Genomic DNA, 51,977 nt, shown 5'->3' on the forward strand with positions numbered 1-51,977 from the left:
CTGCACGAACTGGCCGCGCGGGCGGGCCGCTCGGCGCGGCAGCGCAGTACCACTTACGAGCGAATTGGCCGGGTCCAGCTGGGCATCAGCCAGGCATAGCTCGACCCGGTGTGTCGTAGAACAGGTGAATTTTCGGCCGGGGTCATCCCTTGGGATGATCCCGGCCGCTGGCCTGCGGATTCCATGATCGGCGGACCCGGCGGCAGCGGCCGCGAGCCGGAAAATATGATCATTGCGTCGTGGCCGGTTTACGCAAAGCGACCACGTCGGTAATGAGGGATCGGTACGGTCCGCCACCGAACTCAGACGAGTCCTGACCTGATCGGGTCAACTGTCGCAGGGAGGGCACGCCCGTGCGTAGCCGAATATCTCGCGTGGCAACGCGAGCCTCCGTGCTTGGGGCCGCGGCCGCCGCCGCGCTCCTGGCGACCGCCGGTGCCGCCGCCGCCGAGTCGACCGCTCAAGCGGCCGGCCCCCTGGATTCGCTGAGCGCCCCGGTCGGCCTCACCGCGGTCGGGCTCGGAGTGGTCGGCATGGTCGCGGGCATGTTCCGGAAGAAGAAGATCCAACCGGAGAACCAGCGCAAGAGCTGACCGCCGGAGAACCGGAGAGGTCGCTCCCACCAGCTTCGCGGGGCTTGCGAGAATCACAACGTGAGCAGCGACAGCCCCGCAACCCAGACCAGCGACCAGCCCGCGGCGCGGCCGCGCGTGCTGTCCGGCATCCAGCCCACCGCCGACTCGTTCCACCTCGGCAACTACCTGGGTGCCCTGCGGGAATGGGTCACCATGCAGGACGACCACGACGCCTTCTACTGCGTCGTCGACCTGCACGCCATCACCGTCGCGCAGGACCCGGAGCTGCTGCGCCAGCGCACCCGGCTGTCCGCCGCGCAACTGCTCGCCATCGGCATCGACCCCGAGCGGTCGACGCTGTTCGTGCAGAGCCACGTCCCCGAGCACGCCCAGCTCAGCTGGGTCCTGGAATGCCTGACCGGCTTCGGCGAGGCCGGCCGGATGACGCAGTTCAAGGACAAGTCCGCCCGCCAGGAAGCCGACCACGTCAGCGTCGGGTTGTTCACCTACCCGGTGCTGCAGGCCGCGGACATCCTGCTCTACCAGGCCGACGCGGTCCCGGTCGGCGAGGACCAGCGCCAGCACCTGGAGCTCACCCGCAACCTGGCGCAGCGGTTCAACTCCCGCTACGGCAAGACCTTCACGGTGCCGGCCGCGCACATCCCGAAGGACACCGCGAAGATCTACGACCTGCAGGACCCGACCTCGAAGATGAGCAAGTCGGTGCCCGCCGGGGTCGTCGAGCTGCTGGAGTCGCCGAAGCGCTCGGCGAAGAAGATCCGCTCCGCGGTCACCGACCTGGAGCGGGAGATCCGCTACGACGTCGAGAACAAGCCGGGCATCAGCAACCTGCTGGTGATCTACTCGGCGCTCACCGGCCGCAGCATCTCCGACCTGGAGGCCGCCTACGAGGGCAAGGGCTACGGCGACCTGAAGAAGGAGCTCGGCGAGGTCGTGGTCGAGTTCGTCACCCCGTTCCAGGAGCGGGTCCGCGAGTACCTCGACGACCCGACCGAGCTGGACAAGGTCCTGCACCGGGGTGCCGAGCGGGCGCGGGCGGTGTCCGCGGAGACGCTGCGGACCGTGTTCGATCGGGTGGGTTTCCTTCCGCCGATGGGCTGAACTGATCATCCACGGGTAGCCTGCCACCGTTCGGGGGATGCCGTTGCGGCGGGAGGCGCACCGTGGCCGGTCAGGAGCAGGAAGCGAAGCCGGGACGACTGGCGCTGCTGCGCCGCCGCCACGAGTGGCTGGACCGGATCATCCGCGCGTTCGAGCGCTACCAGGGGCAGTACGGCGACTACTACGCCGCCGCGATCACCTACTTCAGCGTGCTCGCGCTGGTGCCGCTGCTGATGATCGCCTTCGCCTCGGCCGGTTTCGTGCTGAGCGGAAACCCGGAGCTGCTCGGCCGGCTGCAGACGTCGATCACCACGGCGGTGCCCAGCCCGGCGATGAGCGACATGCTCAACCGCGTCGTCGAGCAGGCGATCAGCCAGGCCGGGACGGTCGGTGTGATCGGCCTGCTCGCCGCGCTGTACTCGGGGCTGGGCTGGATGACGAACCTGCGGGAGGCGCTGACCGCGCAGTGGACGCAGGAGCCCAGCAAGCAGTCGATGGTCCGGCGGATGGCCGCCGACCTGGGATCGCTGATCGGGCTCGGCGCGGCGATGGCCGTCTCACTGGGCTTCAGCGCCCTCGGCGGCGGGGTCGGGCGGTGGTTTTTCGAGCTGGTCGGGGTCGAGGACAGCCCGGCCGCGGTGTTCGCGCTGCGAGCGCTGTCGATAGTGCTGTCGCTGCTGGCGAGCTGGCTGGTGTTCCTGTGGGTGCTTTCGCGGCTGCCGCGGAAGCCGGTCACGCTGCGCAGCGCGGTGTGGGGTGCGCTGTTCGCCGCCGTCGGGTTCGAGATCCTCAAGCAGGTCGGCGTGGTCTACCTGAACAGCGTCACGAGCTCGCCGGCGGGCGTGGCGTTCGGCCCGGTCCTCGGTCTGCTGGTGTTCGCGAACCTGACCTCGCGGTTCATCCTGTTCGTGACGGCGTGGACGGCATCGGCCCGGGAGAACCTGGAGGTGGCGCCGCCGCAGCCGCCGGGACCGGCGATCATCCGCCCGGTCGTCCAGGTGCGGGAACGGGCGGGCGTCCGCGCCACGATGGGCCTGGTGGGTCTCGGAGCCGTCGCCGGCTGGGCCTGGCGCCGCAGCGCTGACCGCCGCAATTTCAATGGAAATCAGAGGTCCGATTTCCAGTGAGGTTTTTCCATCCTCGTTTTGCGTGGCGGTGCGGGTAGCGGAACCTCAGAGGCTCCCTGGTCTGTGGGTGCCCTGACTTATGTATGTCCGATACACGGCGTCAGGGCCGTCCTCGCCAGGAAGCCTCTGAGAACCCGCGCCGGTGCAGGTGTCGTAGGTGGGCTATGCGCCTGCGGCGCATGCGACAGCCCATCGACGTGCAGCTTTGCGACCCGCGGCTGCGGGCGGACCAGGATGGAAAACGCTCATTTGAAATTGCGGACCTCCGGCGAGTCGGGACGCGACACGCCGGAGGCTGTGGACAACTTCCGCGATTTCAATGGAAATTGCGGGATGTCAGCCGGCGATGTCCGACAGCATCGCCGCGAGGTCGGCGGGGCGCGAGAACATCGGCCAGTGCCCGGTCGGCAGGTGGTGCAAGTCGGCCCCGGCCAGCATCGCGAACATCGGGATTCCGGCGTCGACGAGGGCCTTGACCTCCTCCGGGGTGAATGTGGACGCGATCACCGAGATCGGCACGTCCGGGACGGCGTCCGGCCGCCGCAGGGGCTGCGTCGCGGTGGCGAACGGCTGCGGCGTGCTCATGGCGCGCATGCGGGCCAGCTGCTCGTCGGACAGCCCGGCTAGGTCCTCCGCGCCGAACTCGGGCAGCGGGAGGCGCCAGCCGTCGCCTTCGGCCTCGACCGCCTTGCGCCACGCCTCCTGGACCTCCGGCGGGTTGGAATCGAGCACGGCCATGCCGCTCGGCATCGGCCCGGCGTCGACGTAGACGACGCGCGCGACCCGGTCCGGAACGCGGTCGGCGGCGCCGGTGACGGGCACGTTCCCGCCGCTGTGCCCGACCAGCACGACGTCCCGGAGGTCGTTGTCCTCGATGAGCCCGACCAGGTCCGCGATGTGGGTCTCGACGCCGACTTCGGGACCGGCTTCGGCGGCGCGGTCGGCGAGCCCGGGCAGCGTCACCGCGTGGACGTCGTGGCCCAGCTCCCGCAGCTCCCGCGTCACGTCATCCCATGCCCACGCGCCGAGCCAGAAGCCGGGAACCAGCACGATCGTCGCCATCGCGACGCTCCTTTCCTCGTGGGATTCGATGCGTTGGACACTAGGCTCGATACCGGTCAGAACTCGCCCTGATTGATCCTCTGGGAGACGTGTGTCACATCCGACGAGCCGATTGCTGGCGATGCTGGAGCTGCTGCAGGCGAATCAGCGGGTCGGCGGGCCTGCGCTGGCCGAGCGCCTGGGCGTGGACGAGCGCACCGTCCGCCGGTACGCCGAGCGGCTCGTGGAGCTGGGCATTCCGGTGGTGGCCGAGCGCGGCCGCTACGGCGGATACCGGCTGATGCCCGGGTACAAGCTGCCGCCGCTGATGCTCACCGACGACGAGGCCACCGCCGTCGTGCTCGGCCTGCTGACCGGGCGGCGCCTCGGTCTTCCCGGGCCGGCCGCGGAGACCGCGCTGGCCAAGGTGCAGCGCGTCATCCCGCCCGCGCTGCGCGACCGCGTCCAGTCGTTGCAGCAGACGCTCGGCTTCACGATGGGAACGCGGGAAGGCGCGGCCCCGGCGACCGCGGCGGTGCTGACCCTGGCCGAGGCGGCGCGGCATCGTCGCCGGGTGCGGCTGAGCTACGTCTCCTGGAAGGGCGTGGCCAGCGAGCGCGAGCTCGACCCGCACGGGCTGGTCTTCCACTCCGGCCGCTGGTACGTGACCGGGTACGACCACGGCCGCGGCGAGGTCCGCACCTTCCGGGTCGACCGGATCCGGTCGACCGAGCTGCGCGCCGAAACCTTCGAGATGCCGCCCGACGCCGACCCGGTGCGGCAGGTCACGACGTCGCTGGCCAGCGTCCCGTACGCGCACGAGGTCGAGGTGCTGCTGAAGACCACGCCGGAACGGGCCCGGGCCCGGATCCCGCCCTCCGTGGGCACTCTCGCGGAAACCTCCGATGGCGTGCTGCTGTCGACGCGCGAGGAGCACCTGGACGGCATGGCGCAGATGCTCGCCGGGCTGGGCTGGCCGTTCGTCATCCGCCGCCCGGACGAACTGCGCTCTGCCGTGCGCGAGCTCGCGGTCCGGCTGATGGCCCAGGCAGGTCACGACCCGGCCGTGGACGGTTGACCACAGTTTCAATTGAAACTGTGGTCAACCGGAGAACGTCGTGTAAGTCAGGGCACCCACAGTCCAGGGAGCCTCTGAGGTTCCGCTACCCGCACCGCCACGCAGAACGAGGTTGGAAAAACTCATTGAAACTGCGTCTCATCGCCGTTCTCGAACCGGAGTTTCGACCGGAGCGTCGAGCAGCCCCGCCCGGCGGTAGACCGACTCCAGGTACTCGCGGGCTCCGGCGGCATCCAGCGGTTCCGGCTGGATGAGGCGGAACAGCACGGCGCCGACCATCATGTCGATCAGCACATCCGGGTCCGCGTCTGCGTCGAGCACCCCATCGGCCTGCGCGCGTTCCAGCAACGCGCGGGTGATGCGCCGCCGCGGCACGACGTAGTTCTCCCAGTAGGTCGCCATCAGCGCCGGGTGGCTGACGCTGGAACCGAAGACGCGGGCGACCATCGCGCGCAGCCGGGGCTCGGCGACCGCCTCGGCGAGCCCGGGCAGCGCCTGCTCGACCAGCACGGCGACGGGCAGGTCGGCGAATTCCGCCGGCATCGTCTCGGGGATCTCGTCGCGGGCGGACTCGATCGCGGCGGCGATCACCGATTCCTTGGAGTCCCAGCGCCGGTACACGGTGAGCTTGCCGACCCCGGCCCGCTTGGCGATCTGCTCGATGCTGGTGCCTTCGACGCCGCCCTCGATGAACAGATCCAGCGCGGCCTGCAGGATCGCCTTGTCCGCTGCGGGATTGCGCGGTCGTCCGCGACGGTTGGTCATGTCGTCCTTCCGTTGCCGAGCGCGTTGTCGAGCCATCGCGCGAGGGAGCGCAATTCCGTCCCGCGCCACGCGAGATGCGAGTCGGGCCGGATCAACCAGACGTCCCGCTGCGGCCGGTCCGGTGCGAGGCGTACGACATGTTCTCCCAGCGGCGCAAGGACTTCCAAACTCATCCACGGGGGAGCGAGCAGTGCCCACTTCCCGTCGAGCTCGGAGTGCAGCCGGGTCGGTCCGCGGTCGCCCCGGCACGCCAGGTCGGGCACGCGGTCACCGGGCCGCGGCCGGGGGCCTCGTCGCGAGCCGAGCGGACCCTTGCGGTAGCTGACCCAGAGCTGCGAGGCGAGCCAGGTCGCCCGCCGTTGCACCACGGCGAGGTTCGCCAACGGGGTGATGAGCCGGTCGCGGACGAACCGGGCGACCGCGCCGTCGGCCAGCATGAGCTTGGTGTTCGCCGTGGTGCTGCGCAGCACGTCTTCGGCCAGCGGCCGCCGCTCGGCCTGGTAGGTGTCCAGCAGTGCCGAACCGGCGCGGCGCTCCGCGACCAGCGCGAGCTTCCAGGCCAGGTTCTCGGCGTCGCCGATGCCGGTGTTCATGCCCTGACCGCCGAACGGGCTGTGGATGTGCGCGGCGTCGCCGACGAGCAGCACGCGCCCGTCGCGGTAGCGGTCGGCGAGGCGGCGGTGGATGCGGAAGGTCGATGTCCACGTCACGTCGCGGATCTGCGCGTCGGTCCGGCCGGTGCGCTCGGGCAGCAGCTTCTGCAACCGGTCGAGGACGTCGTCGGAGCCCGTGCCTGGGCGGACATCGGCCATCAGCCGCCACGCGTCGTCCGCGCCGTTGCGCATCGGCATCGCGAAGAACAAACCGTCCCGGTGGAACCACCCGGATGAACCGGTGCGGTCCAGGGCCCAGTCGGCGCGGACGTCGGCCAGCAGCCACTGGTCGACCAGCGGGACGCCGGGAAACCCGATGCCGCTGAGCTTTCGGACCGTGCTGTGCGCGCCGTCGCAACCCACCACGTAGTCGGAGCTCAGGCCGCCGTCGCGCAGCTTCGCGGTGACGCCGTCGGGCCGCTGGTCGAGGTCGGTCAGCTCCCGGCCCCATTCGACGGTGCCGCCGAGCTCGGCGAGCCGCTCCCGCAGGACGGCTTCCACCTCGGCCTGCGACACCAGCAGGGCCGAGAGCTGGTTGCCCTCGATCCGGCCGAAACTGACCTCGGCCAGCGGTTTCTCCCCGACGTGGAGGGTCATCCGGACGGCGTGCAGCGCGCGGTCCGGCAGGTCTCCGAGAGCTCCCAGCCGGTTCAGCACCTCGACTCCGCGGGCGTGCAGAATGTTCGCCCGCGAGGTGCTCGCCGGTCCGGCCGCTCCGTCGATCACGCGCACCGCGACGCCGTGCTGCCGAAGGCCGCAGGCCAGCGCCAGGCCGGCCGGCCCGGCACCCACCACCAGAACGGATGTCGTTTGCATGGCCGCTCCAATTAATTAACGAACCGGGACCGTTAACTAATTAGAGCACGACCGGCGACGCGCCGGAAGCGGTTTCCGTCAGGGGTGGTCGTTGCCGTTGTGCTTGCGGCGCGCGGCGGCGGCGAGTCGCGCGCGACGCTGGCGGAGCGCCAGGACGCCGATCGCCGCAGCGGCCAGGATCACGATCAGCGCCAACGGCCCGCCGACCGTGCCGAACATCGACGACGCCTGCGGCTGGCCGTTCACCGGCAAATCCCCCTGCGCCTGCGCGGCGGTGGCGTCGGCGGCGTCCACATAGGGCGGTTCGGGCGACGTCGTCACCAGCCGGCCCACCGGGTCGTCGTCGCTGAGCCCGAACCCGTAATCCAGCAGGTGCATGGTCTGCTGGGACTGCCGGATCGGCTGGTTCTCGCCGCGCATCAACACCGCCACCAGCCGGCGCCCGTCGCGCTCGGCGGCACCGATGAACGTGTGCCGCGCATCGTCGGTGAACCCGGTCTTGCCGCCGATGCCGCCGGGGTAGTTCAGCAGCACCTGGTTGTCGGACCAGACCTCCAGCGGCGGGCCGTCCGGCTTGCCCGGCAGCTGCGTGTTGTGGATCGCGGCGATCGACGCGAACGCCGGCTCGCTCATCGCCGCGCGGAAGATGACGGCCAGGTCGTAGGCCGAGGTGCTCATGCCCGGGCCGTCCAAGCCGGACGGCGTCGCGACCCGGGTGTCCAGCGCGCCGAGCTCGCGGGCCAGCGCGTTGACCTTGTCGAGCGTGACCTCCACGCCGCCCATCTTCATGGCGAGCGCGTGCGCGGCGTCGTTGCCGGACCGCATGATCAGCCCGGTCAGCACCTGCTGCACCGTGTAGGTGACGCCCGGGCTCAGCCCGACCCGGCTGCCCTCCTGGTCGGCGTCCTCCTGGGTGACGACGATCGTGTCGTCCAGCCGCAGAGCGCGGATCGCGGTGAGCGCGGTGAGCACTTTGATCGTGGACGCCGGCCGGTGCCGGGCGTGCGGGTCCCGCGCCGCCAGCACGGCACCGCTGTCCAGATCGGCCAGCACCCAGCTGGCGGCGGTGACCTCGGCGGGCGGCTCCGGCAGCCCCTGCGCGATGACCGTGCCGCACTCCGCCAGGCGGTCGCCGCCGACGGGGCTCTCCGGTACCGGCACCGGTTCGGGCACCGGCATGCCCGGCGCGGGCACCTCGGAGGTGTCCACCGGGGGCGGTGGGGCGATGTTGGGGCACGCGGCCGGCGGCTGGGCCGCGGCGGTGCCGCCGGTCCCCAGCACGAGCGCGGCCGCGATGGTGCAAACGGCCACGCGGAGCACGGACTTCACGCGGAGCGGGCCGCAGGCACTCAGAGGCACACGCAGCAGGCTAACCAATCCCGGTATGCGGCGGGATGTTGACCGCCACCCGGGCAGGTGGGTGAAGCAGGTTACAGCGGATACTGGGGGCCGTGACAATTTCCCGCCGCGTTGCGCTGTTCCTGCTGGCCTTCGGCGTCTGGTCGTACCTGCTGTGGCCGAACTTCATGCGCAACATCTGGAACAGCGACCGCTCCTGGGCAGGCGGCTCGCCGACGTCCTACCTGATCGTCCACTTCGTGATCGCGATCGTCTCCCTGGTCCTGGGCACGATCATCGGAGTCCTCGGCTGGCGAGCCTTCCGAGCCACCCGCCGCTGACCCCGGGGCCCGAAGAGCGCCCGATCTCACGCGAAACCAGAACGGCGCCCGCCTCCGGGGAGGCGGGCGCCGTTGGTGTTGCCGGGGGTCAGCGGCGGCGGAACATCAGCGCCCGCTTGACCTCCTGGATCGCCTTCGTGACCTGGATGCCTCGCGGGCAGGCGTCCGTGCAGTTGAAGGTCGTGCGGCAGCGCCACACCCCGTCGACGTCGTTGAGGATGTCTAGTCGTTCCTCGGCACCCTCGTCGCGGCTGTCGAAGATGAACCGGTGCGCGTTGACGATCGCCGCCGGGCCGAAGTAGTTGCCGTCCGACCAGTACACCGGGCACGACGTGGTGCACGCCGCGCACAGGATGCACTTGGTGGTGTCGTCGAACCGGGCCCGCTCGGCGACCGACTGGATGCGCTCACGGGTCGGCTCGTTGCCGGTGGTCATCAGGTACGGCTTGACCGCCCGGTAGGCCTCGAAGAACGGCTCCATGTCGACCAGCAGGTCCTTCTCGACCGGCAGGCCCTTGATCGGCTCGATGGTCAGCGTGGTCTCGCCGCCCTTGACCAGCAGGTCCTTCATCAGGACCTTGCAGGCCAGCCGGTTGACGCCGTTGATCCGCATCGCGTCGGACCCGCACACGCCGTGCGCGCAGGACCGGCGGAAGGTCAGCGTGCCGTCGACGTACCACTTGATGTAGTGCAGCAGGTTCAGCACGCGGTCCGAGGGCAGCGCCGGGATCCGGTAGGACTCCCAGTGCAGGTCCTCGTCGACCTCCGGGTTGTACCGGAGGATCTTGACGGTGACCATCGTCGCGCCGTCGGGGATCGGCGGTGCGTCAGCCGGGAGGTCGGTCGTGTCGTTTTTCGTGGTAGCGGCGGTCATCAGTACTTACGCTCCATCGGCTGGTACCGGGTGACGACGACGGGCTTGTAGTCCAGGCGGATGTCGGCCTGGAATCCGGTCAACCCGAGCGGCGCGTTCGGGTCCTCCTCCTCGGGCAGGACCTTGTACTGCATGCTGTGCCGCATGAAGTTGACGTCGTCCCGGGCGGTGTAGTCCTCGCGAGCGTGGCCGCCGCGGGACTCCTTGCGGGCCAGCGCGGCGTTGACCAGCGCCTCGGCCAGGTCGAGCAGGAAGCCCAGCTCGATGGCCTCCAGCAGGTCGGAGTTGTACCGCTTGCCCTTGTCGTGCACGGAGATCCGGCCGTAGCGCTCCTTGAGCGCCTGCACGTCCGACAGCGCCGTCTTCAGGGTCTCCTCGGTGCGGTACACCGAGGCGTTGGCGTCCATCGTCTGCTGCAGCTCGGTGCGGATCGTGGCGACCCGCTCGCCGCCGTGCGCGGTGCGCAGGTGGTCGACCATGCCCTCCACGAGCTTGGTCGGCTCCTCCGGGATCTCGACGTGGTCGTGGCCGAGCGCGTACTCGGCCGCGGCGATGCCCGACCGGCGGCCGAACACGTTGATGTCCAGCAGCGAGTTGGTGCCCAGCCGGTTCGAGCCGTGCACCGAGACGCACGCGCACTCGCCGGCGGCGTACAGGCCGGGGATGACGTTCTCGTTGTCCCGCAGCACCTCGCCGACGATGTTGGTCGGGATGCCGCCCATCGCGTAGTGCGCGGTCGGGTAGACCGGCACCGGCTCCTTGGTGGGCTCCACACCCAGGTAGGTGCGGGAGAACTCCATGATGTCCGGCAGCTTGGCCTCGAGCAGCTCCTCGCCGAGGTGCGTCACGTCCAGCAGCACGTAGTCCTTGTTCGGACCCGCGCCGCGGCCTTCCAGCACCTCCAGGGCCATCGACCGGGCGACGATGTCGCGCGGCGCCAGGTCCTTGATCGTCGGGGCGTAGCGCTCCATGAACCGCTCGCCGTCGGCGTTGCGCAGGATGCCGCCCTCACCGCGGACACCCTCGGTGATCAGGATGCCCAGGCCGGCCAGGCCGGTCGGGTGGAACTGGTAGAACTCCATGTCCTCCAGCGGCAGGCCCTTGCGGTAGATGATGCCCATGCCGTCGCCGGTGAGGGTGTGCGCGTTCGACGTGGTCTTGAAGACCTTGCCGAAGCCGCCGGTGGCGAAGATGACGGACTTGGCCTGGAAGACGTGGATCTCGCCGGTGGCCAGCTCGTAGGCGATCGCGCCGGAGCAGACCTGCTGGCCGTCCGGGCCGTCGCTGAGCATGATGTCCAGGACGTAGAACTCGTTGTAGAACTCCACGCCGTGCTTGACGCAGTTCTGGTACAGCGTCTGCAGGATCATGTGGCCGGTGCGGTCCGCGGCGTAGCAGGCGCGGCGGACCGGGGCCTTGCCGTGGTCGCGGGTGTGACCGCCGAACCGGCGCTGGTCGATCTTGCCTTCCGGGGTCCGGTTGAACGGCAGCCCCATCTTCTCCAGGTCGAGGACCGCGTCGATGGCTTCCTTCGCCATGATCTCGGCGGCGTCCTGGTCGACCAGGTAGTCACCGCCCTTGATGGTGTCGAAGGTGTGCCACTCCCAGTTGTCCTCTTCGACGTTGGCCAACGCCGCGCACATGCCGCCCTGGGCGGCGCCGGTGTGCGAACGGGTGGGGTAGAGCTTCGTCAGCACGGCGGTGCGGGCGCGCTGGCCGGATTCGATCGCGGCGCGCATGCCGGCGCCGCCGGCGCCGACGATGACCACGTCGTACTTGTGGAATTGCATGGTCGCCTCCTCGGGCTGTGGCGGGACCCGCGGGTGGGGCGTCGATCTCGCCACGCTGTGGTCGTCTGCGGCGCTAGCCGATGTTCGGGTCGAAGGTGAAGAGAACGAAGGTGCCCAGACCCACGGTCAGCAAGACCGAGACGTACAACAGCATCTTCAGCCAGAAGCGTGTGCCGTCTTTTCGGGAGTAGTCGTTGATGACGGTGCGCAGCCCGTTGCCGCCGTGCAGGCCCGCCAGCCACAGCATGGTGAGGTCCCAGAACTGCCAGAACGGGGACGCCCAGCGGCCGGCGACGAACGCGAAGTTGATCTTGTGAACACCGCCGTCCAGGAACAGCATGATCAGCAGGTGGCCCAGCACCAGGAACAGCAGGAGCACACCGGACAGCCGCATGAACAACCAGCTGTAGAGCTCGAAGTTGTTGCGGCGCGCGGCGGGGCGCGACGGGGTGCGCGGCTTCTCCACGGAAAGCGATGCGTCGGTGACGGTCATTTTGCTCAACCCCCGAAGAGTTCCGTGACTGCGCGGCTGATCAGGCTGATCGCGGCCGGGATGATCAACACCAGCCAGAGCACCACGACCGTCCACAGCATCGGCTTCTGGTACGTCGTGCCCTTGGCCCAGAAGTCGACCAGCATGACCCGGATGCCGTTGAACGCGTGGAACAGCACAGCCGCCAGCAGACCCAGCTCGAACAGGATCATCACGGGGTGCTTGTAGGTTTCGATGACCGTGTCGTACGCGTTCGGCGAAACCCGGACGAGGGCCGTGTCCAGGACGTGTACGAACAAGAAGAAGAAGGTGAGTACGCCCGTGATCCGGTGGGCGACCCACGACCACATGCCCAGATCGCCGCGGTAGAGGCGCCCCTTGGCGCGCGGTGCGGTGGCGCGCTGCGGGGCCTCGGCCGCGGAGGCGGTGGTGCTGGCCATGGTGGAAGGCCTCCAACCTCGCTGGTGGACTGACGGCCCCGTTCGGGAACAAGGGGCGGCCGGCCCCGAGTTGCAGTTGGTCCCAATTGGCATTGGGTGCACGCCCGTCACCGGCCACGAACTGGGGCCTTGACTCATCGGATGCTAGACCCGACGAATCGCCCCGGCCTACTCGCCTGCGCCGTCTGTGATCGACCAGACAAGCGCCCCATCTCGGTTGATCGATGTAGAAACCATTTCGTGACACGCGAGCAATGCACAAGCGGCAGCGTCAAGACTTAATTTCGAGAGCCACGTCACCGAATGGCGTGCGCCGCGCCCCGGAAGAACAATTCACCGGAGACAACACCTTCGTGTGGGAGTTCACCCGGCGCCGCGGACCTCCGGTCAAGCCGGAGCGGCGATGGGGGCGCGGTGGGACCGACAGGAAAGGGGAACGGCATGCGGCGAACGCCGACTTGGGGAAGGCGCTCGGGTGCCGGAGGAGTGCGCCGGAACGGCGTCACAGTGGTCGCAGTGCTGCTCACCGGTGCCATGGCGCTGGCGGGTTGTGCCAAGGACAGCGGGGGTGGGGGAACCAACAACGCCCAGGGCCAGGGGTGCCAGCTGAGCGCGCCGCCGGCCGGGGCCGCACCGACCACTGCTGGCAACGAGCAGCAGCAGCCCGCCCCGCAGGCCGCCGGGATGCGGGTGGGATTGGCCTTCGACATCGGTGGCCGCGGGGATGCCTCGTTCAACGACGCCTCGGTCGCGGGCCTGGAGCGCGCCAAGGCGCAGATGGGCTTCAGCGACGTCAAGGAGCTGGATGCCGGGGCCGGTGAGCCGGAGGACGCCAAGCAGACCCGGCTGCGGCAGCTGGCGCGCGAGGGCTACAACCCCGTCATCGCGGTCGGCTACTCCTACGCGGACTCGATCAAGATGGTCGCGCCGGAGTTCCCGGGCACCAAGTTCGCGATCATCGACGAGGACGTGCAGGGGATCCCGAACGTCACGTCGCTGGTGTTCGCCGAGGAGCAGGGCTCGTTCCTGGTCGGCGTGATCGCCGCGCACCGGTCGAAGAACTGCCACATCGGCTTCGTCGGCGGCGTGAAGACGCCGCTGATCGAGAAGTTCGAGGCCGGGTACGTGGCGGGCGCCAAGGCCGCCGCGCCGGACATCAAGATCGAGAGCAAGTACCTGTCGCCGGCCGGTGACTTCAGCGGCTTCCAGGACCCGAACCGGGGATCCGAGGTCGCGACGAGCCAGCTGGAGTCCGGCGCCGACGTGATCTACCACGCGGCGGGCGCCTCCGGTAAGGGCGTGTTCTCGTCGGTGAAGTCGTCGAGCGCGCAGGCCATCGGCGTGGACTCCGACCAGTACAACCAGCCGACGGTCGCGGAGTACAAGGACGTGATCATCAGCTCCATGCTCAAGCGGGTCGACTTCGCGGTGTACGACTACATCGCGGCGGTCGCGCGCAACGATCTGAGCTCGCTGCCGAAGAAGTTCGACCTGGGCATCGACGGCGTGGGCTACTCCACCTCCGGTGGCAAGATCAACGAGCTGGTGCCCACGGTGGACGCCTACAAGGCGGCCATCGCCCGCGGCGACATCAAGGTTTCCGACAAGCCGTGACATCCGGGGCGAGGGGCACTTCCGGCGCGGTCGACGCGTCGGGAGTGCCCCTCACCCGTCCACGGATCGGTTGGCGGGTTCGCGCCAAGATCGTCACGTTCGCGCCGAAACCGTCCATTGTTGAGCGTCTTTCTGCTTCGCTGCCGGTGTCGACGTCCCACGGAGCCCCATGAACACCTCGATTGCGCCGGATTCCGGCGGCCCACCCGGGACGGCCGGGGAACCGGCCGTCGAACTGACCGGCATCACCAAGACCTTCCCCGGCGTGGTCGCCAACTCCGATGTGAACCTGCTGGTGCGCGCCGGCGAGGTGCACGCGCTGTGCGGCGAGAACGGTGCCGGCAAGTCCACCCTGATGAAGATCCTCTACGGCATGCAGGCGCCGGACTCCGGCACCATCCGCGTGCACGGCGAGGAAATCCGGTTCCGCACGCCCGCCGAGGCGATCCGGGCCGGCATCGGCATGGTGCACCAGCACTTCATGCTCGCCGACAACCTGACCGTGCTGGAGAACGTCGTGCTCGGCGCGGAGCGCGAACACGGCATCGGCGCGAAGGCGCGGCGGCGGGTGCTGGAGCTCGCCGAGCAGGCCGGCTTCGAACTGCGCCCGGACGCGCTGGTCGAAGGGCTCGGCGTGGCCGACCGGCAGCGGGTGGAGATCCTCAAGGTCCTGTACCGGGGCGCGCGGATCATCATCCTCGACGAGCCGACCGCCGTGCTGGTCCCGCAGGAGGTCGACGAGCTGTTCGACACCCTGCGCACCATGCGCGAACAGGGCTTCACGTTCCTGTTCATCTCGCACAAGCTCGACGAGGTCCGGGCGATCGCCGACACGATCACGGTCCTGCGGCGCGGCACCACGGTCGGCACGGTGCCGGCCGCGGAGGTCAGCAGCCGCGGCCTCGCCGAGATGATGGTTGGCAGCCAGCTGCCGGTACCCGAGCACGGCGAATCCACCGTGACCGACCGCGAGGTGCTGGTCGTCACCGGTCTGTCCGCATCGGACCAGGACCGGGCGGTGCTCTCGGACGTCGACCTGACGGTGCGGGCCGGCGAGGTCGTCGGCATCGCCGGCGTCGAGGGCAACGGCCAGACCGAGCTGGTCGAGGCGATCATGGGCATGCGGTCGGTCACCGCCGGCCGGGTGGTGCTCGGCGACCGCGACCTGACCGGTCTGTCCACCCTGGCGCGACGGGAAGCGGGCATCGGCTACGTGCCGGAGGACCGGCACCGGCAGGGCCTCCTGCTGCAGCAATCGCTGTGGGTCAACAGGATCCTCGGCTACCAGACCCGCAGGCCAACGGCTCGCGGGGTCTGGCTGGACCGGGCGGGCGCGAAGGCCGACACCCAGCGGATCATCGACGAGTTCGACGTCCGCACGCCCGGCATCGACGTGGACGCGGCCGCGCTGTCCGGCGGCAACCAGCAGAAGCTCGTGGTCGGCCGGGAGCTCTCCGGCGACCCGGCGCTGCTCATCGCCGCGCACCCGACACGAGGCGTGGACGTCGGCGCCCAGGCGGGCATCTGGGGCCACCTGCGCGCCGCCCGCTCGGCCGGCCTGGCGGTCCTGCTGATCTCGGCCGATCTCGACGAGCTGATCGGCCTGTCTGACACCATCCGGGTGATGTTCCGAGGACGGCTGGTCGCGACGGCCGACCCGCGCTCGGTCACCCCGGAGGACCTCGGTGCGGCGATGACCGGTGCAGGGGAGGCGGCATGAACACGTGGCGCGCACGGCTGCTGCCACCAGCGCTGGCGATCGTCTTCGCCGCGGTGCTGTGCAGCGTGGTGCTGCTGGTCTCCGGCGCGAACCCGCTCGCGACGCTGGCGGAGATGATCGCGCAGGTCGCCCGCGGCACGACCTCGGTGGACATCGTCAACACGGCGGGGGCGTACTACCTGGTGGCGATCGCGGCCGCGATCGGGTTCCAGATGAACCTGCTGAACATCGGCATCGAAGGCCAGTACAAGCTGGCCGCCTGCGTGGCGGCGATCGTCGGCGGCGCGATCAGCCTGCCGTTCGGGCTGCACGCCGTGGTGATCGTGGTGGTCGGCGCCGTCGTCGGTGCCGCGTGGAGCGGCATCGCGGCGCTGCTCAAGGTCTACCGCGGGGTGTCCGAGGTGATCTCCACGATCATGCTCAACATGCTGGCGATCGGCGTGGTCGCCTACCTCGTCCCGACCTTCGGCGAGCTGCGCGGGAACACGCAGGGCACCAAGATCATCCCGGACAGCGGCCAGGTGCCCGGCATCCCGCTCGGCGGCGCGGGCACCATGTTCGGCCTCGTGCTGCTCGCGGCCGCCGTCGGCGTCGGCTACGCGGTGCTGATCGACCGGACCCGCTACGGCTTCGAGCTGCGGGCCTCCGGCCTGTCGCCGACCGCGGCCACCGCCGGTGGCGTGAACCCCAAGCGCATGGTCATGTCCGCGATGCTGATCTCCGGCGCCGTCGCGGGGCTGGCCGGCCTGCCGGAGATCCTCGGCCGCGACCACACCTTCACGCTCAACTTCCCGACCGGGTACGGCTTCGCGGGACTGGCTATCGCGCTGCTCGGCCGCAACCACCCGATCGGCGTCGCGTTCGGCGCGCTGCTCTGGTCCTTCCTGGACAAGAGCTCGTTGACGCTCGACAACATCGGAGTGCCCAAGGAGATCGTGACGATCCTGCAGGGCGCGATCGTGCTGTCGGTCGTCGTCGCGTACGAGTTGGTGCGCCGCCGCGAACTCGCCGCCGAGCAGCGGCGGGTCGGGCGTGCGCTGGGCACCGCGGCCGTCCCGGCCGCCGCCGGAACCGGAGGTGAGCGGGCATGACCGCGGTCGCGACCAAATCATCGGCCCCGGCGGACCGGAAACCAGGCGTCCTCGGCCGCCGGATGCCCGGCTGGGCCCGCGTCCTGCTGTGGGTGGCGGTCGGCTTCCTGGCGGTGTCGATCACCTCGTACCAGACCGGCGTGCCGCAGCTGACCTCGTCCGGCACCGTGCAGGCGGCGGTGCGGTTGGGCATCCCGATCCTGCTGGCCGCCCTCGGCGGGTTGTGGGCGGAGCGAGCCGGGGTCATCAACATCGGCCTGGAAGGCATGATGATCCTGGGCACCTGGGGCGGGGCCTGGGCCGGCTACCAGTGGGGGCCGCTGGCCGGGCTCGTCGCCGCTGCGGCGTTCGGCGCGCTCGGCGGCCTGGTGCACGCCGTGGCGACGGTGACCTTCGGGGTCAACCACATCGTGTCCGGTGTGGCCATCAACCTGCTCGGCGCGGGCACCGCGAAGTACCTGTCGACGCTGCTGTTCGAGCCGATCTCGCGGAACCCGCGGGAGTCCCCGCCGGTGCCGAAGTTCGACACCTACTCGGCGCAGCCGCTGGGAACATGGTTGCAGCAGCTGGAGGACCTGCAGCGGGTCGGGATCTCCGACCTCGCGGGCATCCTCGGCGGCCTGGTCACCGAGGTCTCGCCGCTGACGATGCTGGCGTACCTGCTGGTGCCGGTGAGCTACCTGGTGCTGTGGCGCTCGCCGTTCGGGCTGCGGCTGCGGTCCTGCGGCGAGAACCCGGTCGCGGCGGAGTCGCTCGGCGTGAACGTCTACCGCTACAAGTACCTCGCGGTGATCATCTCGGGCGCGCTGGCCGGGATCGGTGGCGCGGCGCTGATCCTCAACCCGGGGCAGGCCGGTTACCTGGAAGGCCAGACCAACAACCGGGGTTACATCGGCCTGGCGGCGATGATCTTCGGCAACTGGCGGCCCAGCGGCCTGCTGGGCGGCGCGGCGCTGTTCGGCTACGCCGACGGCCTGCAGCTGCGCAGCGGCGAGACCAGCGTGCACGCGCTGCTGTACGCGGCGACGCTGCTGCTGATCGTGGTGGTGGCCGTGCAGCTGTGGCGGCGGATGTGGTTCGGCGCCGGGGTCGCCCTGGTGTTCGCGGCGGTCACGTACTCGGTGTACTGGTTCACCGACGAGCTCCCGGACGAACTGACGGCCTACACCCCGCACCTCGTCACGCTGGTGATCCTCGCGGCGGCATCGCAACGACTGCGACCACCCGCGGCGGACGGCCTGCAATACCGCAGAGGCGAGGATTAGTGACAACCACTGTGGACTGGGAGGCGCTGCGCGCCGCGGCGGTGGAGGCCGCGGCGCTGGCGTACTGCCCGTACTCGAAGTTGCAGGTGGGAGCTGCGGCGCTGTGCGACGACGGCCGGGTGGTCGTCGGCTGCAACGTGGAGAACGGTTCCTACGGGCTCACGTTGTGCGCGGAGTGCACCATGGCGGGCCAACTGCGGCTGACCGGCGGAGGCCGGTTCGTCGCGGTGGCCTGCCGGAGCGGAACGGGCGACCTGCTGATGCCGTGCGGCCGCTGCCGCCAGCTCCTCTTCGAACTGGGCGGCCCGGACTGCCTGGTCGACACGCCCCGAGGAGTCCTACCGATGACCGAAGTCCTCCCCAACGCCTTCGAGCTCTGATCGCCCTACCTGGGATTTCGTCAAGATCATCCTTTCGGGGTGTATCTGTTGGCGGGGTTCGTTCCTCTATATAGGCGGGAAGTTGTTGCGAGCCGTGGAGGTGATTGCGGTGCATTCCGCTGTTGACGTGATCCGCGCGAAGCGCGATGGGCAGGTGCTCGGCGATGCTCAGATCGACTGGGTCATCGACGCGTACACCCGGGGTCAGGTCGCCGACGAGCAGATGGCCGCGCTGGCGATGGCGGTGCTGCTGCGCGGTATGACTCCGGCGGAGACGGCGCGCTGGACGGCGGCGATGGTCGCCTCCGGCGAGACGCTGGTGCTGGACGGGGTTCGAAGGCCCACTGTGGACAAGCATTCCACCGGTGGCGTCGGCGACAAGATCACGCTGCCGCTGACGCCGCTGGTCGCCGCGTGCGGCGCGGCGGTGCCGCAGCTGTCCGGCCGGGGGCTCGGCCATACCGGCGGCACGCTGGACAAGCTGGAGTCGATCCCGGGCTGGCGCGCCCGGTTGTCGCCCGACGAGATCCGCGACCGGCTCGACGACGTCGGCGCGGTGGTGTGCGCCGCGACGGAAGGGCTGGCCCCCGCCGATCGCAAGCTCTACGCGCTGCGCGACGTGACGGGCACGGTCGAGTCGATCCCGCTGATCGCCAGCTCGATCATGAGCAAGAAGATCGCCGAGGGCGTGCAGTCGCTGGTGCTGGACGTCAAGTGCGGTTCGGGCGCGTTCATGAAGGACCTGGACCAGGCGCGGGAGCTGGCCACCGCGCTGGTGGAGATCGGCGCCGCCAACGGCCTGCGCACCAGCGCGTTGATCACCGATATGTCGGTCCCGCTGGGCCGCGCGGTCGGCAACGCGCTGGAAGTGGCGGAGGCGGTGGAGGTGCTGCGGGGCGGCGGGCCGCCGGACGTCGTGGAACTGACGTTGTCGCTGGCCCGCGAGATGCTCAAGCACGCCGGTCTGTCCGATGTGGACCCGGCCGAGGTGCTGGCCGACGGGCGGGCGTACGACTCGTGGTGCCGGATGATCAAGGCCCAGGACGGCGACCCGAAGGCCGCGTTGCCGAGAGCCGAGCACGTCGAGGTCGTCACCGCACCGGAAACCGGGACGCTGGCGAGGCTCGACGCGTACGGAGTCGGGATCGCGGCGTGGCGTCTCGGAGCCGGCCGAGCCCGCAAGGAGGACGACGTCCAGCACGCCGCAGGAGTGCTGTGCCTGGCGAAGCCGGGCGATCGCGTGACGGCGGGCCAACCGCTGCTGGAACTGCACACCGACCGGCCGGAAACCGTCGCCGGTGCCCGGGAGGCGTTGGTGGGCGCATACGAGATCAGCGGCGCCGACGAGGTGTCGACGCCGCTGATCCTGGATCGGGTGGTCGCGGACCGCGCACCGGCCGGACCACCCTGATCCAGGGGACGGCCGGCGCGTGGCTCGGACTCAGGCGCTTTCGGCGGTGAAGTCCTCGTCGCCGTCTGCGGTCAGGGCCTTGTCCGGGTCGCGCTTCGCGCTCTTGGACCGGCCGCGGCGCTGCTGCCGGGGCAGCGTGGTGGGCGGCGGCGGGCCGGAAGGCGCGCTGCCGCCGAGGATCAGCTCCGCGAAGGTCGCCATCGCCTCGTCGAGCTGACCGGCGTGCCGCCGCTCGCTCTCCTCGTTGGCCTCGCGGACCAGGGCGCCCAGCGAGTCGCTGTCGGGGCGTGCGGACAGCGTGCCGGACAGCTGCGACAGGTTCTTCGACAGCGTGCCGCCGAGCTCGCCGAGGCCGTTCTTGACGCCTTCTTCGACGGTGCCCAGGCGGCTGGTGAAGCCCTGCTCGACGGAGTCGATCCGGGTGTTGACGTTGTCCTCGACCTGGGTGAGGTGCCCGGAGACCTGGTCCAGCCGGTTGGTGAGCTGCTCCAGCCGCTCGGCCAGCTTGTCCAGCCGGTCGGTCGGGTCCACGGCGGGGCGCGCGGCGAGCTGGTCGAGCTTGGCGTCCAGCTGCTCGCGGGTGCCGGAGACCGCCTCGGAGAGCGTGTGCTGGGCATTGGCGGTGGAGTCGGTGACCGCGCGCTGCAGCGCCTCGCGGGTACCGTCGAGGTGCTCGTGCACGCCCTCGTCGATCTCGGCGAAGCGGCCGCGCAGGCTGGTCTCCAGCGAGTCGATGCGCTCGCGCACCGGCCCGTGCACCGCGGTCGGCAGCGTCTCCAGCCGGCCGTCCTGCTTGTCGAGGTGCAGGCCGAGCTCGTCGAGGCGCTTGTGGATGTGACCGAGCTTGTCCTCCAGGCCGTCCATCCGGCCGGAGACGCCGTCCATCCGGCCCGCGACCCCGTCCAGGCGCCCGTCCAGCTGCGCGAACGGCTTGGCGAGCTTGTCGACCAGGCCGTCGACGGAGCTCTTCAGCTCGACCAGCGCACCGTCGTGCGCTTCCAGCTTGGCCAGTGCCTCGTCGAGTCGTTCGGCGAGCACGCTGACTTCGGTGCGATCCGGCAGCTCGGACAGGCGTTTCCGCACGGAGCCCAGGGACTCCAGCGGCGACAGCCGGGCATGGATCTCGTCCAGGGCGTCGAAGATCTGCTGCTGTTCGCTCTCGCGGATCTCAGCCGCACGCGTGAGCATGTTGCGCATGCGGTCGAACGACATGTTCTCGGTCACGGCTAGGGGCGTCCTTCGTCGAGGGGGTGAGGACTCCAGGAGCCTAGCTAGTCGGTTCTCGCGTTCCCAGCCACCCCCCGATACATTGCGTGATTGCGATGCCAATTGCCACTCCGTTCGGCGGCGCATTGTTAGGCCGAAAAGACCAATGAACTCGCTGCTGAATGCTCTAAGAGTTGCGATTGCCTCCATCTGGGTGAGTTTTGCGTGACGGCCGTCCGGTTGAACGGGGCCCGAAGCTCGGGCGTATCCAAGGTTTTCTTCGGGTTTGTTGTTCGTAGCTGTGCGTGAGGTCATCGCCTGCGCGCTGTAACGTGGGCGCATGTCGACTCCGGTGAACCTGGACTCCATCCGGCTGGCTCCGAAGGTGTTGCTGCACGACCACCTCGACGGCGGCCTGCGACCGCAGACCGTGATCGATCTGGCGCGGGCGGTCGGGTACTTCGACCTCCCGCACGAGAACGCGGATGAGCTGGGTGAATGGTTCGCCGCGGCGGCGGACTCGGGATCTCTGGAGCGCTACCTGGAGACCTTCTCGCACACCGTCGCGGTGATGCAGACGGAGGAGGCGCTGGCCCGGGTCGCGGCCGAGTGCGTCGAAGACCTGGCTGCCGACGGCGTGGTGTACGCGGAGATCCGCTACGCACCGGAACTCTTCCAGGAACGGGGCCTGGCCCTCGAACAGATCGTGCAGGCCGTGCAGGACGGATTCCGGGATGGCGAGCGCCGCGCCGCGGCCGCCGGGAAACGTATCCGGATCGGTACCTTGCTCTGCGCTATGCGGCAGCACGCGAGGTCGGCGGAAATCGCGAACCTCGCCGTCCGGTACCGCGACGCGGAGGTGGTCGGCTTCGACATCGCGGGACCGGAAGCCGGATTCCCGCCCACGCGGAACCTGGACGTCTTCGAATACCTCCGCCAGCAGAACGCGCATTTCACCATTCACGCCGGTGAGGCGTTCGGGCTGCCGTCGATCTGGGAGGCGATCCAGCACTGCGGCGCGGAACGCCTCGGGCACGGGGTGCGGATCGTCGACGACATCAAGGTCGCCGAGGACGGCACGGTGCACCTGGGCCGGCTCGCGTCCTACGTGCGGGACCGGCGGATCCCGCTGGAGATGTGCCCGTCGTCGAACCTGCAGACCGGGGCCGCCAAGTCGATCGCCGACCACCCGATCGGCCTGCTGGCGAAGCTGCGCTTCCGGGTCACCGTGAACACCGACAACCGGCTGATGAGCCACTGCTCGATGTCCGGCGAGTTCGCCGCGCTGCACGAGGCGTTCGGCTACGGCTGGTCGGACATGCAGTGGTTCACGGTGAACGCGATGAAGTCCGCGTTCATCGGCTTCGACGAGCGGCTGGAGATCATCGACGAGGTGATCAAGCCCGGCTACGCGGCGCTGTCGGGATGATCGGAGATCGCCGCCGAAACGGGTGCGTGCCCCCTCGCCGGCGGTGGATACTGCCAAGCCTGAATTCGTTTCACAATCGGCGCGAGCAGCACGGCGCCCCGGAGCTCAGGAGGGACAGGTGGCACGGGGCGGCGAACCCACGTTGATCGCATCGGTGCAGCGCGCGCTTCGATTGATGGAGGCGGTGGGCGAGCACGCGGGCGGTGCAACCGCGAAAACCCTGGCCAGGCGCACCGGAATCGCGCTGCCGACCGCCTACCACCTGCTGCGCACCCTGGTGCACGAAGGCTATCTGGAGAAGCTCGACGACGGCGCCTTCATCCTGGGCGAGCAGGTGAGCGGGCTGCACGTCGCCAGCCAGAACCAAGGGCTGCGCAGCCAGGTCCGCGCCGTCATGGTCGACCTGCGCGAGGACCTGAACGCGGCCATCTACCTCGCCCGCTACCACGAGGGTGAAGTGGAGGTCGCCGAGATCGTCGACAGCCCGCGCACGCCCCGGGTGGACACCTGGGCCGACTTCCGCGAGGCCGCGCACGCCACTGCGATCGGCAAGTGCCTCCTCTCCGGGCTGAGCCACGAAGAGCGCGCCGACCACTTCCTCCGGCACCCGCCCGCGGACCTGACCCCGCGCACGATCACCCGGATCCGCGACCTGGTCGACCGCCCGGTCCGGCCGGTGGTCTCCGACTCCGAGGAGTACTCGCTGGGCACCGCGTGCCTGGCCGCGCCCGTGATCGGCGCCAGCGGTCCGGTGACGCTGGCGATCTCGTTCCCGGCGCGCAAGCTCGCCGACACCAAGTCCTACGTGCGGCCGTTGCGGGCCGCGGCCGTGGAGATCTCCCGGACCCTCGCGGTGGCCGGCCGATTTCCCGCTGTCGGGTGATATTTCGGCGGATCACCGTCGCCCCTTCGAGGGGTAATCACTATCTGAAAATCTCTGCCTTGTTCGTCGTCGCGGTCCCGACGAGCATCTCTCGCAGTGGGGGCGTACCCGGTGGGAGACGGCCGTCGCTATTCCGCGGCGGCACGTCTCCCACCGGTGCAAAAGCAGTGAGAGGAACGATGATCGCGGGTGACGATCGGACGCTGCTGGACGCGGTTCGGACTGGATCGACCGAAGCGTTCGGTGAGCTGTACTCGCGGCATCGCACTGCGGCGCACACCATGGCCAAGCAAGTCGTCGGCGCCCACAACGACGCGGAAGACCTGGTCGCGGAAGCGTTCGTGAAGATCCTGGGCGTCCTGCGCCGCGGTGGCGGCCCGGACTCCGCGTTCCGCGCCTACCTGCTCACCACGGTGCGGAACCTGGCGATGGCGTCGAACAACCGGGACCGCCGGGTGTTCCTGGCCGCCGAGCTCGACGGCTTCTACCTGCCTGAGAACCACGTGCCGTTCATCGATCCCGCGGTGCTCAAGCAGGAGCGCGAGCTGGTGGCGAAGGCGTTCGCCCGGCTGCCGCGCCGCTGGCGGCACGTCCTGTGGTGCACGGAGGTCGAGGAGCAGACGACGGCCGAGCTGAGCCGACGTCTGGGCATCAGCCGCAACAGCGCGGCCGCGCTCGTCTACCGCGCGCGAAAGGGCTTGCGGGAGGCCTATTCGCAGGTGTGCGCGGGCGAACCGACCCGCCGCCGGCTCGCGGCCCCCGGACAGCTGCTCGCCGAGGTGGCCTGACGCGGCTCGCCCGGGTGCCGATCTCGCGCGGAAACCGGCACCCGCGCCCCGCGGTTCAGTGCGAGCGGAACCGCGCTTCCAGGGATTCCACCAGCTTGCGCCAGGTCTCGACCTCGGCATCGAACGGCGCGCTCGGTGGCAGCCGGTTCGGGTTCGGGCGGAGCACGAAGGAAACCAGCCAGCCGAGCCGTTCCGACGGCTGCAGCGCCTGCTCGACGGTGTCGTCGCCGGCCCACGCGGCCGCGTCCATCAGCAGTTCCTCGGCGAGGTCCAGCTGGGTCGGGTCCACTTCGGACGGTCCGGCGCCGAGGTCGGCGTCCAGGCCGGTCAGCACGTAGGTGTTCTCGGGGTCGACGTCGACCTGCAGCTCGCCGGCGGTGGCCTTCTCCACGACCTGCGACCAGGTCGCGACCCGGGCCAGGTCGGTGTCCTCGATGGCGCTCTCGTCGGCCAGGAACCGGGCCAGCGCGCGCGCCGACGGGAACACGTCGATCTTGCCGCCGTTGCCGAGGAAGATCGGGTCGTCGTCGAGGTAGCAGCGCAGCGAGTAGTGCTCGCCGGTGCTGGTGATGATCAGGATCGGGTCGATGCCGACCTCGCCCCAGAAGCCGACCTCGACCTCTTCGATGTCGTCCACCTCGGGCGCTTCGGCGGTGCTCGCCGCCTCGTCGTCGTCGGCCTCCAGCGCCTCGGCGAGTTCGGTCTCGGCGGTGGCGACGGCGTCGGCGGGCACGTCCGGGGTGGTGACGACGGCGTCGATGGCGTCCAGCACCTCATCCCAGCGCTCGACGACGACCTGGCACAGGTCGGTCCAGCGGCGCTGCCCGTCCTTGCCGGAGAACGCGAAAGTGCCCTGGTCGAGCATGGCGAACCCGTCGGCCGCGTCCAGCACGTCGTGCACCGCGTCCAGCTCGCAGACGTCGGCCAGCGAGCGGGCGATCTCGACGATGTCGGCCAGCTCACCGATGGTCCAGGTGTCCAGCGGCTCGGCGACCAGCTCGGGGACGCCGACCAGGTCGTACTGGTGGTCCTCGTCCGGATTCAGGTCCTCGGCGGGGAGCTCGGGGACCACGTGCCACGCCGGGTGGTCGTCGAGGTCGTGCTCCTCGGCGGTGCGCACGAACGCCGCCAGGTGTGCGGCGTCGGGGAATCCATAGAGGTCGTCCTCGTGCCCGAGGAATGCCTCCCACTCCTCGCCGTCCTCGCGCCAGCGCGGTGCCCACAGGGTGACGACGTCGCCCTGTGGGAGCCCGAGCTCGATGGGGACGATGTCCTGCGCCATCTCTCTACCTCCGGTCACCGAACCAGACCTCGCGGAAGCCTACGGGCTCCGCGTTCACAGCGTGTTCCCCGGTCCAGCTCTCACCGTATCGAGCCCGCGGAAAGCAACGGTTGACGGAACAGTTCGTAACGATCCCCATTCGGGAATGCCGAAGTGGTCCAATCCACGTTGCGCCCTTCGGCGCAGCGCCGGCTCGCACCTGGCGGTGGGGTCACCTTTGGCGGTACCGGTTTGGCGAGTTCCGGACGACCATGATCGGAATGGTTGTCACGGAGCTGTGGACGAAGATCGTGCTCTGGCTTTCAGAACACGCGCCCGTCACCGCAGCCGCCCTACGCGCACCGGTGCCGCCGGACCTCGCCGAGCTGGAAGCGGAGTTCGCGGTCGAGCTGCCCGTCGAACTGCGTGAGCTGTGGGCGTGCTGCGGCGGCACCGATGTGGATGTGCTTGCCGACGTCCTGCCGCCCTTCTACACGCCGTACAGCGCGGCGCAGGCGCTCCAGTCGTGGCGGGATCACCGCAAGAACTGGACGGCGCAGTGGGATCGGCCGGCCTGCGACTACTACGCGGGCTCGTCGGGCTCCAGCTTTCACCCGTCGTGGATCCCGATCGCCGGTGATGGGTTCGCCGATGAGCTCGTGGTGGATCTGCGGCCGGGGCCGCTGACGGGCTGCGTGCTGGAGTGGGAGCAGGAGGCGGCGCAGGTGCTCAGGCCGGAGTGGCGGGGAGTCGCGGCGATGCTCGCGGACGTGCTCCGGTCGCTGACCGAGGGGGTTCCGGCGGGGCACAGCTATCCGACCGTCACCGAAGACGGTCGCCTCGACTGGCAGATCCGCTGACGCGACCCGCTTTCGCGGCGAGGTGGGCGACTTCCGGCGCGGAGCCGGTTCCACGTAGATCGACGAGCGCGGGCGACTGCGTGTCGCCTACTAGTTGGCGAGACACACTAGTTGGTGTTACCTTGTTCCCGTGGTTGACAAGGCGATCTCGGCCAGGCAGACGCAATGGCTGCGCGGCGTGCTGGATCTGGCCGTGCTGGCGCTGCTCGCCGAGGGAGGCGAGGGCTACGGCTACACGCTGCTGCAGAGGCTGGCCGAGGCAGGTTTGCCCGACATGAAGGCGGGCACGCTCTACCCGCTGCTCAACCGGCTCGCCGCGGACGGGTTGCTGCGGGCCGAATGGCGGGCCGGCGAGGGCGGGCCAGGCCGCAAGTACTTCGCGCTGACCGATGAGGGGCAGGCGGCGCTGGCCGAACTGGGACCGAAGTGGATCGAGTTCGCGAACAACTCGATCCGGCTCGTGCAACGAGGGGTGCAGGAATGATGACGCTGGACAAGAAGTACCGGGACGAGCTGCTGGTCGCGCTGCGGATGCACGAGATCTCCGGTGAACGCGTCGGGGAGGTGCTCGCCGAGGTCGAGGCGCACGTGACGGAGACCGGTGAAGACCCGGTCGAGGCATTCGGGCGACCGCGCGAGTACGCCGCGCAGGTCGCGGAGCAGCTCGACCGCGGCACCGGGAAGCAGTCCACGATGGAGGTCGTGGCCAGCGGGGCGGCGGTGGCGGCGCTGACCATGTTCGGTTCGGACTACCTGCTGGACGGGCTGTTCGCGGACACCGCGACGATCCCGTACACCCTCAAGGACACGGTGGCTCTGGTGGCGCTGCTGGTGCTGATGGTGTCGGGAACCATGCTGTTCTTCGCGGCCTTCACCGCGAAGGCCCGCAACCAGGTCTACGCCGTTGCGGCAGTGGTCACCTTCGCGCTGTCCATCGTGTCGCAGATCGTGATCGGCTCGGTCTTCGACGACGTGACGCCGCTGTACGAGATGCCGCGCTGGGCGGCGATCGCGCTGGGCGGGGTGTTCGTGCTCGGCGTGATCGCCATGCTGACGCGTGCGATCCGGCGCGGGCGCGTGGTCTACCCGAAGACCAGCTGAACCCACCGGACCGTCGGTGTGTCGGGTCACGACACGCCGGTGCATGTAGGGGACTTCCGCAATTTCAATGGAAATCGGACCTTCGATTTCCATTGAAATTGCGGATCCTCTTCGGTCCGTCAGGTGCCGACCGGGTGCCAGACGGTCTTGACCTCCGTGAAGGCCCGGAGGCGCTGGAGGTCCGGTTCGCGGGCCCAGTCCGGCTCGCCGCGCACCGGCAGCACCCGCTTGACCGTGTCCGCCGCGGCCTGCGCCAGTTCGGTGCGCAGCTCCGCCGGGGCGCCCGTCGGGTCCAGGGCGTTGACGTCGGCGTGGGCGGCGAGCCAGGGCGCGAGTTCGGCCGCCTGGCCGGTCAGGACGTTGACCACCCCGCCGGGCACGTCGGAGGTCGCCAGCACCTCGGCGAAGGTCACGGCGGGCAGCGGCCGGTCCGCGCTGGCGACCACGACGCAGGTGTTGCCCGCCGCGATCACCGGGGCCACCACGCTGACCAGGCCGAGCAGTGCGGAGTCCTGCGGCGCGAGCACGCCGACCACGCCGGTGGGCTCCGGGACGCTGAACGAGAAGTACGGTCCCGCAACGGGATTCGCGGCGCCGAGCACCATCGAGATCTTGTCCGTCCAGCCCGCGTACCAGACCATCCGGTCCACCGCTCGATCCACTGTGGACAGGGCTTGGTCGTGGGGCAGGCCCTCCGCCGCGACGATCTCGGCGGCGAACTGCTCGCGCCGGCCCTCCATCACCTCGGCGATGCGGAACAGCACCTGGCCGCGGTTGTAGGCCGTCGCGCCCGACCAGCCGCCGAAGGCCTTGCGGGCCGCCGCGACCGCGTCGCGGACGTCCTTGCGGGAGGCATGCGCGGCGTTGGCGAGGAATGCGCCCTGCCCGTCGTGCACCGGGTACACCCGGCCCGACTCCGAGCGCGGGAACGAGCCACCGATGTAGAGCTTGTACGTCTTGGCCACGGCTAGCCGCTCCGGGGTGCGGTTGTCAGACATCGAGGTACGCCTCCAAACCGGCGCGGCCGCCTTCGCGGCCGAAGCCGGATTCCTGGTAGCCGCCGAACGGGGCGGTCGGGTCGAACCGGTTGAAGGTGTTCGCCCACACCACGCCGGCCCGCAGCTGCTGCGCCGCCCACAGGATCCGCGAGCCCTTCTCGGTCCAGATCCCGGCCGACAGGCCGTACGGCGTGTTGTTGGCCTTGGCGATGGCCTCCGCCGGGGTGCGGAAGGTCAGCACCGAGAGCACCGGCCCGAAGATCTCCTCGCGCGCGATCCGCATCGATTGGTGGACGCCGGAGAAGACCGTGGGGGAGAAGAAGAATCCCTTCTCCGGCAGCGGGCACGGGCTGGTCCAGCGCTCGGCGCCCTCGGCGTCGCCGCTGGCGGCCAGCTCGGTGATCTTGCCCAGCTGCTCGGCGGAGTTGATCGCGCCGACGTCGGTGTTCTTGTCCAGCGGATCGCCCACCCGAAGCGTCCGCACCCGGATCCGCAGCTTTTCGAGCAGCTCGTCGGCGATCGACTCCTGCACCAGCAGCCGGGAGCCCGCGCAGCAGACGTGGCCCTGGTTGAAGAAGATCCCGTTCACGATGCCCTCGACGGCCTGGTCCAGCGGCGCGTCGTCGAAGACGATGTTCGCGGCCTTGCCGCCGAGCTCCAGCGTCAGCTTCTTGCCGGAGCCGGCCACGCTGCGCTGGATCTGCTTGCCGACCTCGGTGGAGCCGGTGAACGCGACCTTGTCGACGCCGGGATGCGTGACCAGCGCGGCGCCGATGTCACCGGCACCCGGCAGGATGTTCACCACGCCCGGCGGGAGCCCGGCCTGCTGGCAGATCTCGGCGAACACCAGGGCCGTCAGCGGCGTGGTCTCCGCGGGCTTGAGCACCACGGTGTTGCCACAGGCCAGCGCCGGGGCGATCTTCCAGGCCAGCATGAGCAGCGGGAAGTTCCACGGGATGACCTGGCCGGCGACGCCGAGCGGCCGCGGGTCGGGGCCGTAACCGGCGTAGCCGAGCTTGTCGGCCCAGCCGGCGTGGTGGAAGAAGTGCGCGGCCGCGGTCGGGATGTCGGCGTCTCGCGACTCCTTGATCGGCTTGCCGTTGTCCAGCGATTCCAGCACCGCGAGCTCGCGGGCGCGTTCCTGGATCAGCCGGGCGATGCGGAACAGGTACTTCGCGCGCTCCCGGCCCGGCATCGTCGACCAGGTGTCCTCGAAGGCCCGTCGCGCCGCCCGGACCGCGGTGTCCACATCGGACACCGAGGCGCTGGATACCTCGGCCAGCAGTTCCTCGGTGGCCGGGTTGATGCTCTTCAGCGGCTCGCCGCCGCCGTCGGCGAACTCACCGTCGACGAACATCCGGTAGCTGGGCTTGAGGTTTGCGATCTCCCGCGACTCCGGCGCGGGTGCGTACTCCCACGGGCTATCGATCATCAGTCCACCGCCACGTAATCGGGGCCGCTGTAGTGGCCGTCGAGCTGGGTGCGCCGCTGCATCAACAGGTCGTTGAGCAGGCTGGACGCACCGAATCGGAACAGTTTCGGGGTGAGCCACTCCAGGCCCGCCACCTCGTGCACGGCCACCAGGTAGCGGATCGCGTCCTTGGTGTTGCGGATGCCGCCCGCTGGTTTGACGCCGCGCAGCTCGCCGGTGGAATCCCGCCAGTCGCGGACCGCCTGGAGCATCAGGTGCGTCAACGGCAGCGTCGCGGCCTGGGGGACCTTCCCCGTGGAGGTCTTGATGAAGTCGCCGCCCGCGAGCAGCGCGAGCCAGGACGCGCGGCGCACGTTGTCGTAGGTGGCGAGTTCGCCGGTCTCCAGGATGACCTTCAGGTGCGCATCGCCGCAAGCCGCCTTGACCGCCTGGATCTCCTCGAAGACCTGCCCGTAGCGGCCGGCGAGGAAGGCGCCGCGGTCGATCACCATGTCGATCTCGTCGGCGCCCGCGGCCACCGCGTACTCCACGTCGGCGAGCTTCACCGAGAGCGCGGAGCGGCCGGACGGGAACGCCGTCGCCACCGAGGCCACCTGGACGCCGGTGCCGTCGAGGGCCCGGACCGCGGTGGCGGCCATGTCGGAGTAGACGCAGACCGCCGCGACCTGCGGCGTGTCCGGTCGTTCCGGGTCGGGGTGGCGGGCCTTGGCGCACAACGCGCGGACCTTGCCGTCGGTGTCGGCGCCTTCCAGCGTCGTCAGGTCGATCATCGAGATCGCGGTGTCGATCGCCCAGCGCTTCGCGGCCTTCTTGATGCTCCGCGTCGCGAGGCCGGCGGCCCGCTGCTCCAACCCGACCTGGTCGACGCCGGGCAGGCCGTGCAGGAACCGGCGCAAGGACCGGTCGTCCCGGACGGCGTCGGCGAGCTCGGACGCGGTGAGCTTGGACAAGGGCGGCGACTGTGCCATGCCCGGAGTCTAAGCGCTGGGCCCGAGCCCTCGCCGCGACTGGAATGATCACGCCAACCGACGCGGATACGGCCTGGCCCCGGTCACCCGGTGGTTTCGGCCTGCTCGGTCCGGGGAGGCCAGGAGCCGGAGGGCTCCTTCGGACGGGCTGTTCTCGGCGGCGGCGTGGACGATCCGGCGCTGGTCCGCGTCGGCGGGCGGCCTGAGGGAGTAGCGCATCGACGGCAGCGGGCATCAGCCGGGTGACCCGGCCAAGGCGGCCGCTCTCCTGGAGATCGTGGCGGCAGAGCAGCCGCCGGCGCGGCTCCTGCTGGGCGGCGATGCGTTGGAGCTGGTCAAGGCCGGACGGGACGCCGCGGCCCGCGAAACCCGAGTGTGGGAGGAATTGTCGGCATCCACGGACTTCGACGGCGCCGCCAGTGCTTCGGAGTGCCATGGCGCTCCAAAACACTCACGACTCACGGTTCGCAGGTGGACTTCGTCGTGAGCACTTTTGGTTGCTGTGGCGACCAAAAGCACTCACGGGCTTTGACCGGCGGAACGAGCGCGCTGGCGGCTACCCGCGGTGGCCGTCGAAGCGGGTCAGGGCGGCGCATCGGGTTTACTGGGGTGGCAGGTCGAGTGCAGGCGAGGTGGGGACATGCTGATCGGGGAGCTGGCGCGGGTCAGCGGCGTCAGCGCGCGGTTGCTGCGGTACTACGAGGCGCAGGGACTGCTGGAGGCCCGGCGTGGTTCGAACGGCTACCGCGAGTACGACGAGGAATCGGTGGTCGTCGTGCGGCAGATCCGCGCGCTGCTGGATGCGGGGTTGTCCACCGAGGTGATCCGCGCGGTGCTGCCGTGCGTCCACGGCGAACTGCCGGAGTTCGAATGGTGCGTGGACGTGCGGGCCATCATGGACCGCGAGCTGGCGATCGCCGAGGAGCGGATCGCCGAACTGCAGCGCAACCGCAGCAACCTCGCCGGTTACCTGGCGCAGTCCTGAGCCGGCGGCTCACGGCGTGACGAGCGGTTCGGCCTGGTAGACGCGGTGCAGCAGCTCCAGGAAGCCCGGTGCTTCGGGCATCGGCATGGAGTCGATCCCGTGCACCGCGACACCCGGCGTCCAGGAGTTCATGACCACCGCCCCGGACAGCTCCGGCAGGTCGGCGGGCCTGATCTCCGCCGTGCGCTGGGGGACGCCGAGGCGTTCCAGCTGCCTGCGGACGATGCCCATCGTGGTCCCGCCCAGCATCTTCGCCTCGGGCCACACCACCGCCTCGCCGTCCCAGAAGGCCAGGTTCCAGATCGACGCCTCGCTGAGCCGGCCCCGGCGGTCGACGAAGGCCGCGTCGTCGAAGCCCCGTTCCACGGCCTGCCGCAGGTAGTAGGTCTTGGCCACCTCGCCCACGTGCTTCACCTCCGGGAGTTCCCGTTCGTGCTCGACCGTCGCCAGCGTCAGCGGGCCCGCGGGGCCGTCGGTGGCCGGGGAGGTGCGGATCAGGACCTCGGGCGTCGCGTCGGGACCGGCCACGGTGAACTCGCCCGCCGACGAATAGACGGTGGCGAGCAGCGAGAGGTCGGGCGGGCCGCCCTCCAGGGCCGCACGCAGGTAGGACCGCACCTGATCATCGGGCAGCGCCTGGCCGAACATCGTCAGCGAGGCCGTCCGCAGCCGCTCCAGGTGCAGGTCGAGGCCCCGCACCCCGCCCCCGCGGACCTGCATGGCGGTCATGTGGGCGAAGCCTGCGAACGCCAGCGGCGTCAGCTCCCCTGCGTTGGCCGGCCGGCCGTTGCGGTGCACGACGAAAGAGTTCACGGGTCGCTCCAAGGATCGCGGGATCGGGTGGACGTGGCGGCGGTTTCGCCGGCCGCCCCGTCCAGGCTTGGAAACGACGCTATGGCTTGACATCGGTTGGAAGGTCAACCCGAGGTGCGGTGGATCACAGCGCTGGGTTCCGACGCGCAATTTCAATGGAAATCGGAGGTCCAATTTCCATTGAAATTGCGGGAGTTGTCCACAGGTACCGGCGTGTTGATGTCCGACACGCCGACGATCCGTAGGTTTCAATTGAAACTGCCCCTCCCCGGCACCGAGGTGAGATGGCGGGGGGAGGCGTTGTCGCAGGGCCTGGTCCGGGCTCGGTCACCTGTGGTGGCCGTTGAGGCGGGCTCGCCGGGCCAGGGCCGGTTGGCGGTTCCGAGCCGGGGACACCGGGCGCTCCCCACGGGACGGTGCCGCTACTCCCGCCGGTTGTTGGCGGTCCCACGGGAGCAGTTGCTTGGATCCCGTGCGGTCGGCCAGCCGCAGCGACTCCGCCGAGGTGATCCACTCCTCCGCCGGCTCCGCGACCTCCAGCAGCAGCGCCTCGAACTCGGAGCGGGTCGTCTCCAGGATGTGCGGCGCCGCCAGCCAGCGCAGCACGTTCCGCCCGGTCACCGCCATCCGCTGCCGCGGCGAGGTGACCAGCTTCTCGTCGAAGTAGCGGATCAGCACCTCGTCCACCACGTCCCAGGCGTTGGACGCGCCGAAGAGGTCCTTGACGTCCTCGGAGTTGAGGATGCGGAAGCACTCGTCCATCAGCTGCATGACCTCGACCCGCAGCACGTTCAGGTGGCCGTAGGACGTGAACTTCAGGTTGTTGCGCAGGTCCAGCCCGCTGCGCCGCACCACGGCCATGCTGCCGAAGGCCATGTCGTGGGCCCGTTCCCGGATGACGTCGGAAATCCGCTTGTCCCGCCAGAACAGTGCGACCTGGTTGCTGAACTGCGTGAACAGCCGGTGGAAATCGGTGTTCGGCCGGGAGTTCGCCGAGCCCAGCCCGCGCCCGTAGCCGAGCACCCGCCGGTAGGCGTTGATCCGGTCGCGCTTGGTGTAGCGGAGCACGTCGCGCCGGTCGAACCGGTACAGCCCGAACGCGCCCGGCCCGTCGGAGAGCCGGATCGCGCCGCGCTCGAACAGCTCCCGCAGCTTCTGCACGACGCGCGGCACGCCGATCCGCTCGTGCTGGTACAGGTAGTACAGGTCGGCGACGGCGAGGATGCGTTCGGACGCGATGGTCTCGTCGTAGGCCTCGACGCCGTGCGGCATGCGGGTCGCGCCGAGGTCGTCGGCCGCCTCGCCGCCGATGCCGACCAGCTGCGCGAGGCCGCCGTCGGGCGGCTTCGGCTCGTTCTTCGCCTCGACCTCGAGGGCGAAGAGCATGTCGTCGATCTGCTTCAGGATCGCCTCGCCGACCTGCGGGTCGCTGCCCAGCTCGTTCGACAGGTTGCCGGCGACCTGTCTGCGCAGCGCGGCGACCCGGTCGAACAGTTCCCGGTATTGCTTTTCGGTGGCCATCATTCCTCCGTGCGGGGCGCGGGCGGGCCGCTATTCCGGCCGTGGGGCGGGCTTGGGCTCGGGACGCTTGCGCGGGCTGCGCCGCTTGGCTGCGAGGTCGGGCGACGCCTCGACCGGGGCAGCGGGTTCCGGGGCTCCCGTCGCGGGTGCCGTGCCGGGCGGGAACGGCCCGGGTGGCGGCGGCTCGGGCGGATCCGGCGGCTTTGGCCCGGAGACGGCCGGCGGTCCCGGCGGGTCGGCCGGTTTCGCGCCGTGCCGGATCGGCCGCGCGACGCGCACGATCTCCTGCAGGTGGTCGTGCAGCTCGTCGACCGCGCGCTGCACCCGGGAGCTGAAGAATCCCGGCGGCAGCGTCGCCCGGTAGTTGCCCGGCACGTCCTGCTCGTCGCCGTCGCCGCGCCGCGGCAGGTTGCCGACGAGCCGCTCCAGCCGCTCCGCGACCTGCAGGAACGCGCTGTCCACGCCGTCCTTGCCCGCGACCTCGATCAGCTTGCGGCCCTCGAAGCAGGTGAACTCGTACGTCCAGCGCAACAACCCGCCGAGCGACATCGAGCCGCCGTCCGGATCGGGGATGCGCAGCACCTCGCGGTCGCCGCGGTGAATGCTCACCGAGCTCAGCGCCGCGACCAGTTCCTCGGTCTGCACCGCGGCGGCCGACATCAGCTGCGACAGCGCCACGACGGCCGGGCCGAAGAACGGCGCACGCCCGGTTTCCGGCTGCGCGAACGGGTCGATCCGGCCGCGGGCGTCCAGCCAGCCGCGGTACAGCGACAGCACCCAGTCGACCAGCGTGATGAACGAGGTCTGGATCCGCTCCTCTTCGATGGTGTTGACCAGCCCGCCGATCAGCCCGAACTCGTCGCGCAGCTCGCCGAGGTGCCCGCGCACCAGGTCCGGGTCCACCGCGGATTCCCCAGCAGCAGCAAGAAGAGCTGGTCCACGCGCGGCACCCGCAGCAGCGGGCTCTCCAGCTCCTTGCGGATCTCCTCCAGCTCGTGGCGCACCAGGCTGCGGAAGCCCTCGCCGTTCTCCGGATCCACGCCCGGCCGCAGCGGCTTCAGCGAGTCGAGCAGCGCGGTCGCGTCCTTGATCGCGCTGCGCGCCCGCGCGGCCAGCGACGCCTGCCCGCCGGTGACCGCGCCCAGGTCGGCCTGGATGGCGTAGCCGCGCGGCGTCCAGTTCGCCTCGGTGTGCCCCTCGACGCGCTTGAGCTCGAAGCTCCCGGTCAGCGCGGCGGCGAAGCCCTTGGTGTCGCCGTTGCGCCACTTCCACCCGAGCACGTCGCTGATCGCCTTGCTCGCGATGTCGCCGGGACGCTCGCAGCACGGCGATTCGTGCCGGGTGACCAGCGGATACGCGCTGTCGATATCGTGGGCTGGCGGCAGCTGGGCGCCCCGATCCCCATTGACACCGCCCCCGCCTCCGTTGACGCGGTCGTCGTAGATGGTCATCGCCTGCCCTCGCAGTTCCCCTCGATGCCGAACCGCACCGCGAGTTCGGCTGCCTCGCGCCAGCACCGCAACATGGTGTTCTCCGTGCTGCGCAACGAATCCACGCATCCGTCCACACCGGACCGGATGCTGTGCGCCCAACCGAGCCACTGCGGGCCTCGCCCGCGCACGGCGCGCATGAGCTCGGCGGCCGCGTGGTGGCACCGGAACTCGTCGTCGAGCCGCCGCTGCGTCTGCCGCAGCGCCAACGCCGTGGTGTGCAGGGCCTCGCCGTCCGGCCGGCCGCGGACCGCGACCAGCGCCGGTTGCAGCTCGGCGCTGCCGTCGGTGACGACCTCGGCGAGCCGGTCCGACATGGCTGGGCTCTCGCCGCTGGGGCGGTCCTCGATCACGCTGAACTCCAGCGCCCGCCACGCGGCCGCGAGTTGCCGGAGTTCCCGCGCCAGCACCGGGAATTCGTCGCGCAAGGTCACCGCGCTCGCCTCCCCAGTTCTTCCATGAAGAACCGCACCAGCCGCTGCGGCGGTGCCATCCGCTGTCCGAGCGCGTAACGGACGGCGCCGATCAGGAACCGCTCCGGCACCACGCCGGGCGACACGCCGTCGGCCAGCCGCCCGGCGGCTTCCTCGATCATCCACTGCTCCTTGGGCTCGAACCGCTCCACCTTCGCCAGGCTCCGGTTGCCCAGCGACGGGAACGAGGTGAAGCACATCGCGTCCACCACCGCCGGGATCGCCCGGTCCGCGGTCGCCAGCAGCGCCGGCGGCGCGTCGATGAGCTTCGGCCGCGGGTACAGGGCGTGCCAGGCGCGCTCGTACTCCTCGGCGCGGCGCGGGAAACCCATCCGCCGCAGCAACTCGGTGGACAGCTTTCCCCGCAGGTAGGGCACCGGGTGCACGGCCCGGCGGGCGAACCGCATCGACTTCGCCGGCGTCCGGCCGATCACGTCGAACAGCGATCCCACGATCTCCGGGCCGCCCAGCAGCAGCGCGGACATGTCGGCGAAGGTCTCCCGGTTCCACCGCACCCAGATCGACACCACCGCCTTCGGCACCCCGGTCTCGGTGAGCCGCGCCGCGACCTGCAGCGGGATCGCCCGCGCCAGCCCGAGGTCGTTCTGCAGGTTGTGGCTGACCTCGTGCAGCACCGCGCCGAGCGTCCACGGGTTGACCAGCCGGTGGAACGGCAGCTGGATCAGCGGGAACGGGTTGACCCGGTTGCTGATCCGCCGCAGCGGGATGCCGCGCCGCGACGTCGCCGGGCCGTGGCTGGGTTCCAGGTAGCAGAACGGCGGCGGTGTCGGGATCGAGCGCCAGCGCCCGATCCCCAGGTAGGCGTACTGGTAGCAGTCCAGGGCTATGCGGTCGGCCGCCACCAGCCACGGCGCGAACCGGCTCTGCCGCTGGTTGAACAGCTCCAGGTAGAAGTCCCAGATCCGCTCGGTCTCCTTCACCCAGCGCTGCGCCCGCGTCTTCGTGCGCAGCACCTCCTGCAGCCGTTGCGGGCTCGGGTGCGCGAACGCGGCCTCGGCGGCGCGGTGGGCGTCCCGGGTCGCCGAGTTGAGTGATCCGCGCAGCGTGTTCATGGTGTCGTTGACCGCGACCAGGTGAGCGCGGCTCGGCCCGGTCGCCGGATCGCCGAACTCCGTCCAGCTGAACGGGCGCAGCGCGTCGAGATGCCGCTCCACGTTCGTCGCCTGGGTGCGCACCCAGTGGCGGAGTTCCCGGTTCGACGCGGATGTCCGCTGCGGCGCCGGCCGCGAGCGAGACGCGGCCGGCCGCAGCTCAGCCGCGGTGCCCATTGGTTCTGCCGCCCTGCACATCGCGGCGTGCGGCTGCGATCAGCTGCGCCCTGCGCCGATCGCTCCCGGGTCGGTAGCCGTTCCGCCGGGGCGGACGCATGCGGGGCTCGTCTTCGGGGTATTCGAAGAGGCTGCTCGCGAAGTCGCCGATCCCCCTGGCCGCCAAGCTGCCGATGCTGCCGAGGAGCGCGCTGGACACCGCGCCGGGCACGATCGAGAGCGGGCCCTGCTTCCGCCGCTTCCCGGTGTACCGCTTGGGACGTCCGGGGGTCCGCCGGGGCTTGATGCGGTGGCTCTGGGCTCGACGCCGCTTGCGCTGGACGCCGCTGCGGCGCGTGGTGTTCTTCCGGCGGCGGTTGACGGTGGCGTTCTTCGTGCGCCGGTGCGTCCCGGTGTACTTCTTCTTGGGGCCGGTCTGGGGCCTGGACTTGCGCTTGAGCCGCTGCGCGGCCTTCTTGACCAGCAACGGCATCTTGCGGATCTTGCGCCGGCCCTTGCCCTTCCAGAGCCTCCGGCCGATCTTGCCGATGCCACGCCGCAGTATCGGCGCCGCCTTGCGGATCACCGGTGCCAGCTTGGGCAGCCCGCGCGCGGCCAGGCCGATCAGCGGGGCGAGGAAACCCTCGACCTCGTCCTCGGTCTCCGCCTGCTCGGCCTGGAACGCGAGGTTGGCCATCAGCTCGGCGTCGGGGTAGACCCGGCGCGCCGGGTTGGAAAAGCCCTCGTCCTCGTATTCCGCCTCGAACTCGAACTCGTCCTCCAGCTCGCGGACGAGCGCCTCGAACTCCTCCTCGTACTCGTCTTCGTCCTCGTACTCGTCCTCGTCTTCGAGCTCGTCCTCCAGCTCTTGGACCAGGGCTTCGAGCTCGTCCTCGAACTCGGCGTCGAACTCGTCCTCCAGCTCGGCCTCGAGTTCGTCCTCATCCTCGTCTTCGTCTTCGAACTCGTAGAAGTCCTCGTCCTCGAACTCGTCCTCGTCCTCCAGCTCCCGGACGAGGCCTTCGAGCTCGTCCTCGAACTCGAACTCGTCCTCCAGTTCGCCGGCCAGCTCGTCCTCCAGCTCGCCGTCGACGGCCCGGTAGCGACTCATGGCGGATCCTCCTGTCCTGCACCGCGTCCGGCGGCTCTTTCGTCAAGCCGGCCATCGGTGAGCGCGTGCGAACAGTCCAGGGCAACCGGCATTCGGGTGGTAGTCACACGTTCATGTGCCAGCTGTCCGCCCTAGATGATCCGGGTGTCACACGAATCGACGATGCGCGAACAGACGATGTTGGTTTTGCTGGTATGCGCCGCGGCGGAGGCCGTGACCGGCTCGCGAAGGGGGAAGCGGGCCGTTGGCGGGGGTGGCGCGAACCGCCGATCCGCACCCGGGACTGGGGAGGCCGGTACATGCCGAACGACTCGATCGCCACATCCGTTCCGCACGCCCGCAGAGGACTTCCCGAGCCGGAACCGCCGTGGCGAGACCGCGCCGTCGACCTCGGCTCGGACGAGCTGGTGCAGCACCTGGTGCAGGCCCTGGTGCGCCGGGTCGGCGAGCTCGCCGGACCGCACCGGGTGGCCCGGAAACCCTTGCTCGACATGACGGAACTCGGCATGCGGTGCCTGCTCGTGCCGGTCGCGCCGAAGGTCGACGAGGTGCTCAGCCCGCGCGAGCGCGAGATCGCGCGGATGGTGGGGCTCGGCTACACCAACCGGTCGATCGCGGCGGTGCTGGAGATCAGCCTGTACACGGTTTCCGCCCACATGAGACGAATCTTCACCAAGCTCGACGTCGGCTCGCGCGCCGCGATGGTAGCCGCGCTCTCCGACAACCCCGACCTCTACGTCGCGGAATAGCGAAAAATCGCGCAGGAATCCGCTTTTTGCTCCGAATGCGTCCGTTCGGGTGATCAAGCGCGCCTAGGCTCGTGATCGTTCAACGGTTCATCACGAGGAGAACCTGTGCTCAAACGCCCGTTACTAGTCGCGGCATCGGCCGCGCTCATGCTCTCGTCCCTCGCCGGCGCGCAAACCGCGTTCGCGGGGCCGACCGGTCCCACCTGGGAACCATGTGGCGACCGGCAGGGGGAGTGCACCACCGTCGAGGTGCCGATCGACTGGAACAACCCGGACGGCGCGAAGACGAACATCGTGATCGGCCGGTTGGCCGCGACCGAGCCGCAGAACCGGATCGGCGTCCTGTTCGTGGCACCGGGCGGTCCGGGCGGTTCCGGCATCGACAGCTACATCGAAGGCGCGAACAAGCTGCAGGACGGCGAGCTGCGCAAGCGGTTCGACATCGTCAGCTGGGACCAGCGCGGCGTGAAGCGCAGCAACGAGGTCCGGTGCAGCAGCGACCTGCTCGCACAAGCACCCAAGGACTTCCCTGCGAACGAGCAGGATTACCAGGACCTGCTGGCGTACAACGCGAAGCTGGGTGAGGACTGCCGCAAGAACACCGGGCCGGTGTTCGACTTCGTCGACACCACCAGCGCCATCCGCGACCTGGACGCCATCCGCGCCGCGCTCGGCGAGGAGCAGCTGAGCTTCTACGGCGCGTCGTACGGCACGCAGGTCGGGCAGCAGTACGCGGAGCTGTTCCCGAACCGGGTCCGGGCGATGACGATCGACTCGAACATGGACCACAGCATGAAGTCCGGCGGCCGGTACATCGAAACGGCCAGCGAAGACCTGGAAGGCTCGTTCAACACCTTCGCCGACTGGTGCGAGCGGACCGCGAACTGCTCGCTGTACGGCCAAGACGTCCGCGCGATGTGGGATGGCGTGCACGCCAAGGCCGAAGCCGGAACCCTGATGGACCCGGCGACCGGCACCGCGCTGAGCGCGAGCTCGCTGCGCAGCGAGCTGATGAACGCCATGTACCGGCCGGAGGAGTATTGGTACGGGCTGGCGGACCGGATGAAGGCGCTGTCCGAAGGCAACCCGGCGGTCAGCGCGCTGGCCGCGCCGGCGGAGCTGGTGCAGAACTCCTACCAGGCCATTTGGTGCGATGACTGGAGCTGGAAGGTCCGCGACTTCGCGGAGCTGCAGCGCTACCGGGAGCAGGCGGAGAAGGTCGCGCCGCACACCAAGCTGTCGCCGTTCTGGAGCGACGTGACGTCGTGCCTGGGCTGGCCCGCGGAGGTCAGCAACCCGCAGCACGAGCTGTCGATCAACGGCGCGCCGCCGATCCTGATCGTGAAGGGCAAGTACGACGTGGCGACGCCGACGGCCTGGAACCTCGCGGTGGCGGACCAGATCGACAACTCGGTCCTGCTGGAGCACGACGGCATCGGCCACGGCCAGTACTACCGCAACGACTGCATCGCGGGCCACGTCGAGAAGTACCTGACGACGCTGGAAACCCCGGCCCCGGGCACGCATTGCGAGGCCGTCTACCCGACGGAACCGCCGGTGGCCGCGACTTCGGCGGGCGGCCCGTCCGTCCGTCCGGTCCACGCTGCCTGATCTGACGCATTTCCACTCGTGAGCGGTGGGGGTCGTGCCAGCGACCATTACCGCTCACGAGTTTCCCGGCGCCCTAAGCCGAGTAGCGTGGTCGAGGGCGTCGCACTCTTGGCGGGGCAACCAGATGGGGAGGTTTCGTTGTTTCAGTTGCCTCGGGCGTTGTTGTGGGATCACAACGCGCACTTCCACCCGTGGTTGTTGCGGCAGGTCCCGCAGCGGTGTTCGCGGGTGCTCGACGTCGGGTGCGGGACCGGCGCATTGGTCCGACGGCTCGTCGAGCGCGCGGACTTCGTTGACGGCCTGGACGTTTCGGCTGAGATGATCGACCAGGCATCGGCCAGGACGTCCGCGACGAACGTGCGGTGGCTGCGCGGCGACGTGCTGGATGCCGACCTGCATCCCGAGGGCTACGACGCGGTGACGGCCGTGTCGAGCCTGCACCACATGCCGCTGCGCCCCGGCCTGGCCCGGCTCGCTTCGCTGCTCCGTCCCGGCGGAGTCCTCGCCGTCATCGGTCTCTACCGGGAGGAGTCCGCGGCCGACTTCGCCATGGCGGCAGCCAGCTTCCCCGCGAACGCCGCCGTCGGCGCGTACCTGGCCACGCGCGGCCGCGCGGGTAAACCGCACGACGAAGGCATGCCGGTCCAGGATGCGAATGCGACCTTCGCCGAAATTCGCGACGCGGCGGGGGAAATCCTCCCCGGGGCCCAGGTGCGACGCCATCTTTTCTGGCGTCATTCCCTGCTGTGGCGCAAGCCCGGCGGTCGGTGATCGCCGCAGCTCGCGGCTGCCGTTGTCGTGTGCGGACGGTGTCCAGGCACGGTCGTGAGTGTTGAAGCCGGTTCTTACCGGCTTCAACACTCACGACATCTGATCAGGCGCTCTGCCGCAGCGCGGAGAGAAACCCGGCCCACTGGACCCGGCTGAAGGTGAGGGTGCCGCCGGTGCGGTCCTTGGTGTCGCGGACCCCGACCACTCCCGGAGTCACCGCCACCTCGACGCATGACGAGTTGTTCGCGCTGCGACTGGACTTGCGCCAGTCTGCTCGCGCTAAGACAGATGACCGATCGTGCTGCATGCAGTCACCTTACGGTGCTGTCACAAGCGCTTGTAGGCATCGCGGATTCGCTTCAAGGTGTCTTCCCTGCTGAGGGCGCACTTCGTGGCCTCGGTGTGCGCCAGGCTGTACTCGCGAACTGTGATCGGATCGAAGATCAGCTGTGTGGACGTCACGGTTTCTTGCCACAAGAGGGTTGGCAGCTGGCCACTTGGAAACGTCATCAAGTAGAAGCTCGATCCGCCCATCGCGTGGTGTCCGGTGGCTTCGAACGGGACGACCCGCAAGACGAGCGTTTCCCATAGGGTCTCGATCGATTTCTCCAGATCCTTTAGCTGTTCTGCAAGAACCTCTGGTCCGCCGATCTGCTGGTACAGCGCGGCTTCGCTCATGATTGAGACGAACTGGAGCGGCGAATCGCTGGTAAGGCGCTGTTGACGGGTGAGCCTTGCGTTGACGCGTCGATCGACTTCTGCGAGCCGAACGTTCGGGCTACCGGCCTCGGTGATAGCGCGCGCATAGGCTTCCGTCTGAAGCAACCCATTGATCAAGTCGCTGTCGTAGGTGTGCAGGCTCTCGGCTCCGTGTTCGAAGCCGAAGAACCGGAGCATGTCGGTGTTGAAGATCGCGGTGTACTTGTTCCACCAGCCGCGACGCGTCGCTTGTTCGCGCAGGCTACGGATCTCTTCCGCCTCGTCTGCAGGGAACTCGTAGACGCTGAGCAAGATCTCCAGCCGGTCCGCCGAGAGGTTCTTCTTCCCGCGCTCGACGTCGGACAGATACGCCGCTGCGATGCCGATCTTCTTCGCGGCGACAGCACCGCTGAGTCCGGCTTCTTCTCGCTTGTCGCGCACTCGCAGGCCGAGTGACCACGCCGCAACGGTTGGGGAGACCGGTGCCATGTTGCTCCTTCTGTGCGTTCCCTACGCACGAGATCAAACTCGTTTGGTTGATGCAGCTATGTAATTAACAAGGCGTGCCATACGGTCGAGACAGGCGGTAACGATAGCAATACGGACTGTTACTGTTCGATGGTGGCTCCGGTCTCGCCCCCTCCCCGACCCCGGGCCGGGGCCACCGCCTCTCCGGCAACGGTTGGGAGGCAACGTGTTCGAGCTGTTCCAGCAGCGGGGCTTGGTCGCCTACTGGCGGCCTTTCGGCGGCATCCGGCACGGCCTGTACCCGGACCGGCCGCCGCAGCCCGGTCAATGGCGGGAAACCCTGTGCGGGATGGCCTTGACCGTCGGCGAGCCCACCGAGGTCGAATGGCTCGCACCCACCTGCGAATCCTGTTGGGACGAAGCGCGATCCCGCCGCGATGCGCAAGCCGGCGAGGAGAATGCGTCGTGATTCTCCTGAATCTGATCCAGAATCCGGTCGGATACCTCGCGGTGCTCGGAGCTTTCGCCGTCGTGGCAGGAGCTCTCGCGGTGATGCCGATACGCGGCGGCACCGGCCAGCACGCCGGTGCCGGGCCGGGCGCGGTGATGGTGTGGCAGCTCAGCGAGGCGCTGGAAGCCGAACGCACCGCCCGCATCGCGAGCCCGCGAATCCCCGCAATTTCCATTGAAGTTGCGGACGAGCCTCACGGCCCGGCGAGTCTCCCCGGAACCGTGAACCATGCCCATGACCCCACGAATCCCATTGAAACTGCGGACGATCCGCCGGAGGAGGAGATCCGGTGGCCGGAGGAGCCGGTGGCGGAGTACGTCGGCCGCCACCGGCTCTGGTGGGACATCGACGAGCACCCCCAGCTGCCCATCGACATCTGGCTGGGGCCAGGTTTCCGCTGGCCAGGGTCCGTGAGTGGTTTGGGGTGCTATAGCGCCCCAAACCACTCACGGACACCTAGTGCCGGAAGGGGCCGCTGATCTCGTAGGTGTAGCCGTCGGAGAACTCGCCGGACGGGCCGTACTGCGAGGAGAAGTACATCCGGTCGCCGGCCGGGTTGAACGCCGGGCCGGTCAGGCTGGACGAATCCTGGCCGGTCATCCGCAGCATCGGGGCCACCACGTCGTCCGGGGTGATGATGCAGATCTCCAGGTTGTCGCCGTCTTCGGCGACGTACAGGTCGCCGAAGGAGCTGCCGGTGAGGTTGTCGACGGCGCCCAGGCTGCCGCCGCCGTCGTAGGCGAGCCCGAAGGTGTCGTCGGCGACGTTGAACTGCCACACCCGGCTGTCGCCCGTGGTGGTGAACCAGCACCTGTCGGCGGCGTAGTAGCAGCCCTCGCCGCCGTCGAAGTGCTTCGCATCGGTGACCTGTTCGCGCGTCGGGGTGTCACCTTCGGAAGGCGTCGGCTCCGGAACCTCCACCCACGACGCCTTGCCCGACGTCCCATCCCCGGCGACCAAGACCTCCAGCAACCCGCCCGCGCCCAGGTCGCCCCAGTTGGTCGGCCGGAACCGGTAGAAGCAGCCGTCCGGCTCGTCCTCGGTCAGGTAGATCACCTTCCGGGCCGGGTCGCAGGCCGCAGCCTCGTGGTTGAAGCTACCCATCGCATCCCGCCGCACCGCCTCCTTGACGCCCCAGGGGTCGGTCTCGAACACGTACCCGTAGCTGACCTCTTCGCAGGAAAGCCAGGTGTTCCAAGGGGTTGCGCCGCCCGAGCAGTTGCGCCGCGTGTCCTCCAGGATCCGGTAGGCGTCGGTGACGTTCCCGCCGGAGTCGAACTTGATCGCCCCGACGCCGCCGCCCGGCTCGACTTCGGAGTTGGACACGTAGATCCAGCCGTCGCCGTCGACGAAGCAAGCGCCGCCGTCGGGCGCGTCGTGCCAGGTGTAGGAGGTGCCCTTCACCTTGTCGCTGGAGTGCGCGACGACGCGGCTGGTGAATCCCTTGGGCAGTTCGAGCCCGTTGTCATCAGCGGGAAGCAGTGGCCCGTAAGGGCTTTCGGCGATCCGCCGGACGGGCCCGCCCACGGCGGCCCCGGTCCACAACCCGCCGGTGAAGGCCGCAACACCGCCACCGATCACGGCAGCACGGAGAAAAGAACGACGCCGCACAACGACTCCCTTCAACGACCGTCGGCGGCGGACCCCCATCGTGTCGGAACCGATCGGGCGCCAACTACCGCTGTTCGGGGGCAAATCCGCGACCTTGTGGCTCACCGGCCGGTCATCCCGCCGACCGCGGGATGACCGGCCGCGGGTCAGTGGCGGAACGGGCCGGTGATCTCGTAGGTGATGCCGCCGGAGGAGGAGCCTGATGTGCCGCGCTGCGAGGAGAAGTACAGCCGGTCACCGGCCGGATTGAACGCGGGCCCGCACAGCTCGGATTCGTCCTGGCCGTTCACCCGGACCACCGGCGCCACCACGTCGTCGGGCGTGATGATGCAGATCTCCATGTTGTCGCCGTCCTCGGCCACGTAGAGATCGCCGGACGAAGTGCCGGTCACGTTGTCGACGCCGCCGAGTTCGCCGCCGCCGTCGTAGGCGAGTTCGAAGGTGTCGTCGGCGGCGTTGAACTGCCAGACCTGGTTCTCGCCCTTGGCCGTGAACCAGCACTTGTCGGAGGCGTAGTAGCAGCCTTCGCCGCCGTCGAAGTGCTTCGCGTCGGAGACCTGCTCGCGGGTCGGGGTGTCGCCGTCGTCGGGCATCGGCGTGGGAACCTCCGCCCAGGTGGCCTTGCCCGCGGTCTCCGGCCCGGCGACCAGCACTTCCAGCAGCCCACCGGCACCGAGGTCGCCCCAGTTGTCCGGGCGGAACCGGTAGAAGCAGCCGTCGGGTTCGTCCTCGGTCAGGTAGATGACCTTGCGCGCCGGGTCGCAGGCCGCGGCCTCGTGGTTGAACTTGCCCATCGCGTCCCGCCGCACCGCTTCCTTCGCGCCCCAGGGGTCGGTCTCGAACACATACCCGTAGCCGACTTCCTCGCAGGAGAGCCAGGTGTTCCACGGTGTCGCCCCACCGGCGCAGTTGCGCCGCGTGTCGTCCAGGATGCGGTAGGCGTCGGCGATGCCGCCGCCGGAGTCGAACCGGACCGCGCCGACGCCGCCGCCCGGCTCGATCTCGGAGTTGGACACGTAGATCCAGCCGTCGCCGTCGACGAAGCAAGCGCCGCCGTCGGGCGCGTCGTGCCAGGTGTAGGACGTGCCCTCGACGCTCTCACCGGACCGCGCGATGATGCGGCTGGCGAACCCTTCGGGCAGTTCGATCCCGTTGTCATCGGCCGGAAGTAGCGGCCCGTAAGGGCCCTCGGCCACCCGGCGGATCGGCCCGCCCACGGCGGCCCCGGTCCACAACCCGCCGGAGAAGGCGGCAACGCCGCCACCGATCACGGCAGCACGGAGAAAAGAACGACGCCGCACAACGACTCCCTTCAGTCCGTCGGCGGCGGACCCCCATCCTGCCGGAACTGGACGGGCGCCAACTACCGCCGTTCGGGCCCACCGGACCTGGTCCGGCAACTCCCCGCACGGCCCTCGTTCGGGTGACGCCCGGCAGTGTCTTGGGGCTTCCCGAACGGGGTAATCCCTGGTCGGCAGCCAGATGGAATTCGCGCGTCTTCCACTCGGAGGTGGTCAACGATGAAGGCAGTCGTGTACCAGGAGCCCTTCTCGGTCGCGATCAACGAGGTGGACCGGCCGACGATCCAGCACCCCAACGACGTGATCGTGCGGATCACCTCGACCGCGATCTGCGGCTCCGACCTGCACATGTACGAGGGCCGGACGGCCGCCGAACCGGGCATCGTGTTCGGTCACGAGAACATGGGCATCATCGAGGAGACCGGCTCCGGTGTCGCCAGCCTGAACCGCGGCGACCGGGTCGTGATGCCGTTCAACGTCGCCTGCGGTTTCTGCAAGAACTGCATGGCGGGCAACACCGGCTTCTGCCTGACCGTCAACCCCGGCTTCGCCGGCGGCGCCTACGGCTACGTCGCGATGGGGCCGTACACCGGCGGGCAGGCCGAGTACCTGAGGGTGCCGTTCGCCGACTTCAACTGCCTGAAGCTGCCGGCCGACGGCAGCCACGAGGCCGACTTCGTGCTGCTGGCCGACATCTTCCCGACCGGCTACCACGGCTGCGAGCTCGCGCAGGTCTCGCCGGGCGAGAGCGTCGTCGTGTACGGGGCGGGACCGGTCGGGCTGATGGCCGCCTACTCGGCGCTGCTGCGCGGTGCGGCGCGGGTGTTCTGCGTCGACCGGGTGCCGGAGCGGCTGGCCAAGGCGGAGGAGATCGGGGCGATCCCGATCGACTTCTCCGCGGGCGACCCGGTCGAGATGATCAAGGAGCAGACCGACGGCGAGGGCACCGACAAGGGCGTCGACGCGGTCGGCTACCAGGCGCAGGTGGGCGACGGCTCGAAGGAGGAGCCGGCCATCGTGCTGAACTCGCTGATCGAGACGGTGCGCCCGACCGGACGCCTGGGCGTGCCCGGCCTGTACGTGCCGTCCGATCCCGGCGGGCCCAACGAGGAGGCGAAGAAGGGGATGCTGCTCGTCTCGGTCGGCCGGATGTTCGAGAAGGGCCAGGTCATCGGCACCGGGCAGTGCAACGTGAAGCGCTACAACCGGCAGCTGCGCGACATGATCATCGCGGGCCGGGCCAAGCCCAGCTTCGTCGTCTCGCACGAGCTGTCCCTCACGGAGGCCCCGGACGCCTACCGGAAGTTCGACCAGCGGATCGAGGGATACACCAAGGTCGTCCTGCACCCGTGAGCTTCAGAGGTCGTGAGCGGCTGTGGTCGCCATGACGACCACAGCCGCTCACGACGCGGAGCCGCAGATGCCGGTGCGCAGCATGTCGAAGGCGCACTCGGCGGCTGCGACGGCCTCCGGGTGGAGCTCGTCGGGGGAGCGGCCGCCGGCGACCTGGCGGACGTTCTCCTCGGCGAGCACTCGGAGCGCCGTGACCACTTGGTGCGCCGCGATGCGGGTCGCGATGCCCGCGGGCGCGCCTTCTTCGACGAGCGCGTCCGCCAATGCCTCGGCCCTCCTCTCGGCGAAACCGAGCATGCGGGCCGACAGGCTCGGCGTGTCGTCGATCAACCGGTGGAGGCCCTGGACTTCCGGGCTGTCGTTCAGGCCGGTGATCGGATCGCGCGCGGCGAGCGCCGCCAAGTAGTGGCGCTGCAGCGCGGCCAGCGGGTCTTCGCCCGCCGCCCGGTCGCGGACGACGGCTGCCGCTTCGCCCTCGTGGTCGGCGATGCGGTGCAGCACCAGGTCTTCCTTGGCCGGGAAGTACTTGAACAGGGTCGGTTTCGACACCTCGGCCCGCGCGGCGACGTCGGCGCAGGACACCGCGTCGAAACCGGATTCGAGGAACATCGCGATCGCCGCGTCCGCGATCGCCGTGCGGGTCCGCTGCTTCTTCCGCTCCCGGAGTCCGGCTCGTTCTGCCACGTCATCGAGGTTAGCACGGTCTCTAACTCGGTTAATTTTCTAACTGAGTTAATCTTTCTGCTCCGGAACCGATTGGAGTACGAGAATGCGCATCGGCGTAGCCCTGCCCACCGACCACACCTCGCTCTCCGGCGAGGCGAACTCCGCGGACGCCTTCATCGACCAGGTGAAAGAGCTCGCCACTGCCGGGCTGACGTCGGCCTGGTTCACCCAGCGGTTCGACCACGACGCGATCACGGTGGCCGCGCTCGCCGCGCGCGAAGTCCCGGGCATCGACGTCGGCACCGCGGTCGTGCCGATCTACCCGCGGCACCCGATCGCCCTCTCGATGCAGGCCCAGACGGCGCAGGCCGCCGGTCACGGACGCTTCACGCTCGGGGTCGGGTTGTCGATCAAGTCGTTCGTCGAGCAGACCTACGGGATCGCCCCGCATCCCAGGATTCGCCACCTGCGCGAATACCTCGCGGCGTTGCGCGAGCTGCTCGAATCGGGCTCGGTGGACCTGAGCGGGGAAACGCTGGTCGCCAGGACGACGCTCCCCGCGAGCGTGCCCGGAGCCCGGCCCCGAGTGCCGGTGCTGGTGGCGGCGGCCGGTGATCTGACCCTGCGCGCCGCGGCCGAACTCGCCGACGGCGCGCTGCCGATCCTGTCCGGGCCGCGGACGCTGGCCGAGTACACCGTTCCCACCATCCGCCGCTACGCCGAAGCCGCCGGGCGGCCGGAGCCCAGGATCGCCGTGATCGTCTCCGGCGTGGTGACCTCCGACGTGGCGGGCGCCCGGGCTCGCGCCGAGACGAACATGGCCTACTACGGGACCATCCCGTCCTACCGCGCGGCGCTGGACCGCGAGGGGATCGACAACCCCGCCGACCTGGTCGCGATCGGGGACGAGGAGTCGATCGCGAAGCAGGTGGCCGCGTACTTCGAGGCGGGCGCGACCGAGCTCATCTACACCCAGACCGCGATCGGTTCCGCGGCCGACGAGCGCCGGACCTGGAAACTCCTCGGCGAGCTGGCCGCGCACCACGCTCCGAGCCAACGGCGGGTGTGCAGTTTCAATTGAAACTGCACACCCGCGCGGAGTTCAGCGGTCGAGGATGGTGCGAAGCGCCTTCTCCAGGTCGGCGGCGGTGCCGGGACCCCGGCTGCGCCAGGCGATGAAGCGGTCCGGGCGGACCAGCACCGCCCCGTCCGCGCCGACGCCGTACGGCCCGGTCCAGTCGCCGGTCACCTCGCCGCCGATCAGCTGCGGTTCCAGCCGGACCCCCAGCGCGGTGGCGACCTCCTCGGCGGCCCCGGCCCACGCTTCCGATCCGGTCAGCAGTACGAAACCCCGGCCGAACAGGTCGACCGTGGACACCTCTTCGTCCGAAGTGGACAGTCGAACGTGGGGGGCGCGCGACCCCGGGCGGCCCGTCGGGCTGGTCGCGTCCTCCAGGAGCTCGCCCTCGTCGCCGGGTTCCCGGACGACCGCGCCGTTGTGCCGGTACCCGAACAGCAGCACGGCCGGGTCCTCGATCGGCGGCGCGTCGCCGTCCCGGGCCAGGTCGGGCCGGTTGCGCACGATGGCGTTCCGGAACTGGTTCTCCGCGATCAGCTCGCCCACCGGCCGCCGCTCCGCGTCGTGGCTGCCTAGCAGTCCTGGTCCGGCCTCGCCGCGGAGCACCGCCGCGAGCTTCCACGCCAGGTAGAAGCCGTCCATCACGGCGGTGTTGCCGCCCATCCCGCCGTGCGGCGGCATGGTGTGCGCGGCGTCGCCGACCAGGTGCACCCGGCCGGCGCTGAACCGGTCGGCCACCTGCATGGTCGTCACCGTGCTGTCCGTCGCCAGGATCTCGACGTCGAGCTCGGGCACGCCGGTGGCCAGCCGGATCTGCGCCAGGCTGCGCTCCTCGGTGAAGTCCGCCGGCTCCTCGTGTGCCGGGTCGTAGCCGACGCCGACCACGAACTGGTCCGGGTGATCGGTGCTGACCACCACGCCGTTGCCGCCGGAGAGCTCAGGGTTCTGCAGGTAGTACATGACCAGGCGGTCGCCGACGACGGCCGACAGGTCGGCGCGGACCAGCCAGTGGATCGAGTGCCCGAGGGTGCCCCGGCCGTGGGTGCCGATGCCGAGCCGCTCGCGGATCGGGCTGCGGTGGCCGTCGGCGGCGACCAGGTAGTCGGCGTGCACCTCGCGGGTTCCGGTGGCGTCGGTGAGCACCGCGCGGACGCCGTTCTCGTCCTGCTCGAAGGAATCCAGCCGGGTGGAGAAGCGGATCTCGGCGCCCAGTTCGCGGGCGCGCTCGGCCAGGATGCGCTCCGCGCTCGCCTGGCTGGCGTCGGCCGATCCCGCCGGCGTCAGGTGGTCCAGCGACAGGAAGGTGTCGTGCAGGATCTCGCGGAACACCGGGCCGCTCGCGCTTTGCGCTATGCGCAGCAGGAATCCCTGGCTCTTGGGCGACGCGTCGAGCATGGCGGGTTCGAGGCCGACGAGGCGGAGCGCCTCCATCACGTGGTTCTGCTGGCCTCGCGCCTTCGGGTGGGTGGAGGTGCCCGGGTGGCGCTCCACCACCAGCGACGGCGTGCCGTGCAGGCCCAGGAAAACGGCGGTCGACAGGCCGGACAGCCCGGCGCCGACGATCAGGACTGGAGTTCGTTCGGACATCGGTGACCCCTCTTGCGAACAGTGTTCGTAACTTACGAACGATGTTCTACTCGCGAACGGTGTTCGAGTCAAGTACGGTGTTCGAAGCACCGATCGAGAAAGTGGTGAACGATGTCCCTGCCGGTTCCGCCCTGGCAGCAGCGCGCCGTGCGCGACCGGGCGGCGAAACGGCCGCTGAGCCTGGAGCTGATCGTGCGCACCGCGCTCGAACTGCTCGACAGCGAAGGCCTGGACGCCGTGAGCATGCGGAAGGTCGCGCAGCGGCTCGGCACCGGTGCGGCCTCGCTCTACGCCTACGTCCGCAACAAGGACGAGCTGCACGAACTGATGCTCGACCTCGTGATCGGCGAGATCCGGGTGCCGGAGCTCGACCCGGAGAAGTGGCAGGAGACGCTCAAGGACCTGATCCGCCAGCAGGTCGAGGTGCTCACGGCGCACCCGGGCATCGCGCAGGTCGTGATGCGCACCCCGGCGCCGGCCGGGCCGAACGCGCTGATCGTCTCCGAGGCGATGATGGCCGTCCTCCGCTCGGCCGGATTCTCCGACCGCGTGGTGGCGTTCTCCGTCGACACCCTCGCCCTGTTCGCCACGGCGGTCGCCATGGAGCGCAGCGCAGACTTCGGCCTCAGCGACGCGGAGCGGGGCGAGCGGATGGAGATGATCGGGCGGTACTTCGCGGAGCTCCCGGCGGACCGGTTCCCGACGATCGTCGCCCTCCTCCCGGCGCTGATGTCCGGCGAAGGCGACGAGCGCTTCGAGTTCGGCCTCGACATCCTCATCCGAGGCATCGCCGCCCACGCCACCGACTCGGTCTGACGCAATTTCAATGGAAATCGAACCTCTGATTTCCATTGAAATTGCGGAAGTTGTCCACATCCCCCGGTGTGTCGGGTCACGACGCACCGGCGACTGTGGACAACCCGCAATTTCCATTGAAATCGAACCTTCGATTTCATTGAGGCTTTTTCAACCTGGTTTGTGCAGGTTGGGTGGGTGTGGCGTGTCGGTGCGTGAAAAGTAGTGAAGCTCCTGGTAGCTGGATTGTCGACCA

General features: G+C 69.6%; 52 protein-coding genes. 26 read left to right on the forward strand and 26 right to left on the reverse strand.

What is annotated here, in order from left to right; all coding sequences use genetic code 11:
* The first annotated feature begins 374 nt into the window (after nt 1-374).
* From AC07FN_RS37415 to yhjD, 3 genes are all read left to right on the forward strand, one after another.
* Entirely contained in the window at nt 375-593 is a 219-nt protein-coding gene (locus AC07FN_RS37415; RefSeq protein WP_132486258.1) for a hypothetical protein, read from the forward strand.
* Nucleotides 594-653: 60 nt separating this feature from the next.
* Entirely contained in the window at nt 654-1,697 is a 1,044-nt protein-coding gene (gene trpS, locus AC07FN_RS37420) for a tryptophan--tRNA ligase (protein WP_478399896.1), read from the forward strand.
* A 62-nt stretch (nt 1,698-1,759) separates the two neighbouring features.
* On the forward strand, nt 1,760-2,824 hold the full coding sequence (yhjD, locus tag AC07FN_RS37425) for an inner membrane protein YhjD (protein ID WP_478399897.1): 1,065 nt from the start codon (nt 1,760-1,762) through the stop codon (nt 2,822-2,824).
* Between the two features lie 336 nt (nt 2,825-3,160).
* Here yhjD and AC07FN_RS37430 read toward each other — a convergent pair whose 3' ends face one another.
* Nucleotides 3,161-3,886: an alpha/beta fold hydrolase gene (locus tag AC07FN_RS37430; protein ID WP_478399898.1), complete on the reverse strand. Its 726-nt coding sequence runs from the start codon at nt 3,884-3,886 to the stop codon at nt 3,161-3,163.
* 91 nt (nt 3,887-3,977) lie between these two features.
* Between AC07FN_RS37430 and AC07FN_RS37435 the strand changes: the two genes are divergently transcribed.
* The gene (locus AC07FN_RS37435) at nt 3,978-4,943 is read left to right on the forward strand and encodes a helix-turn-helix transcriptional regulator (protein WP_478399899.1); all 966 of its coding nucleotides are present in this window, start codon (nt 3,978-3,980) and stop codon (nt 4,941-4,943) included.
* A gap of 138 nt (nt 4,944-5,081) precedes the next feature.
* Here the strand turns inward: AC07FN_RS37435 and AC07FN_RS37440 are convergent, their stop codons facing one another.
* The 3 genes from AC07FN_RS37440 to AC07FN_RS37450 all read right to left on the reverse strand — a co-directional run bounded on the left by AC07FN_RS37440 (nt 5,082) and on the right by AC07FN_RS37450 (nt 8,536).
* Nucleotides 5,082-5,708 (reverse strand): TetR/AcrR family transcriptional regulator, encoded by a 627-nt coding sequence (locus tag AC07FN_RS37440; RefSeq protein ID WP_478399900.1) that lies wholly within the window; start codon nt 5,706-5,708, stop codon nt 5,082-5,084.
* The gene (locus AC07FN_RS37445; protein ID WP_478399901.1) at nt 5,705-7,177 is read right to left on the reverse strand and encodes an FAD-dependent monooxygenase; all 1,473 of its coding nucleotides are present in this window, start codon (nt 7,175-7,177) and stop codon (nt 5,705-5,707) included. Before AC07FN_RS37445 ends, AC07FN_RS37440 begins: the two co-directional genes overlap by 4 nt.
* 78 nt (nt 7,178-7,255) lie before the next feature.
* The gene (locus tag AC07FN_RS37450) at nt 7,256-8,536 is read right to left on the reverse strand and encodes a D-alanyl-D-alanine carboxypeptidase family protein (RefSeq protein WP_478399902.1); all 1,281 of its coding nucleotides are present in this window, start codon (nt 8,534-8,536) and stop codon (nt 7,256-7,258) included.
* A gap of 92 nt (nt 8,537-8,628) precedes the next feature.
* Between AC07FN_RS37450 and AC07FN_RS37455 the strand changes: the two genes are divergently transcribed.
* Nucleotides 8,629-8,856: an SCO4848 family membrane protein gene (locus AC07FN_RS37455; protein WP_358307353.1), complete on the forward strand. Its 228-nt coding sequence runs from the start codon at nt 8,629-8,631 to the stop codon at nt 8,854-8,856.
* Between the two features lie 88 nt (nt 8,857-8,944).
* On the opposite strand, the gene AC07FN_RS37460 is transcribed toward AC07FN_RS37455, so the two are convergent.
* The 4 genes from AC07FN_RS37460 to sdhC form a co-directional block, all read right to left on the reverse strand.
* A complete protein-coding gene (locus AC07FN_RS37460) occupies nt 8,945-9,730 on the reverse strand; it encodes a succinate dehydrogenase iron-sulfur subunit (protein WP_132493612.1) in 786 nt (261 codons plus the stop codon).
* Nucleotides 9,730-11,520 (reverse strand): succinate dehydrogenase flavoprotein subunit, encoded by a 1,791-nt coding sequence (sdhA, locus tag AC07FN_RS37465; protein ID WP_452617022.1) that lies wholly within the window; start codon nt 11,518-11,520, stop codon nt 9,730-9,732. Before sdhA ends, AC07FN_RS37460 begins: the two co-directional genes overlap by 1 nt.
* Nucleotides 11,521-11,593: 73 nt before the next feature.
* Nucleotides 11,594-12,013 (reverse strand): succinate dehydrogenase hydrophobic membrane anchor subunit, encoded by a 420-nt coding sequence (locus AC07FN_RS37470; RefSeq protein ID WP_358580210.1) that lies wholly within the window; start codon nt 12,011-12,013, stop codon nt 11,594-11,596.
* Between the two features lie 5 nt (nt 12,014-12,018).
* Entirely contained in the window at nt 12,019-12,453 is a 435-nt protein-coding gene (sdhC, locus tag AC07FN_RS37475) for a succinate dehydrogenase, cytochrome b556 subunit (RefSeq protein ID WP_452617024.1), read from the reverse strand.
* 534 nt (nt 12,454-12,987) lie between these two features.
* Between sdhC and AC07FN_RS37480 the strand changes: the two genes are divergently transcribed.
* The 6 genes from AC07FN_RS37480 (at nt 12,988) to AC07FN_RS37505 (ending at nt 19,934) form a co-directional block, all read left to right on the forward strand.
* The gene (locus AC07FN_RS37480) at nt 12,988-14,067 is read left to right on the forward strand and encodes a BMP family lipoprotein (protein WP_478399938.1); all 1,080 of its coding nucleotides are present in this window, start codon (nt 12,988-12,990) and stop codon (nt 14,065-14,067) included.
* Between the two features lie 169 nt (nt 14,068-14,236).
* A complete protein-coding gene (locus AC07FN_RS37485) occupies nt 14,237-15,787 on the forward strand; it encodes an ABC transporter ATP-binding protein (RefSeq protein ID WP_478399903.1) in 1,551 nt (516 codons plus the stop codon).
* Nucleotides 15,784-16,878 (forward strand): ABC transporter permease, encoded by a 1,095-nt coding sequence (locus AC07FN_RS37490; RefSeq protein WP_478399904.1) that lies wholly within the window; start codon nt 15,784-15,786, stop codon nt 16,876-16,878. The genes AC07FN_RS37485 and AC07FN_RS37490 overlap by 4 nt, the downstream gene beginning before the upstream one ends.
* The gene (locus AC07FN_RS37495; RefSeq protein WP_452617028.1) at nt 16,875-18,143 is read left to right on the forward strand and encodes an ABC transporter permease; all 1,269 of its coding nucleotides are present in this window, start codon (nt 16,875-16,877) and stop codon (nt 18,141-18,143) included. The genes AC07FN_RS37490 and AC07FN_RS37495 overlap by 4 nt, the downstream gene beginning before the upstream one ends.
* A complete protein-coding gene (locus AC07FN_RS37500) occupies nt 18,143-18,523 on the forward strand; it encodes a cytidine deaminase (RefSeq protein ID WP_478399905.1) in 381 nt (126 codons plus the stop codon). The genes AC07FN_RS37495 and AC07FN_RS37500 overlap by 1 nt, the downstream gene beginning before the upstream one ends.
* Before the next feature lie 109 nt (nt 18,524-18,632).
* Nucleotides 18,633-19,934: a thymidine phosphorylase gene (locus tag AC07FN_RS37505; RefSeq protein ID WP_478399906.1), complete on the forward strand. Its 1,302-nt coding sequence runs from the start codon at nt 18,633-18,635 to the stop codon at nt 19,932-19,934.
* A 30-nt stretch (nt 19,935-19,964) separates the two neighbouring features.
* On the opposite strand, the gene AC07FN_RS37510 is transcribed toward AC07FN_RS37505, so the two are convergent.
* The gene (locus tag AC07FN_RS37510) at nt 19,965-21,158 is read right to left on the reverse strand and encodes a hypothetical protein (RefSeq protein ID WP_478399907.1); all 1,194 of its coding nucleotides are present in this window, start codon (nt 21,156-21,158) and stop codon (nt 19,965-19,967) included.
* A gap of 322 nt (nt 21,159-21,480) precedes the next feature.
* Here AC07FN_RS37510 and AC07FN_RS37515 point away from each other — a divergent pair, with 322 nt between their 5' ends.
* From AC07FN_RS37515 to AC07FN_RS37525, 3 genes are all read left to right on the forward strand, one after another.
* Complete coding sequence (locus AC07FN_RS37515; RefSeq protein ID WP_478399908.1) at nt 21,481-22,569, forward strand: adenosine deaminase; 1,089 nt, start codon at nt 21,481-21,483, stop codon at nt 22,567-22,569.
* Between the two features lie 118 nt (nt 22,570-22,687).
* Nucleotides 22,688-23,452, forward strand: coding sequence for an IclR family transcriptional regulator (locus AC07FN_RS37520; protein WP_478399909.1), 765 nt, complete (start codon nt 22,688-22,690; stop codon nt 23,450-23,452).
* Between the two features lie 179 nt (nt 23,453-23,631).
* Entirely contained in the window at nt 23,632-24,240 is a 609-nt protein-coding gene (locus tag AC07FN_RS37525; RefSeq protein WP_478399910.1) for an RNA polymerase sigma factor, read from the forward strand.
* A gap of 55 nt (nt 24,241-24,295) precedes the next feature.
* Here the strand turns inward: AC07FN_RS37525 and AC07FN_RS37530 are convergent, their stop codons facing one another.
* Nucleotides 24,296-25,522: a primosomal protein gene (locus AC07FN_RS37530; protein ID WP_452617036.1), complete on the reverse strand. Its 1,227-nt coding sequence runs from the start codon at nt 25,520-25,522 to the stop codon at nt 24,296-24,298.
* Nucleotides 25,523-25,782: 260 nt separating this feature from the next.
* On the opposite strand from AC07FN_RS37530, the gene AC07FN_RS37535 reads away from it, so the two are divergent.
* The 3 genes from AC07FN_RS37535 to AC07FN_RS37545 all read left to right on the forward strand — a co-directional run bounded on the left by AC07FN_RS37535 (nt 25,783) and on the right by AC07FN_RS37545 (nt 27,462).
* Nucleotides 25,783-26,361, forward strand: a complete 579-nt coding sequence (locus AC07FN_RS37535; protein ID WP_478399911.1) for an SMI1/KNR4 family protein — start codon at nt 25,783-25,785, stop codon at nt 26,359-26,361.
* A gap of 130 nt (nt 26,362-26,491) precedes the next feature.
* Complete coding sequence (locus tag AC07FN_RS37540) at nt 26,492-26,845, forward strand: PadR family transcriptional regulator (RefSeq protein ID WP_478399912.1); 354 nt, start codon at nt 26,492-26,494, stop codon at nt 26,843-26,845.
* A complete protein-coding gene (locus tag AC07FN_RS37545) occupies nt 26,842-27,462 on the forward strand; it encodes an HAAS signaling domain-containing protein (RefSeq protein ID WP_478399913.1) in 621 nt (206 codons plus the stop codon). Before AC07FN_RS37540 ends, AC07FN_RS37545 begins: the two co-directional genes overlap by 4 nt.
* A gap of 119 nt (nt 27,463-27,581) precedes the next feature.
* Here the strand turns inward: AC07FN_RS37545 and AC07FN_RS37550 are convergent, their stop codons facing one another.
* From AC07FN_RS37550 to deoC, 3 genes are read right to left on the reverse strand one after another with little or no spacing between them, the layout of a single operon-like run.
* Nucleotides 27,582-28,460: an aldehyde dehydrogenase family protein gene (locus AC07FN_RS37550; protein WP_478399914.1), complete on the reverse strand. Its 879-nt coding sequence runs from the start codon at nt 28,458-28,460 to the stop codon at nt 27,582-27,584.
* Complete coding sequence (locus tag AC07FN_RS37555) at nt 28,453-29,892, reverse strand: aldehyde dehydrogenase family protein (RefSeq protein WP_478399915.1); 1,440 nt, start codon at nt 29,890-29,892, stop codon at nt 28,453-28,455. The genes AC07FN_RS37550 and AC07FN_RS37555 overlap by 8 nt, the downstream gene beginning before the upstream one ends.
* Nucleotides 29,892-30,860 carry a deoxyribose-phosphate aldolase gene (gene deoC / locus AC07FN_RS37560; protein ID WP_478399916.1) on the reverse strand — a complete coding sequence of 323 codons (969 nt, stop codon included), beginning with the start codon at nt 30,858-30,860 and terminating at the stop codon, nt 29,892-29,894. Before deoC ends, AC07FN_RS37555 begins: the two co-directional genes overlap by 1 nt.
* A gap of 640 nt (nt 30,861-31,500) precedes the next feature.
* Here deoC and AC07FN_RS37565 point away from each other — a divergent pair.
* Entirely contained in the window at nt 31,501-31,845 is a 345-nt protein-coding gene (locus AC07FN_RS37565; RefSeq protein ID WP_132493594.1) for a MerR family transcriptional regulator, read from the forward strand.
* A 9-nt stretch (nt 31,846-31,854) separates the two neighbouring features.
* Here AC07FN_RS37565 and AC07FN_RS37570 read toward each other — a convergent pair whose 3' ends face one another.
* The 7 genes from AC07FN_RS37570 to AC07FN_RS37600 all read right to left on the reverse strand — a co-directional run bounded on the left by AC07FN_RS37570 (nt 31,855) and on the right by AC07FN_RS37600 (nt 38,521).
* A complete protein-coding gene (locus tag AC07FN_RS37570; protein ID WP_478399917.1) occupies nt 31,855-32,658 on the reverse strand; it encodes an aminotransferase class IV family protein in 804 nt (267 codons plus the stop codon).
* Nucleotides 32,659-32,985: 327 nt separating this feature from the next.
* Nucleotides 32,986-34,182, reverse strand: a complete 1,197-nt coding sequence (locus AC07FN_RS37575; RefSeq protein ID WP_478399918.1) for a hypothetical protein — start codon at nt 34,180-34,182, stop codon at nt 32,986-32,988.
* A gap of 27 nt (nt 34,183-34,209) precedes the next feature.
* Entirely contained in the window at nt 34,210-35,082 is an 873-nt protein-coding gene (locus AC07FN_RS37580) for a hypothetical protein (RefSeq protein WP_478399919.1), read from the reverse strand.
* A complete protein-coding gene (locus AC07FN_RS37585) occupies nt 35,025-35,630 on the reverse strand; it encodes a hypothetical protein (RefSeq protein WP_478399920.1) in 606 nt (201 codons plus the stop codon). The genes AC07FN_RS37580 and AC07FN_RS37585 overlap by 58 nt, the downstream gene beginning before the upstream one ends.
* Nucleotides 35,627-36,103, reverse strand: a complete 477-nt coding sequence (locus AC07FN_RS37590; protein WP_478399921.1) for a hypothetical protein — start codon at nt 36,101-36,103, stop codon at nt 35,627-35,629. The genes AC07FN_RS37585 and AC07FN_RS37590 overlap by 4 nt, the downstream gene beginning before the upstream one ends.
* A complete protein-coding gene (locus tag AC07FN_RS37595) occupies nt 36,100-37,431 on the reverse strand; it encodes a hypothetical protein (protein ID WP_478399922.1) in 1,332 nt (443 codons plus the stop codon). The genes AC07FN_RS37590 and AC07FN_RS37595 overlap by 4 nt, the downstream gene beginning before the upstream one ends.
* The gene (locus AC07FN_RS37600) at nt 37,415-38,521 is read right to left on the reverse strand and encodes a hypothetical protein (RefSeq protein WP_478399923.1); all 1,107 of its coding nucleotides are present in this window, start codon (nt 38,519-38,521) and stop codon (nt 37,415-37,417) included. Before AC07FN_RS37600 ends, AC07FN_RS37595 begins: the two co-directional genes overlap by 17 nt.
* A 299-nt stretch (nt 38,522-38,820) precedes the next feature.
* Here AC07FN_RS37600 and AC07FN_RS37605 point away from each other — a divergent pair, with 299 nt between their 5' ends.
* From AC07FN_RS37605 to AC07FN_RS37615, 3 genes are all read left to right on the forward strand, one after another.
* Nucleotides 38,821-39,270: a helix-turn-helix domain-containing protein gene (locus AC07FN_RS37605; protein WP_478399924.1), complete on the forward strand. Its 450-nt coding sequence runs from the start codon at nt 38,821-38,823 to the stop codon at nt 39,268-39,270.
* Between the two features lie 147 nt (nt 39,271-39,417).
* Nucleotides 39,418-40,881, forward strand: coding sequence for an alpha/beta hydrolase (locus AC07FN_RS37610; protein WP_478399925.1), 1,464 nt, complete (start codon nt 39,418-39,420; stop codon nt 40,879-40,881).
* A 138-nt stretch (nt 40,882-41,019) separates the two neighbouring features.
* On the forward strand, nt 41,020-41,652 hold the full coding sequence (locus AC07FN_RS37615; RefSeq protein WP_478399926.1) for a class I SAM-dependent methyltransferase: 633 nt from the start codon (nt 41,020-41,022) through the stop codon (nt 41,650-41,652).
* Between the two features lie 103 nt (nt 41,653-41,755).
* Here AC07FN_RS37615 and AC07FN_RS37620 read toward each other — a convergent pair whose 3' ends face one another.
* Nucleotides 41,756-41,959 (reverse strand): DUF397 domain-containing protein, encoded by a 204-nt coding sequence (locus AC07FN_RS37620; RefSeq protein ID WP_478399927.1) that lies wholly within the window; start codon nt 41,957-41,959, stop codon nt 41,756-41,758.
* 20 nt (nt 41,960-41,979) lie between these two features.
* Entirely contained in the window at nt 41,980-42,840 is an 861-nt protein-coding gene (locus AC07FN_RS37625; protein WP_478399928.1) for a helix-turn-helix domain-containing protein, read from the reverse strand.
* Between the two features lie 205 nt (nt 42,841-43,045).
* Here AC07FN_RS37625 and AC07FN_RS37630 point away from each other — a divergent pair, with 205 nt between their 5' ends.
* Nucleotides 43,046-43,288: an HC3 family zinc finger protein gene (locus AC07FN_RS37630; protein ID WP_478399929.1), complete on the forward strand. Its 243-nt coding sequence runs from the start codon at nt 43,046-43,048 to the stop codon at nt 43,286-43,288.
* A complete protein-coding gene (locus AC07FN_RS37635; protein ID WP_478399930.1) occupies nt 43,285-43,809 on the forward strand; it encodes a hypothetical protein in 525 nt (174 codons plus the stop codon). Before AC07FN_RS37630 ends, AC07FN_RS37635 begins: the two co-directional genes overlap by 4 nt.
* On the opposite strand, the gene AC07FN_RS37640 is transcribed toward AC07FN_RS37635, so the two are convergent.
* Both AC07FN_RS37640 and AC07FN_RS37645 read right to left on the reverse strand, forming a co-directional pair.
* On the reverse strand, nt 43,787-44,941 hold the full coding sequence (locus AC07FN_RS37640) for an alkaline phosphatase PhoX (RefSeq protein ID WP_478399931.1): 1,155 nt from the start codon (nt 44,939-44,941) through the stop codon (nt 43,787-43,789). The genes AC07FN_RS37635 and AC07FN_RS37640 overlap by 23 nt on opposite strands.
* Nucleotides 44,942-45,087: 146 nt before the next feature.
* The gene (locus tag AC07FN_RS37645; RefSeq protein ID WP_478399932.1) at nt 45,088-46,242 is read right to left on the reverse strand and encodes an alkaline phosphatase PhoX; all 1,155 of its coding nucleotides are present in this window, start codon (nt 46,240-46,242) and stop codon (nt 45,088-45,090) included.
* A gap of 219 nt (nt 46,243-46,461) precedes the next feature.
* On the opposite strand from AC07FN_RS37645, the gene AC07FN_RS37650 reads away from it, so the two are divergent.
* A complete protein-coding gene (locus AC07FN_RS37650) occupies nt 46,462-47,595 on the forward strand; it encodes a glutathione-independent formaldehyde dehydrogenase (protein ID WP_478399933.1) in 1,134 nt (377 codons plus the stop codon).
* Between the two features lie 48 nt (nt 47,596-47,643).
* Here the strand turns inward: AC07FN_RS37650 and AC07FN_RS37655 are convergent, their stop codons facing one another.
* Nucleotides 47,644-48,279, reverse strand: coding sequence for a TetR/AcrR family transcriptional regulator (locus AC07FN_RS37655; RefSeq protein ID WP_478399934.1), 636 nt, complete (start codon nt 48,277-48,279; stop codon nt 47,644-47,646).
* A gap of 85 nt (nt 48,280-48,364) precedes the next feature.
* On the opposite strand from AC07FN_RS37655, the gene AC07FN_RS37660 reads away from it, so the two are divergent.
* Nucleotides 48,365-49,342, forward strand: a complete 978-nt coding sequence (locus AC07FN_RS37660) for a TIGR03564 family F420-dependent LLM class oxidoreductase (protein ID WP_478399935.1) — start codon at nt 48,365-48,367, stop codon at nt 49,340-49,342.
* A gap of 21 nt (nt 49,343-49,363) precedes the next feature.
* Here AC07FN_RS37660 and AC07FN_RS37665 read toward each other — a convergent pair whose 3' ends face one another.
* Nucleotides 49,364-50,926, reverse strand: coding sequence for an FAD-dependent monooxygenase (locus AC07FN_RS37665; protein ID WP_478399936.1), 1,563 nt, complete (start codon nt 50,924-50,926; stop codon nt 49,364-49,366).
* Between the two features lie 111 nt (nt 50,927-51,037).
* Between AC07FN_RS37665 and AC07FN_RS37670 the strand changes: the two genes are divergently transcribed.
* Nucleotides 51,038-51,742: a TetR/AcrR family transcriptional regulator gene (locus AC07FN_RS37670; RefSeq protein WP_478399937.1), complete on the forward strand. Its 705-nt coding sequence runs from the start codon at nt 51,038-51,040 to the stop codon at nt 51,740-51,742.
* The last annotated feature ends 235 nt before the right edge of the window (nt 51,743-51,977 follow it).

The organism is Saccharopolyspora sp. NPDC045941 (genome assembly GCF_056431445.1).

What these genes read in the sequence shown, in the direction of transcription:
- AC07FN_RS37430 (WP_478399898.1), bottom strand. Translation starts at nt 3,886, where the DNA reads ATGGCGACGATCGTGCTGGTTCCCGGCTTCTGGCTCGGCGCGTGGGCA.
- AC07FN_RS37440 (WP_478399900.1), bottom strand. Translation starts at nt 5,708, where the DNA reads ATGACCAACCGTCGCGGACGACCGCGCAATCCCGCAGCGGACAAGGCG.
- AC07FN_RS37445 (WP_478399901.1), bottom strand. Translation starts at nt 7,177, where the DNA reads ATGCAAACGACATCCGTTCTGGTGGTGGGTGCCGGGCCGGCCGGCCTG.
- AC07FN_RS37460 (WP_132493612.1), bottom strand. Translation starts at nt 9,730, where the DNA reads ATGACCGCCGCTACCACGAAAAACGACACGACCGACCTCCCGGCTGAC.
- sdhA (WP_452617022.1), bottom strand. Translation starts at nt 11,520, where the DNA reads ATGCAATTCCACAAGTACGACGTGGTCATCGTCGGCGCCGGCGGCGCC.
- AC07FN_RS37470 (WP_358580210.1), bottom strand. Translation starts at nt 12,013, where the DNA reads ATGACCGTCACCGACGCATCGCTTTCCGTGGAGAAGCCGCGCACCCCG.
- sdhC (WP_452617024.1), bottom strand. Translation starts at nt 12,453, where the DNA reads ATGGCCAGCACCACCGCCTCCGCGGCCGAGGCCCCGCAGCGCGCCACC.
- AC07FN_RS37480 (WP_478399938.1), top strand. Translation starts at nt 12,988, where the DNA reads ATGGCGCTGGCGGGTTGTGCCAAGGACAGCGGGGGTGGGGGAACCAAC.
- AC07FN_RS37485 (WP_478399903.1), top strand. Translation starts at nt 14,237, where the DNA reads ATGAACACCTCGATTGCGCCGGATTCCGGCGGCCCACCCGGGACGGCC.
- AC07FN_RS37490 (WP_478399904.1), top strand. Translation starts at nt 15,784, where the DNA reads ATGAACACGTGGCGCGCACGGCTGCTGCCACCAGCGCTGGCGATCGTC.
- AC07FN_RS37495 (WP_452617028.1), top strand. Translation starts at nt 16,875, where the DNA reads ATGACCGCGGTCGCGACCAAATCATCGGCCCCGGCGGACCGGAAACCA.
- AC07FN_RS37515 (WP_478399908.1), top strand. Translation starts at nt 21,481, where the DNA reads ATGTCGACTCCGGTGAACCTGGACTCCATCCGGCTGGCTCCGAAGGTG.
- AC07FN_RS37525 (WP_478399910.1), top strand. Translation starts at nt 23,632, where the DNA reads ATGATCGCGGGTGACGATCGGACGCTGCTGGACGCGGTTCGGACTGGA.
- AC07FN_RS37530 (WP_452617036.1), bottom strand. Translation starts at nt 25,522, where the DNA reads ATGGCGCAGGACATCGTCCCCATCGAGCTCGGGCTCCCACAGGGCGAC.
- AC07FN_RS37535 (WP_478399911.1), top strand. Translation starts at nt 25,783, where the DNA reads ATGGTTGTCACGGAGCTGTGGACGAAGATCGTGCTCTGGCTTTCAGAA.
- AC07FN_RS37545 (WP_478399913.1), top strand. Translation starts at nt 26,842, where the DNA reads ATGATGACGCTGGACAAGAAGTACCGGGACGAGCTGCTGGTCGCGCTG.
- AC07FN_RS37550 (WP_478399914.1), bottom strand. Translation starts at nt 28,460, where the DNA reads ATGTCTGACAACCGCACCCCGGAGCGGCTAGCCGTGGCCAAGACGTAC.
- AC07FN_RS37555 (WP_478399915.1), bottom strand. Translation starts at nt 29,892, where the DNA reads ATGATCGATAGCCCGTGGGAGTACGCACCCGCGCCGGAGTCGCGGGAG.
- deoC (WP_478399916.1), bottom strand. Translation starts at nt 30,860, where the DNA reads ATGGCACAGTCGCCGCCCTTGTCCAAGCTCACCGCGTCCGAGCTCGCC.
- AC07FN_RS37565 (WP_132493594.1), top strand. Translation starts at nt 31,501, where the DNA reads ATGCTGATCGGGGAGCTGGCGCGGGTCAGCGGCGTCAGCGCGCGGTTG.
- AC07FN_RS37575 (WP_478399918.1), bottom strand. Translation starts at nt 34,182, where the DNA reads ATGATGGCCACCGAAAAGCAATACCGGGAACTGTTCGACCGGGTCGCC.
- AC07FN_RS37585 (WP_478399920.1), bottom strand. Translation starts at nt 35,630, where the DNA reads ATGACCATCTACGACGACCGCGTCAACGGAGGCGGGGGCGGTGTCAAT.
- AC07FN_RS37595 (WP_478399922.1), bottom strand. Translation starts at nt 37,431, where the DNA reads ATGGGCACCGCGGCTGAGCTGCGGCCGGCCGCGTCTCGCTCGCGGCCG.
- AC07FN_RS37600 (WP_478399923.1), bottom strand. Translation starts at nt 38,521, where the DNA reads ATGAGTCGCTACCGGGCCGTCGACGGCGAGCTGGAGGACGAGCTGGCC.
- AC07FN_RS37605 (WP_478399924.1), top strand. Translation starts at nt 38,821, where the DNA reads ATGCCGAACGACTCGATCGCCACATCCGTTCCGCACGCCCGCAGAGGA.
- AC07FN_RS37610 (WP_478399925.1), top strand. Translation starts at nt 39,418, where the DNA reads ATGCTCTCGTCCCTCGCCGGCGCGCAAACCGCGTTCGCGGGGCCGACC.
- AC07FN_RS37620 (WP_478399927.1), bottom strand. Translation starts at nt 41,959, where the DNA reads ATGCAGCACGATCGGTCATCTGTCTTAGCGCGAGCAGACTGGCGCAAG.
- AC07FN_RS37625 (WP_478399928.1), bottom strand. Translation starts at nt 42,840, where the DNA reads ATGGCACCGGTCTCCCCAACCGTTGCGGCGTGGTCACTCGGCCTGCGA.
- AC07FN_RS37650 (WP_478399933.1), top strand. Translation starts at nt 46,462, where the DNA reads ATGAAGGCAGTCGTGTACCAGGAGCCCTTCTCGGTCGCGATCAACGAG.
- AC07FN_RS37660 (WP_478399935.1), top strand. Translation starts at nt 48,365, where the DNA reads ATGCGCATCGGCGTAGCCCTGCCCACCGACCACACCTCGCTCTCCGGC.
- AC07FN_RS37665 (WP_478399936.1), bottom strand. Translation starts at nt 50,926, where the DNA reads ATGTCCGAACGAACTCCAGTCCTGATCGTCGGCGCCGGGCTGTCCGGC.
- AC07FN_RS37670 (WP_478399937.1), top strand. Translation starts at nt 51,038, where the DNA reads ATGTCCCTGCCGGTTCCGCCCTGGCAGCAGCGCGCCGTGCGCGACCGG.